Origin of the sequence: Duganella sp. Dugasp56 (assembly GCF_047304105.1) — a bacterium.
Taxonomy (GTDB): domain Bacteria; phylum Pseudomonadota; class Gammaproteobacteria; order Burkholderiales; family Burkholderiaceae_D; genus Rugamonas; species Rugamonas hordei.
Map to the genome: position 1 here is coordinate 171,415 of NZ_JBGLYQ010000003.1, position 55,231 is coordinate 226,645.

Here is a 55,231-nt window from a genome sequence, read left to right on the forward strand (position 1 = left end):
CCCGCTGGTCATCATTACGCTGCTGTTCTTCATGTGGGGCCTGCTAACGTCGCTAAACGACGTGCTGATTCCCCATCTTAAATCGATTTACACCCTTAACTACGTGCAGGCGATGCTGGTGCAGTTCTGCTTCTTCGGCGCCTATTTCATCGTCTCGCTGCCGGCTGGGATGCTGATCAAGCGGATCGGCTACCAGCGCGGCGCGGTCAGCGGCCTGGTACTGGCGGCGGGCGGCTGCGCGCTGTTCTACCCGGCGTCGATGAACGGCTATGCCCTGTTCCTGCTGGCGTTCTTCGTGCTCGCCAGCGGCATCACGATCCTGCAGGTAGCGGCCAATCCCTACGTGACGGTGCTCGGCGCGCCGGCCACCGCGTCCAGCCGGCTGACGCTGACGCAGGCCTTCAACTCGCTGGGCACCACCATCGCGCCGGCGTTGGGCGGCATGCTGATCCTGTCGGAGGGCGCGCCAGCCGTCGCCAACCTGGTCAAGACCAAGGCCGAGGAAGCCGCCGCGGTACAGGGGCCGTATCTGGCGCTGGCCGCCGCGCTGCTGGCGCTGGCGATCCTGTTCGCCCTGGTGCGCTTGCCGAAGATCGTCCACGCGGACGAGGAAGGCGATGTCGCCACGGCCGTCGGCAAGTCCGTCCTGGCGCACCGCCACCTGGTGCTGGGCGCCATCGGCATCTTCGTGTACGTCGGCGGTGAGGTCAGCATCGGCAGCTTCCTGATCAACTTCCTCGGCGACGCCAATGTCGCCAGCCTGCCGGCAAGTACGGCCGCCCACTACGTCAGCTATTACTGGGGCGGCGCCATGATCGGCCGCTTCATCGGCTTCGGCGTGATGCGCTATGTCAGCCCGGGCAAGGCGCTGGCCTTCAATTCGGCCGCTTCCATCGTCCTGATACTGACGGCGATCTTCGGCAGCGGTCCGCTGGCGATGTGGTCCATCATTGCGGTCGGCCTGTTCAATTCCATCATGTTCCCGACCATCTTCAGCATGGCGCTGCACAAGCTGGGCAAACAGACCGGCCAGGGCTCCGGCATCCTGTGCATGGCCATCGTCGGCGGCGCGCTGGTGCCTTTCGCGCAAGGCCTGCTGGCCGATACCATCGGGTTGCAGTGGTCGTTCTTCGTGCCGGCCGCCTGCTACACCTTCATTCTTTACTTCGGCGTGAAGTATGCCGGCATGTATGCAACCGCAGAAAAGGGCTCAGTATGAATACCGGTTTGAAAATGCGCTCGCTGGCGATCGCGCTGGCACTGGCCACGGCATTGCCGTCGCACGCGGCTGAAACCGAGGCCGCGCCCGTGCCGCTTGCGGCCCGCACCTGGATGAATACCTCGCTGAGCGCCGACAAGCGCGCCGAACTGGCGCTGCAAGCGATGACGCAGCAGGAAAAGCTGACCTGGGTGCTGGGGCACTTCGGCACCGACTTCGGCACCAAGACGAAGAAACATCCCGCCGCGCTGCCGTCATCTGCGGGTTACGTTGCCGGCGTGCCGCGTCTCGGCCTGCCTGCCCTGTTCGAGACCGATGCCGGCTTGGGCGTCGCGACGCAGGCCACGAAGACGCCGCGCGAGCGGACATCGCTGCCATCCGGCCTGGCCACCGCCGCCACCTGGAACCGCGACCTGGCCTGGAAGGGCGGCGCCATGATCGGTGCGGAAGCGCGCGCTTCCGGCTTCAACGTGATGCTGGCCGGCGGCGTCAACCTGTTGCGCGAACCGCGCAACGGCCGCAATTTCGAATACGCCGGTGAAGATCCCCTGTTGGCCGGCACCATGGTGGCGCAGCAGGTCAAGGGCATCCAGTCCAATAACGTCATCGCGACGATGAAGCACTTCGCCGTCAACGACCAGGAGACGGGGCGCTTTGTGCTCGACAGCCGTATCGACGACGCCAGCAATCGCATGTCGGATCTGCTGGCCTTCCAGTTCCTGCTGGAGCAGGCCAATCCCGGCTCCGTCATGTGTTCCTACAACCGCCTGAACGGGGTCTACGCCTGCGAGAACGACTACCTGCTCAACCAGGTGCTGAAGAAGGACTGGGGCTTCAAGGGCTTTGTGATGTCCGACTGGGGCGCAACGCACAGCACCGTCGAAGCGGCCAACGGCGGCCTCGATCAGCAATCAGGCTGGGAGTTCGACAAGTCGCAGTACTTCGGCGGCGCGCTGGAGGAGGCTGTCGCCAACGGCCACGTGTCGCAGGCGCGTCTGGACAACATGGCGTTCCGCGTGCTGCGTGCCATGTTCGACAAGGGAGTGGTCGATCATCCGGTGGCCGAAGGCGGCGCCATCGATTTCGTCGCGCATACGCTGGTCAGCCGCGCCGATGCCGAGGAGGGCATCGTGCTGCTGAAGAATGCCGGCAACGTGCTGCCGCTGAAGGCCGGCGCGAAAAAGATCGTCGTTATCGGTGCCCACGCGGACGTCGGCGTGCTGGCCGGCGGCGGCTCGTCGCTGGTGTATCCGATCGGCGGCAACGCGGTGCCGGGCATCGCGCCAACCAGTTGGCCGGGTCCTGTGGTCTACCATCCATCCTCGCCGATGAAGGCGATCCGCGCGCGCGCGCCCGGCGCCACCGTGGTCTACAACGACGGCGCCGATCCGGCTGCCGCGGCGAAGCTCGCCGCCGGTGCCGACGTGGTACTGGTGTTCGCGCAGCAGTGGGTGGGTGAAGCGCTGGATGCGGTGTCCCTGACGCTGCCGGACCAGCAGGACGCGCTGATCGCCGCAGTGGCCAAGGCCAATCCGAAGACGGTGGTGGTGCTGGAAACCGCCGGTCCCGTATTGATGCCGTGGGTGGAGCAGAGCGCCGCCATCCTGCAGGCCTGGTATGCCGGCAGCGGCGGCGGCGAGGCAATCGCCCGCGTGCTGTTTGGCGAAGTCAATCCATCCGGCCACCTGCCAACCACTTTCCCCGTGTCGGAAAGCCAGCTGCCGCGTCCCAAGCTGGATGGCGATCCTAAGAACGAGGCGGTGCGCTTCGACGTCAACTATCACGAAGGTGCGGCCGTCGGTTACAAGTGGTTCGACCTGAAGGGCCTCAAGCCGCTGTTCCCGTTCGGCCACGGCCTGTCGTACACGCAGTTCTCGTATTCCGGACTGGCGGCCGACCAGAAGGATGGCAAGCTGCGCCTGAGCTTCAAGGTCACCAATACGGGCGCCGTCAAAGGCAAGGACGTGCCACAGTTGTACGTTGCGCCGCAAGGCGCAAGGTGGGAGGCGCCCAAGCGCCTGGCCGGCTGGGATAAGGTCGAGCTGGCGCCGGGCGAAAGCAAGGATGTCAGCGTGACCGTCGATCCGCGCCTGCTGGCGATGTTCAACAGCCGCAGCAAGACCTGGCGCATCGCCAAGGGTGGCTACAAGGTGCTGCTGGCGCATGACGCGGCGGATGCCAAGGCGGCCAGCATCACGGTACAGCTGCCGGCGCGCACGCTGGACGTCAACGGAAAATAAATAGAAAAGGAACGAGACAAATGAAGCAACTGTACAAATTCTGCGCCGCCGCCCTGATGATAGGCGCCTGTGGCATCGTCGAGGCGGCGCCTGCCGCCGGCAGCAATTTCGTCACCGTCAAGCATACCCACTTCGCCCGCAAGGGGCAGGCTTATTACATCGCCGGCGCCAACTTCTGGTACGGCGGCTACCTGGGCGCCGCCAGCGGTGTTGGCGAACGCGCCCGCCTGCTGAAGGAACTGGACAATATGCATGCGCTGGGCATCAACAACCTGCGCGTGCTGGCGGTATCGGAAAAGACCGAGATGAAGAGCGCCGTGCGTCCCGCGACCACGGCCGCGCCGGGCCAGTACGATGAGGATCTGCTGGCCGGCCTGGACTTCCTGTTGGCGGAAGTGGCCAAGCGCGACATGACCGTGGTGCTCTACCTGAACAACTTCTGGCAGTGGTCGGGTGGCATGACGCAGTACCTGAACTGGTTTGAAGGAACGCCTGCGCTGGACCCGAACGTCACCGGCGACTACGACACTTATATGCAAAAGACCGCCGGCTTCTACCGCAACGCCGCGGCGCAGACCGAGTACCGCAACGTCATCGCCAAGATCGTCAAGCGCGTGAACACCATCACCGGCAAGCCGTACTTCGAGGACCCCAACATCATGTCGTGGCAACTGGCCAACGAGCCGCGTCCTGGCAACGGCAAGGCTACGCCTGAAGAAAAGGCGGTATACGTCAAGTGGGTGGACGAAGTGGCTGGCTATATCCATAGCCTGGACAAGAACCACCTGGTCAGCAGCGGCAGCGAAGGGCTGGCCGGTTCCGCGCAGGACGCGCAACTGTATCTGGACGCGCACCGCAGCAAGAATATCGACTACCTGACCTATCATCTGTGGCCGAAGAACTGGGGTTGGTTCGACTCCAACAATCCGACCGGCAGTTGGGATGGCGCCGTCGCCAAGAGCCGCGACTATCTGAACTCGCACATCGAGCTGGCCAAGAAACTGGGCAAACCCATCGTGCTGGAGGAGTTCGGCCTTGACCGCGACGGACCTTCCTTCAGTATCAAGGCCACCACCAAGATCCGCGACCGCTTCTATCGCGAAGTGTTCGACATCGTCGTCACCCGCGCCGCCAAGGGTGATCCTGTCGCCGGCTTCAATTTCTGGGCATGGGGTGGCGCCGGTCGCGCCGCCAACGCGGACTACTGGTGGAAACCGGGTAACGACTTCGTCGGCGATCCGCCGCAGGAAGAGCAGGGCCTGTACTCCGTGTTCGACTCCGATGTCAGCTCGCTGCTGCTGATCAAGGAATACGCCGACAAGTTGCACGCCATCAAACGCTAAGGAGCCCGCCGTATGAAACGTTTATGGCTGATTTTATTGGCGGTTGCCGCCTGCGTGAACGCCAATGCGCAGAAGTACGAAGGCCTGGCCGCCACGCCACAGATGGGCTGGAACAGCTGGAACACCTTCGCCTGCGACATCAACGAGCAACTGATCCGCGACACGGCGGACGCGATGGTGAAGCTGGGCCTGAAGGACGCCGGCTACGAATACGTCAACATCGACGACTGCTGGCACGGCAAGCGCGATGGGCAGGGTGTGATCCATCCCGACCCCGTGCGCTTCCCGTCCGGGATGAAGGCGCTGGCCGACTATGTGCACGGCAAGGGCCTCAAGCTGGGTATCTATTCCGACGTCGGCGCGACCACTTGCGGCGGCCATCCGGGCAGCCGTGGCCATGAGTACCAGGACGCCATCACCTATGCGGGATGGGGCATCGACTATGTCAAGTACGACTGGTGCGACAGCAAGGGCCTGAGTGCGGTCGGCGCCTACACCACCATGCGCGATGCCATCCGCAGCGCCGGGCGGCCGATGTTGTTCAGCATGTGCGAGTGGGGCGACAACAAACCTTGGGAATGGGCGGGCGATATCGGCCACTCGTGGCGCACCACGGCCGACATCTATCCGTGCTGGGATTGCGAGCTGAGTCACGATTCGTTTTCGCGTCTTGGCGTGATGCGTATCGTCGACAGGCAGGCCGGCCTGCGCAAGTACGCCGGACCGGGGCACTGGAACGACATGGACATGCTGGAAGTCGGCAATGGCATGACGGAGGACGAGGACCGCGCCCACTTTTCCTTGTGGGCGATGCTGGCGTCGCCGCTCATACTGGGCAATGACCTGCGCAATATGCCGGATGCCACGCGTCGTATTCTGAGCAACAGGGATGTCATCGCCGTCAGCCAGGACAAGCTGGGTATCCCGGCCTGGCGTTTCCTGGCGACGGGGCAGCTGGAGTATTGGGCCCGGCCGATGGCGGACGGCGAGTGGGCGCTGCTGGTGCTGAATCGCGGCGAGCAGGCGGTGACGCTGAACTACGACTGGAAGGCGCACTCCATCAGCGATGACCTGAGCAAGCGGGAGGTGGATTTCAAGAAGGCGGTCTACAACTGGCGCGAGATCTGGGGCGGCAAGTCCGGCGATACCAGTAGAAAGCTCGATGCCAAACTCGCGCCGCATAGCGTACTGTTGTTGCGCCTGAAGGCGCGTGGATGAGTGGGCATATGGCTTGTCGATTGTGGGCTGCGGGCGCTTTGTTCGCCGCCGCATTGCCGGCGGTGGCGGCGCCGATTACGGCGGCCGACGCGCACGTCGCCCGCATGGGGCGTGGTGAGCTTGCCGCCGATGGCAGCGTGCGATTCGGCTATCCGGGCGTGAGCTTCTTCGTGGATTTCGAAGGCTCGCGCCTGAGCGCACAGGCCGACGCAAGCGGCGACAACAGCTACTTCGATGTGATCGTCGATGGCGGCGAGCCGCGCAAGCTGCATCTGGCAAAAGGCCAGCAGACGCTGGTTTTGCTCGAAGCGGGCAAGCCGGGAGGACACCGTGTGGAAATCGTCAACCGTTCCGAGACCTGGCACGGCACCGCCGCGCTGCGCAGCTTCGATACGGATGGCTCCTGGCGGCCAGCACCCATGCTCCCGCAGCGCAAGCTGCTGGTGCTGGGCGACTCCGTCACCTGCGGCGAAGCCATCGACCGCGTTCCGGGCGCGAAGAAGGAACCGTCGTGGTGGAATCCCCGCGCCTCCTACGGCATGTTGATGGCGCGCGAGTTGAAGTCGCAAGTGCAACTGGTCTGCTACGGCGGGCGGGGGCTGGTGCGCACGTGGGAGAACAAGACCGATGATCTCAATCTGATCGACTACTACCAGCTGGCGATCGCGGACAAGCAACATCCGGTGCGATGGGATCAAAAGGACTACCAACCCGACGCGATCGTCAGCGCCATCGGCACCAACGACATGGCGCCCGACGTTCCCGAGCGAGAGCCTTACGTGGCGGCGTACGTCAAGCTGGTGCAAACGCTGTTGAATGATCATCCGCACGCGCAGATCATGCTTACCGAGGGCGGCATCCTGAGCGGTGAGAAGCAGGCCGCGCTCACCGGCTACATCGCCGAGACGGTGCGCCGCGTCGGCGACCCGCGCGTGCACGCCATCGCCTCAACCGGCTATCCGGGCGACGCCACCGACGCGCATCCGACCAGGGAGCAGAACGTCAGGATGGCCAACGACCTGCTGCCGCAGATCCGTGCCATCATGCACTGGTAAGCAGGGTTCCAAGCAGGGGCGCCAGCAGCACCATCAGGATGCCGCTGAATATCATCGTCAGGCTGGCGACCGCGCCTTCCTGCGGGCCGATCAGGCGTGCCTTGCTCAAGCCGAAACCGTGGGCCGCCGCACCGAGCGGCGCGCCCTTGGCGATGCGCATCCTCAGCGGCAGCAGGCCAAGCAGCAGCTGGCCGAGCAGGATGCCGAATATTCCCGTGATGATGACAAACAGGCCGGTCAGCTGCGTCGAGCCGCCCAGGTGCTGCGTCGCCTCCAGCGCGAAGGGCGTGGACACCGAGCGCGCCAGCAGGCTTTGCGCCGTGCTGCCGTGGAGACCCAGCAGCCGGTCCAGCACCAGCGTGCTGGCCAGCGACGCCGCGATACCCGCGCAGCTGCCTATGCCGAGCGCCAGCCAGTGCTTGCGCACCAGTTCCCGGTATTGGTAGATCGGCAGCGCGAAGGCCACCGTCGCCGGGCCCAGTAGCCAGGACAGCCAGCGCGTATCGCCGAAATACTGCGGAAACGGCGTGGAGGACAGCTGCACCACGGCGATCAACAGCGCCGAGGTGGCGATCGCCGGCGTCAGCCAGAAATACGGAAAGCGCTTGTACAAGGCCTGGTTGGCATAGAACAGGCCCAGTGTCAGCAACAGGAAAAGCAGCGGCTTCACAGCGCGGCTCCGCGCAACGCGCGCAGACGGCGCAACCGCAGGCCGCGCTCCAGGCGGCATACCCACTCGACAGTGAATGCCGTCGCCATCAGCACGCAGATGAAGCCCAGCCCTATCGCGGCGCACAGCCGCAGGCCGTCGCTCTTCAACAGGCCGGTGAACTGCACCACCGACACCACCAGCGGCACGAAGAACAGCAGCATGTTCGACAGCAGCCAGTCGGCGCCATGCTCGATGGCGGCCGGACGCAGCACTCCGCCCAGCAGCAAGGCGACCATCACCAGCAGGCCGACCACACCGCCGGAGAAGGGCAGGTGCAGCCAGGCGGCCGCGCGGTCGGCAGCGTACCAGGCTGCGATCAACCCCAGCACCTGCATCAGAGTGTAAAGAATGCGTTTCATTGGACCATTCTAGGCTGCGGTGGATAAAAGATAAAATGAATTAAAATTATGAAAATCATTCGAATTTGGAATAGATCATGGATATCCGCGCCTTGCGTTATTTCGTCGCCGTTGTCGAGCAGCAGAGCTTCAGCCGCGCCGCCGGGAGCCTGCATGTCACGCAGCCCACCGTCAGCAAGATGATCCAGCAGCTGGAACAGTCGCTCGACCTGGTGCTGCTGGACCGCGTCGGCAAGCGCTTCACGCTGACCGACGCCGGCAACGTGGTGCTGCAGCGCGGGCGCGCCTTGCTGGCGATGCACGAGGATATGGGCGTGGAGCTGGCGGATTTGCAGCAGCTGCGGCGCGGCGACTTGCGCATCGGCGTCACCCAGCAGGCGCATGCTCCGCTGGCGCCGCTGCTGGCGGCCTACCACCGCCGCCATCCGCAGATCGAACTCAAACTGTTTGAAGGCGGATCGCAATCGATCGAGACCGACCTGCGCAACGGCACGCTGGAAATGGGCACCATGCTCGATCACCCGGCCAATGCCGGCATCTGGCAGGAATTCGATTCCTTCCCGCTGGTGCGTTCGCCCCTATGCCTGCTGGCGCCCAAGGATTCTGCATGGCGCGGCCGCCGCAGCGTGGCGCTGCGCGAACTGGCGGAGAGCTCCTTCATCTTCTATGGGGAATCGTTCGCGCTGAACGAGATCGTCACCGATGCCTGCCTGCGCGAAGGCTTCACGCCGCGTATCAGCAGCCGCAGCGGCCAATGGGATTTCGTCGCTTCGCTGGTGAGGCTGGGCGTGGGTATCGCACTGCTGCCGAAGATCTTTTGCGACACCCTGCCCAAGGGGCAGTTTTCCGTGGCCACGCTGGAGCAACCGGCATTGGACTGGAACCTGATGCTGGCCTGGCGGCGCGGCGGACATCTTTCCTTCGCCGCACGCGCGTGGCTGGAGCTGGTCCGTACTGTGGTTTAGTAGCGGCACATGCCCTGCATGCTGAGCTTCCGTGTCTGCCAACAACAACGGCCGGACCTTTTTGTTAAGTTTTGTAAGCATTTCTTGCGAAGCGTTGCAGAGTGTCTTCGCCGCGCGCGGCCGCGTGCCCCGGCGCAGCCCGAACGGGGTTAGGAAATGTAACATCTCACGATGGAGGTAAAAACTTATCTAAATAAAATCAATGGCTTGGATGATAGTTTCTATTGGGTAACTTGCTTGTCTGTCACAGAAAACCCGGTGCTAGAATCATTTCATCGTTGTAAATATAGCCATAAGGACTACACATGCAAGTAAGCCGGATTGTTCGCCACGCCCTGTTGATCGCCATGTTTTCCGCCCAAGCTGCGCAGGCCGGTACGCTGGTGATCGAAAGCTGGCGGGTCGACGACAAGACGCTGTGGGAAAAGGTGCTGCTGCCGGCATTCGAGAAAAACCATCCCGGCATCGAGGTCAAGTTCGCACCGACCGCGCCCACCGAATACGACTCGAGCCTGGCCGCGCGGCTGGCCGGCGGCACGGCCGGGGACTTGATCGCCTGCCGCCCATTCGACGTCTCGCTCTCGCTGTACAAGAAAGGCCACCTCGAAAGACTGGACGGCAAGCCGGGCATGCAGAACTTCGCGCCGACGGCCACTGTCGCCTGGCAGACCGACGACGCGAAGGAGACCTTCTGCATGCCGGTCGCCTCCGTGATCCACGGTTTTTTGTACAACAAGAAGATCTTCAAGAAGCTCAATTTGCAGCCGCCGAAAACGGTCGATGAATTCTTCGGCGTGCTCGATGCGCTGAAGCAGGGCGGCATCACGCCTCTGGCGCTGGGCACCGCAGATCAATGGGAATCGAGCCAAATGGTTTATACCAATATTGGCCCGAACTTCTGGCGCGGCGAGGAAGGGCGCAAGGCGCTCATCGCCGGCAAGGCCAAGCTGACCGACGCGCCGTTCGTCGAAGCACTACAGTTCGAGCAGAGGATGGGCACCTATTTGACCAAGGGCGCCAGCGCCCAGACCTACGGCGACAGCCAGAACCAGTTCGCGCTGGGCCGCGCCGCCATCTATCCGACCGGCTCCTGGGACATCTCCTACTTCAGCCAGACGCCGGGCCTGGAACTGGGCGCGTTCCCGCCGCCGGTGCGCAAGGCGGGTGACCCCTGCTTCATCTCCGACCATATGGACATCGGCATCGGCATCAACAAGAAATCGAAGAACAAGGACGACGCCTACAAGTTCCTGGCCTGGGTCGGCTCGCAGGAGTTCGCGGACATTTACACCAACCGTGTGACCGGATTCTTTTCGCTGTCGAATCACTTGATCTCGGTGCGCGATCCGGTGGCCAAGCAGATGGCGGAATGGCGCGGCAGTTGCGCCTCGACGATACGTTTCAACGCACAGGTGCTCAACCGCGGCCGTCCGAGCATGGAGAGCGAACTTTGGAATGTCAATGCCCAGGTATTGAACGGCAAGCTGGCCCCGAAGGATGCGGCGGCCAAGCTGCAGAACGGTTTTGCGAAGTGGTACAAGCCACCGCAAAAGTAGCATCACACTAATCCCTCCCCTTGATTGTGTGATTCTTTTTGGCCGGCGCCGGGCGCGGTGCCGGCCCTTTTTTTAGCCCGAATCTGGAGGCAGTCTTGAAACATGTAGTGAATACGGTGCGGCCCTGGCAGTTGATGCTGTTCCTGGCGCCAGCGGTGCTGGTCTACTCGCTGTTCAGCGCGCTGCCGCTGCTGCAGACGCTGGGGCAGGGATTCTTCAGCGCCGACGACGGCGGCAAGGCCGTCTTTGTCGGCCTGGAGAACTTCCGCACGATATTGCTCGATCCCGACTGGTCGGCCGGCTTCTGGAATGCGATGGCCAACAACGCCAAATTCTTCTGCATCCACATGCTGCTGCAGAACCCCATCGGGCTGCTGCTGGCGACCCTGTTCAGCCTCAAGGGCTTGCGCGGCGCCCGTACCTACCGCACGCTGATCTTCCTGCCGACGCTGCTGTCGGTGGTGATCATCGGCTTTATCTGGCAGTTGATTCTGTCGCCGCTGTGGGGCGTGGGCGAGAAATTGATGGGTTTTGCCGGCCTGGCCGATTTCTTCGCACCCTGGATGGGGCAGGAGGAAACCGCGCTGACCACGCTGTCGATGATCTCCGTGTGGCAGTACATCGGCATGCCGATGATGCTGATCTACGCCGCGCTGCTGGCGGTGCCGGAAGAAATCGTCGAGGCGGCGCACGTGGAGGGCGCCGGCGCGCTGCGCATCTTCTGGCAGATCAAGCTGCCGCTGATCTATCCGACGCTGGGCCTGGTCACCATCCTGACCTTCGTCGCCAACTTCAACGCGTTTGACCTGATTTATTCGATCAAGGGCGCGCTGGCCGGCCCTAACTATTCGACCGACATCCTGGGCACGCTGTTCTACCGCACCTTCTTCGGCTACCAGGCGCAGGTAGGCAACGCGTATCTGGGCTCCGCCGTCGCCACGCTGATGTTCCTGGTGATCCTGGCCGGCGTGGGCGTTTATTTTGTCGGTGTTCAGCGCAGGCTGACCCGCTTCGCACTGTGAGGACCGCGCCATGACCGCTATCGCCCTGTATCCTCCCGCCACGCTGCCGCAGCGCTTCGACTTGGGCCGCCTGATGGTGCACGCCACGCTGATCGCCTATGCGGTGCTGGCCCTGTTCCCGATCGCGCTGATCCTGATTAACTCGGTCAAGAGCCGCGCCGCCATCTTCGACGATCCGCTGGCGCTGCCGACGATGGAATCGCTGACCTTTGTCGGTTTCCAGAAGGTCCTGGCCAGCACCAACTTCCTGCTCTACTTCGGCAACAGCCTGACCGTGACGCTGGTGGCGCTGCTGTGCATCGTGCTGTTCGGCGCGATGGCGGCGTGGGCGCTGTCCGAGTACAGCTTCATGGGCAACCGCGTGCTGACGCTGTTCCTCGCGCTCGGCATCATGATCCCGATCCGCCTCGGCACCGTGTCGATCCTGGAAATGATGGTGCGGCTGGACCTGGTCAACACGCTGTCCGCGCTGATCCTGGTGTACACGGCGCAGGGCCTGCCGCTGGCGGTGATGATCCTGTCCGAATTCATGCGCCAGGTGCCGGCGGAACTGAAGGACGCGGCCCGCTGCGACGGCGTCGGCGAAGTGCGCATCTTCTTCCAGGTGATCCTGCCGCTGATCCGCCCGGCGATTGCGACGGTGGCCGTGTTCACCATGATCCCGGCATGGAACGACCTGTGGTTCCCGCTGATCCTGGCGCCTTCCGAACGCACCAAGACCGTCACGCTGGGTGTGCAGCAGTTCATCGGCCAGTACGTCACCGACTGGAATTCCGTGCTGGCGGCGCTGTCGCTGGCGGTGATACCGATGCTGATCCTGTATGCGGTCTTCTCGCGTCAACTGATTCGTGGTCTGACCGCCGGCGCGGTCAAATAGAGAAAGAGGAAAAGTAATGGCAAGTGTCAGCCTGAAGCAACTGCGCAAGTCCTACGATGGCAAGACCGACGTCCTGGACGGCATCGACCTGGATATCGCGCATGGCGAATTCGTAGTCCTGGTCGGACCGTCCGGCTGCGGCAAGTCCACGCTGCTGCGCATGCTGTGCGGCCTGGAGAGCATCACCGGCGGCACGATGGAAATCGGCGGCGACGTGGTCAACCACCTGCCGCCGGCGGAGCGCGGCATCGCCATGGTGTTCCAGAGCTATGCGCTGTATCCGCACATGACGGTGTACCAGAACATGGCGTTCGGCCTGAAGGTGGCGGGCAAGGACAAGGTGGCGATCAGGGCGCGCATCAACCATGCCGCCGCCACGCTGAAGATCGAACATCTGCTGGAGCGCCTGCCGCGCGAGCTGTCCGGCGGCCAGCGGCAGCGCGTGGCGATCGGCCGCGCCATCGTGCGGGAGCCGCGCCTGTTCCTGTTCGACGAGCCCTTGTCCAACCTGGACGCGGCGCTGCGCGTGCAGACCCGCCTGGAGATCGCCAAGCTGCATCGTCAGCTGGACGCCACCATCGTCTACGTCACGCACGACCAGGTCGAGGCGATGACGCTGGGCGACAAGATCGTCGTCATGCACGAAGGGAAAATCCAGCAGTCCGGAACGCCGCTGGATTTGTATCAACAGCCGCGCAACCTGTTCGTGGCGGGGTTTATCGGCTCGCCAAAAATGAATCTGATGGCAGGCACTGTCGCCGAAGCCCATGCCAACGGCGTGAAGGTGCTGCTGCAGGGCGGCGAGTCCGTGCGCGCGGCGGTGGACGGCAGCGCGCTGCGAGTCGGCAGCAAGGTCACGCTGGGTCTGCGGGCGGAGCACATCAGCGAATCGCGCGATGGTTCGGAAGTTTTTCACGGCGAGGTCAGTGTGGTCGAACACCTGGGCGAAGCCAATTACATCTACGTCAGCCGCAAGGGTGGCGAAGACGTCGTAATACGCGGGGACGGCGAACGTCATGTCGGGATCGGACAGTCCATCGTCTTCTCGGCCGACAGCACGGCTTTCCACGTGTTTGATGAAAAGGGCCAGGCGCTGCGGCGCCTGCGCCCCGGAAATATGGTGTCGGCCGCGCGCGGCATGATGCGCAGCGTTTGACACGAGTTGGACAACACGCGGTTCTTTACTTTTTAAAACAGGGGGAATTGAATGAACAAGCCGGTACTTAAGAAAAAAATACTACCTAACCTGATCGCGCTGGCGCTGGGTGGAGCGATTGCTCCGCACCTGTATGCGGCGGATCCGGCGACGGCCGACGCACAGACCAGCGAAGCTGTACCGGCTGGAGACACCGCAACCGTTGAAGTGCGCGGCATCCGCGAGCGCCTCAAGCGCAACCTGGCGGAGAAGCGCGATGCCGGCAACGTCATCGACACCGTCACCGCCGAGGAAGTCGGCAAGTTCCCGGACAAGAACGTGGCCGATTCGCTGCAGCGCGTGCCGGGCATTTCGGTGGACCGCACCTGGGGCGAGGGCCGCGACATCTTCGTGCGCGGCACCGACAAGAACCTGAACCTGACGCAGCTGAACGGCCAGGCCGTGGCCTCCGGCTACTGGTGGAAGAACGACTCGCAAAGCCGCGGCTTCAACTACGACATCCTGGCTTCGGAACTGGTCGGCAGCATCGACGTCTACAAGAGCCCGTCGGCGGACCTGGACGAGGGCAGCATCGGCGGCCTGGTCAACGTCAAGACCCGCAAGCCGTTCCAACTGAAGCCGCTGGTGATACAGGGATCGGTGGAAGAGACCTACAGCGAACTGCCGAAGAAGACGGACCCGCAGTTCTCCGGCCTGCTGAGCTGGACCAACGACCAGAAAACCTTCGGCGCGCTGCTCGCCGTCAGCAAGCAGAAACGCACGATGCGCCGCGACGGCCTGGAGAACTTCACCGACGCGACCAAGTACAACATCGTCGACCAGAACGGCGCGGTGACGCCGGGTGCCTATGCATCCTGGGGCGGCGGCTCGGCGATCTTCCGCCAGGACCGCGAGCGCACCACCGGCAACCTGACCTTGCAGGCGCGCCCGAACGCCAATACCGACATCTCGCTGAACTACATGAACTCCGATATGAGCATGGACAACAGCAACCAGAACTACCTGTGGGAAGCGGGCGGCCTGGCGGATGCGAAGGGCAATATCCAGGTGACCAATCCGAAGTTCATCACCACCTCGGACGGCACCAAGGCGCTGGTCGGCGGCACCGTGGGCCCGACGGGCGGCGTGTCGTTCGAGCCTATCTTCCGCCAGTCCTACATCAAGTCGGAAGTGCTGGACCTGGAAGGCACCTACGATGCGGACACCTGGAAGTTCCACGGCCAGGCCGGCACCACCAAGGGCTCGGGCGGCAGCGACCATGACCGCAACTTCTGGTTCGTCGGGAACACCCGCACCACTTTCAACATCGCGCCGGACACCTACGAGGTCAAGTACCTGGACATCAATCCGCTCGATCCGAAGGCGCTGACGCTGCAAAGTTCGCGCGACTGGATCCGCCGCATGGAGACCAAGGAGAACTACGCCCAGGGCGACCTGACCATCGACATCAACAACAACTTCTTCAAGGCGGTCAAGGTCGGCGCCAAGGTGCGCGACACCACGGTGCAGAACCGCCGCATCATCGGCACCGACGGCCCGGGCAATCCGGGTTGGCAGTCGTTCTCGCTGGCCGAGCTGTCGACCGGTCCTTCGCCGCTGCTGAGCCAGGAGGCCGCAACGGCGGGCTCGCTGACCCAGTACGCATGGGTGAACGACGGCCTGGCCTACTCGAAGGGCTTCCCGATGTACGACAAGGGCATGGTCTACGCGGAAGCGAAGGGCGAGTACTACAAGATCAAGGAGAAGATCTACGCGACCTATGCCCGCGCGGACTTCGCCACCGGTCCGTGGCGCGGCGACTTCGGTGCCCGCATCGTCAAGACCGACCAGACCTCGGAAGCCTACCAGGACCTGAGCGGCAACGGCAACTACGTGCTGGGCAGCGTTTCGCGCAGCTATACCGACGTGCTGCCCAACCTGAACGCGGTCTACTCCGTCAACAAGGATCTGCTGGTGCGCGGCGCCGTGGCGCGGGTGATGGCCCGCAACACCTACAGCGATTTGAGCGCCAGTACGGAAGTCAGCGGCACCACCAATGCCGCCACGGCGGGCAATCCGCTGCTGAAGCCTTACCACGCCAACCAGGCCGAACTCGGCGCCGAGTGGTACTACGCCGATGCGTCGCTGTTGTCGGCCACCGTGTTTGCGAAGAAGCTCGATACCTTCATCTACACGCAAACGCAGCTGGAGAACGTGGCGGGCGTGATGCGTCCGGTCACCCGTCCGTACAACGCCAACAACGGCGAGACCGTCAACGGCCTGGAACTGCAGTGGCAGCAGGCGTTCAGCAGCGGCTTCGGCGCCATCGTCAACTACACTTACACCGATGCGAAGACCGGCGCCAACGCCAATGGCCAGAAGCTGAACGTGATCGGCAATTCGCGCAACCAGGCCAACCTGACCGGCTTCTTCGAGAAGAACGGCTACAGTGTGCGACTGTCGTACAACTACCGCTCCAAGTCCTACGGTGCGCTGGATGAGGGCGGCCAGGACGTGACCAGCGCCTACGGCCAGTGGGATGCGTCGGCCAGCTGGGACGTGACGCCGAAGGTCAGCGTCTACTTCACCGCCGTGAATATCGGGAATGAAGTCATCCGCACCAATACCACGGATGGCTTGCCGGTCGGCGTGTATGAAAACGGTGCCCGCTACAGTGTTGGGGTGAAAGCCAAGTTCTGATGCGCCACGAGGGGCGGACTTCGTGCGAAGTCTGCCCCTGCGGAGGCGGGGCACGGATCGAGAACCCTTGAGTGTCGCGGTGACGGATGCGGCCTTCTCCGTTATAATCATGTCACTGTTTTCTCCGGGATATTGAGTGATTGCGTCGATAGAAAAAGTAGCCTGGCCGCTGTTGGATTGGTTACCCTTTCGTTCGACAGCCCGCCGCTCGCCAACGGCACGCGCCTGGTCCTTCGGCCTGCTGGCGGCGGCTTGCGCCTTCAATTGCGGCGCATTGTCGGCCACGACCTCGCCCGTGTCCCAGGCGCCATCCCCCCAGCAAGGCGCAGCCGCGCCGCAAGCGCCCCTCACCACGCTGCAGGTACTGCACTGGTGGACCTCCACCAGCGAACGCAAGGCCGCCAACGTGCTGGCGACGCGCATGGCCGACGAGGGCCTCGAATGGAAGGACGCCGCCATACCCGGCGGAGCCGGGCTGGGCGCCGGCAAGGTGCTGAAAAGCCGCGTGCTGGCCGGCGACGCGCCGGAAGTCACGCAGATCATCGGCGTCTCCGTCGCCGAATGGGCCGAACTTGGCCTGCTGCTGGAGATCGACAACGTGGCCAGCGCCGGCAACTGGAGCAGCATCCTGTTCCCGACCATACAAACGCTGATCCAGCACCGCAAGCACACGGTGGCGGCGCCGCTCGGCATCCACCGCGTCAACACGCTGTACTACAACCGCGCGCTGTTCGCTCAGCTCAAATTGACGCCGCCGCAAACCTGGGCGGACTTCCAGAACGTCGCGCTCAAACTCAAGGCGGCCGGCATCCAGCCGCTGGCGCAAAGCAGCGAAGCGTGGCAGGTCGCGGCGCTGTTCGAGAACCTGGTGCTGGCCGAAAGCGGTCCCGAGTTCTACCGCGAGCTGTTTGTGCGCCGCAGTCCCGCCGCCGCCGCCGACCGCCGCACCGCCGAGGCGCTGGAGCGGCTGCGCATCGTCAAGGGATGGATAGGCGGGCAGCTGGACGAGCGTCCGTGGCCGGAAGTGGTGCGCCAGTTCTCGCGCCGCGAAGCCGGCATGATGATCATGGGCGACTGGGCCAAGCCCGAACTGGCGGAGCGCGGCATGTCGCTGGACGACGATTATTCCTGCGGCACGGCGCCCGGCACCGGCAAGTACCACCTCTACAGCGTCGACACGCTGACCATGTTCGCCGGCGACTACCGCCATATGCCCGCGCAGGAGAAGATGGCGCGGCTGCTGGTGTCGCAGCCGGTGCAGGCGGAATTCAACGCGCAGAAGGGCGCGGTGCCGGTGCGGCGCGACGCCGACCCGTCGAAGATGGACAGCTGCGCGCGCGCCTCGTGGACTACCTTCGGGCAGGGCGCGGCGGTGCAGGCGCCCAGCCTGGTGCACCGCATGGCCACCGACGAGGCGAGCCGCGATGCCATCATCGCCGAGATTCACCGTTACTTTCTAGACGACAGGGCCACGCCGGCCGAGGCGCAGCGCCGCCTTGGCGCGTTGTTCCGACTGTTTAACCTCAGAAGCCAAGGAGCACCCGGTGCGCAAGATACTGATCGTAGACGATGACCAAAAGACCCGGGTGCTGCTCAAGACCTACCTGGAGAAAAACCAGTACGAGGTGATCTTGTCGCACAACGGCGAAAGCTTCCTGGCCGAGCTGCACTCGCACGCCGAGCAGCTGTCGCTGGTGATACTCGACGTGATGCTGCCCGATACCGACGGCTTCGCGCTGTGCAAGCAGGTGCGCCAGCGCTCCAACGTGCCGATCATCATGCTGACGGCCAGCTCGGACGAGACCGACCGCATCGTCGGCTTGGAACTGGGCGCCGACGACTACATCGCCAAGCCATACAGCCCGCGCGAACTGCTGGCCCGCATCAAGGCCATCCTGCGCCGCACCGCGCTGGAAACGCCGTCCACGCGCTACTACCGCTTTGTCGGCTTCACGCTGGACCTGATGGAGCGCAAGGTGCTGGACAGCGACGGCAACGTGGTCGCGCTGACCGGCCTGGACTTCCAGCTGCTGAAGTATTTTGTCGAGCATCCGGGCGTGATCCTGGACCGCAGCGTGCTGTGCGAGGAAACGCGCGGCCGCGACGCGGGCCCGCTGGACCGTTCGCTGGACGTGCAGATCAGCCGTCTGCGCGTGCGCCTCAACGACGACGGCAAGCAGCCGGCCCTGATCAAGACGGTGCGCGGCGCGGGATATGTGTTCTCGGCCGACGTCAGTACGTCCCATGCCTAGGCGGCTGCTGGCGCGATTGAGCAGGATCTGGCCGCAGTCGCTGCTGGGGCGTTTGTCGCTGGTGATGGTGGCGGGGCTGCTGGTGACGCAGCTTGCGGCCAGCGCCATCTGGGCCGGCCAGCTGCGCGCCAAGGCGCAGGTGGAGGCGCAGTCGGCGTCGCTGTACGTGGCGCACAGCGCGTCCGGCGCGATCCGCTTCTTCCGCAGCCTGCCGCCGAATTACCGCCTGCTGCTGATCCAGCAGCTGCGCGAAATGGGCGGCACGCGCTTCTTCGTCAACCTGAACCAGGCCTACGTGCCGGTCAAGGAGATCGCCCCGCATCCGCTGGCGCGCAGCGTCATCGCCAGCGTCGGCGCCACGCTGAAAAGCGACCTGCCGCATTCGCCCGCCATCCACCTGGCCTTCGCCTGGCCGGACCAGCTGGTGGTGTCCGAAAACGACATCCACCTGAGCGACCTGCCGGACTCCTGGGTCCAGCACATCCTGCTGCTGCAGCCGGATCCGGCGCCGATACTGGTGATCCAGACCGAGATCGAGCCGGGCAACTGGCTGTACATGGCGGCGCTGATGCCCAATCCTTACTTCTTGAGCAGCAACGATCCGCTGGCGTGGGACCGGCTGGCGCTGCAAGGGCTGTCGCTGGCGGCGGTGCTGCTGCTTTGCCTGCTGGTGGTGCGCTGGATCACGCGCCCGCTGGCCGCCTTGTCCGACGCCGCCGCCGCTTTCGGCCAGGGCCAGGACGACCGCGCGCCGCCGCTGCCGGAGACGGGCAGCCGCGAATTCATCAACACCGCGCGCGCCTTCAGCGCGATGCGTGAACGCATACAGCGCTATATCGAGGACCGCGAGCGGCTGTTCATCTCGATCTCGCACGACCTGCGCACGCCGATCACGCGCCTCAAGCTGCGCTCCGAGCTGCTCGACGACGAGGCGCTGCGCAACGAGTTCGAGGAAGACCTGGACGAGCTGGACATGATGGTCAAGGGCGCGCTGCAATGCGTGAAGGACAGCGACATCCACGAGAACCCGGCCGAGGTCAAGCTCGATGCGCTGCTGGGCCGGCTGGTGCGCAGCGCGCGCCTGGCCGGGCACGAGGTGGGCTACCAGGACAGCGGGGTGACGGTGCGCGCCAAGCCGCTGGCGCTGAAGCGCGCCATCGGCAACCTGCTGGACAACGCGCTGTTCTATGGCGACCGCGCCGAGATCAGCGTCGGCAGCGAGCCTGGCGCCGTCACCATCGCCGTGCGCGACCACGGCCCCGGCGTGCCGGAAGACGCCTTCGCCAGCCTGTTCGACCCCTATGTCCGGCTGGAGCACGGCCGCGAGCAGAACGACGGCGGCATGGGCCTGGGCCTGGGCATCGCCCGCAGCGTGATCGAGGCCCACGGCGGCCAGCTGGTGCTGGAAAACCATCCCGAGGGCGGATTGAACGCCACCATCCGCCTGCCGGCCTGAGCAAGACATCTCGCGCAGCGCCTCCATTCCCGGTTTTTTGTCGCCCAGTCGCCAAATTGTGCAGTTCGTCGCAATCCGCATGATCGTCAGGGAGGTGATCGATATAGTGATCACATACCGAAACGCATTCAAGGAGAGCAAAATGAACATCGCAAAAAACATGGAAGCCATCTTCGTCACCGCCGCCGTCCTGCTGGGCGCTTCCGCCTATGCCGGCGCGGCCGCCCAGGCGACCGTGGCCCTGCAGCCGACCATCCAGGCTGCCGCCGTCCAGGCTCCGATGCAAGTTGTGGTAATCAAGGGCAAGCGCCAGTCTTGATCGACTATTGGTAGCACCGCAAAGATTGCTAGAAAGCTTAGTCCGCTGCTACATTAGGACTGAGAACAACATCAGAGGAACCCAGACAATGAACAAGCTTTTCCAATTTGGCCTGCTGTTTGCCGCTTTCTGTGCGCTGTTTGGCCGCGCCGAGGCTGCCGACGAGGGCAATGAGACACGGGTCATCGCCATCGATGCCCGCGTGGTGCGAGTCAAGCTCGACGGCGTAATCGACCTGAAGCTGCGACAAGGCACGACGCCGTCGCTGACGATCATTGCGGAAAAGCGCTACATGGACAAGGTGACCGCGTCGGCCACCGGCGACACGCTGCACCTGGAGACCGAAGGCCGCGGCATCAAGATCGGCCGCTCCAGCGCCCGCGCCGAGCTGGTGCTGCCGATGTTGCGGGAAGTGGTGTCCGAGGGTGTGGGCACGACCGAGATCAGCGGCTTCAGCGGGGACGAACTGGAATTGACGATGGACGGCGCCGGTACGATGAAGGTGGTCTGTGACTACAAGAGCCTGAAGGCCAACCTGGGCGGGGTCGGCAGCATGCACCTGTGGGTCAGCGAGAACGAGAATGTCGACCTGGACCTGCGCGGCGCCGGCTACATCACCCTCGGCGGGCGCAGCAAGATGCTGCACGCGACGCTGGGAGGCCTGGGCGGGCTCAATGCCCAGCAGTTCCAGGCGGACTCGGTCAACGTCGAGCTGAGCGGGCTGGGCAACGCCACCGTCAACGCCAAGACCAATGCGACATTGAACTTGAGCGGCCTGGGATCGGTCACTGTCTATGGCAAGCCCCTGAACCGCAACGTCAGCGTTGACGGCCTGGGCAAGGTAAGTTGGAAGTAAAACCAATACACACCTATGTATAAATAACGGGATATGAAAAAATTCATACTAGCGATCGCTATCGCACTGGGCCTGCAACAGGCCGCGACAGCCGGATTCGCCGAAGGCGCCACCGCCTACAACAACAAGAACTATGCGGTGGCTTTGAAAGAGATAGCGCCACTTGCCCGAGCCGGCAATGCCGATGCCCAGCATTTGCTGGGCTTGATGTATTACATGGGACGCGGCGTCGCGCAGGACTACAAGCAGGCGCTGGAATGGCACCGCAAGGCCGCGCTGCAGGGCAAGGCCGACGCGCAGTATGTGGTCGGCGCCATGTATTACACCGGCAATGCCGTGATCCAGGATCACAAGCAGGCGGTGACGTGGTTCCGCAAGGCCGCCGAGCAGGGCCATCCGGATGCGCAGCAGGTGCTGGGGCTGATGTACCGCTATCACATGGCGGGCATGCCGCAGGACAACGTGATTGCCTACATGCTGTGGAACCTGGCCGCCGCCAACGGCTCGATGAACGCGGCCGAGCAGCGCTCGGCCGTGGTCAAGAGCATGACGCCGGAGCAGATCGAGGAAGGGCAGGCGCTGTCGGCCGCGTGGAAGCCGAACACGCCGCTGCCGCGCCAGTCGCGCACCGGCGGCGGGTAAGCGGGATTTGTCCGGGGTACAAGGTTGTTACAAATCTACGGAAAGGTTAATTGCTAATTTGTATAGCAAGGTTGATAATGGTCCTTTACTCCTGTGAAGACTCCCATCATGACCTCGCCATCGACCCGCATTCCCCCGTTGAGCCGTTTGTGTGTGTTGCTGGCGCTGGTTTTCGCCGGTCCGGCGCATGGCGGCGCCACACTGTATGCCTTTGGCACCGCCGTCGGCGACGCCTCGCTTGCGAAGGGGGACGACGCTTCGCAATATGTCGATCTGACCAGGGCGGGCGTCGGCGGCGCCAGCGTGCAACTTCCGTTGTTCAGCAAAACCTATGGCGGACTGTATGTCAACACCAACGGCTTGATGTCATTTGGCGATGCTGTGTACGCCTACACGCCGCAGCGTTTCCCGGCAAGCTTCCCCGGGATAGACATAATCGCGCCGTTCTGGGCGGATGCGGATACTCGCGCGAGCGGGAATGTGTGGTATCGCATATCCACCGACGGCGCCTTCCTGAAGTCGCTCTCGCAGGACGTCAAGGCTGGCATTCCCGGTGTCGTCAACTTCACGCCGACCTTTGCCCAGGTTGTGACCTGGGATCAGGTCGGGGCCTATTCCCTTGGCACGGTGAAAAACACCTACCAAATGGTGCTGGTATCGGACGGCACGCAAACTTACACCGTATTTAAATATCCCGATGGCGCGATCAAATGGCTGAGAGGCAGCGCGAACGACTCGCAGAGCATTGCCTCTGCCGGCTACGGGATCGATGGGCACAACTACAATATCTTGCCTGGCGCTTCACAAACCGTCAGCGGCGTCTCGCAGACCCTGACCAGCGGCAGTGGCACCTTCCAGTTCAAGCTCGATTCGAGCACGCCGACCGCGACGGTGCCCGTGTTTACCTGGAACGCCGCCACCGGTAGCGGCACCTGGTCGGCGGCGGCCAACTGGCGTGGCGGCAGCGCGCCTGGCGGCGCCAGCAATCTGGCCGAGGCGGTGTTCGGCGGCAGCGGCGGCACGGTCACGCTGGATGCGCTGCGCAATGTGCGCAAGATGAGCGTCAACAGCAACGGCTACACCTTCACCTCGGCGCTGACCACGGGCGCCAATTCGCTGACCGTCGGCACGCTATCGACCGCTGCGGCCGACACCGCCATCACTTTCGGCGGCACGCTGATCCTGGTGGCGCAGGAAGACGGCAACGGCAATGGCGCGCTGCGCAGCGGCCGGCTGACCTTTACCGACAGCTCCATTCTGGGCGCGCAGTACGCCAATTCGGTGGATGGCGCCAGTATCCTCCTGAAGAAAAACGCCCAGCTGCAAATCTACACGCTCAACGCCACCACCCGCAACAGCATGCTGGTGTTCGACAACACGGCGGGCGCCACCGGCGGCACGCTGGACTTGCGCGGCCTGAGCACGGCGCTGGGCGGCGTCAGCTCGGTCGGCGCCGGCGCCGGCCTGATCAAGAATTCGCTGACGGCGGCCGGCGGCCTGACGCTGGACTTCGACAGCGGCTCGCAAAACTTCAGCGGCGCGATCCAGGGCAACCTGAGCCTGACCAAGGCCGGCAACGGCACGCAGGTTCTTTCCGGCGCCAACACCTATACCGGCGGCACCACGCTGGCCGGCGGCACGCTGGGCCTGGGCAGCGCGGCGGCGCTGGGCAGCAGCGGCACCATCAAGTTCAGCGGCGGCACCTTGCAATACAGCGCCGGCAACGCCACCGATTATTCCAGCCGCTTCAGCACGGCTGCGGGCCAGGCATACAAGCTCGACACCAACGGCCGCGATGTCGCCGTCGGCACGGCGCTGAGCAGCAGCGGCGGTTCGCTGACCAAGTCCGGCGCCGGCACGCTGACGCTCAATGCCGTCAACACCTACAGCGGCGCGACCACCATCAACGGCGGCACGCTGGCGCTGGGCCGCGCCAATGCGCTGTCGTCCAGCACCACGCTGTCGGTGGCCGCGGGCGCCGGCTTTGCCATGAACGGCTTCGCGCAAACGGTGCAGGGCTTGTCGGGCAGTGGCACTGTCGCGCTCGGCGCGGCGCGGCTGACCGTCAATAACAGCGGCGCCAATGCGTATGCGGGCGTGATCTCCGGCAGCGGCGGCCTGACCAAGAACGGCGCCGGCGTACTGACATTGTCCGGCGTGAACAGCTACGGCGGCGCCACCAATGTCAATGCCGGCGAGGTCAGGATCAACGGCAGTGCGGTCGGCAGTGCCTTCAATGTGGCTGCGGGGGCTACGCTGAGCGGCAATGGCGGCATCGGCGCGCTGAACCTGTCCGGCACGCTGGCGCCGGGTAATTCTCCGGGCAAGCTGACGGCCGGCGACACCACCTTTGCGGCCGGCAGCACGTATCTGTGGGAACTTAACAGCGCCACCGGCGCCGCCGGCGTTGCCTACGACACCTTGCAGGTGAATGGCGTGCTTGGCATCGCGGCGGGCGCGTCGCCGGTGACGATCAGCCTGCGTTCGCTGATGGCCGACAACAGTGCCGGCGACGTCTATAACTTCGATGGCAGGCATAGTTACAGCTATACCTTGATCAGCACCACCGGCGGCATCAGTGGTTATGCGAGCGATCGCTTCCTGCTCGACGCCAGCGGATTCAGCAATGCGTTGAACGATGGCGCCTGGTCGCTCTCGCTGGCCGGCAATGACCTGCGGCTGAACTTCACTGCGGCGGCGGTGCCGGAACCGGCCAGCTACGCCATGCTGCTGGGAGGGCTGGCGCTGGCGGGCGGGGCGGCGCGGCGGCGCCGGAACACCCAAGCGTAAGCGCCCCGCAGCGGATCGCCGTGCGGGGTAAAATCGCATTTTCCCTGAAAGGCGAGACCATGCGCGCGATTGAAATCACCCATCCCGGCCCGGCCGATGTTCTGAAACTGTGCGAGCGCCCCATGCCCGTCGTCAAGGCGGGCGAGGTGCTGATCAAGGTGCATGCGGCCGGCGTCAACCGTCCGGACGTGTTCCAGCGCATGGGCAACTATGCGCCGCCGCCGGGCGCCTCCGACCTGCCGGGCCTGGAGGTGGCCGGCGAGATCGTCGACGGCGACCTCGACTACACCACCTTCGATATCGGCGACAAGGTCTGCGCGCTGGTGCAGGGCGGCGGCTATGCCGAATACTGCGTGGCGCCGGTCGAGCAGGTGCTGCCGGTGCCCAAGGGCTGGAGCATGCTCGAGGCGGCCACGATCCCGGAAAACTATTTCACCGTCTGGAGCAATGTGTTCGACCGCGCCCACCTGAGCGCCGGCGAAACGCTGCTGGTGCAGGGCGGCAGCTCGGGCATCGGCGTGACCGCGATACAGCTGGCCACGGCCATGGGCCACCGCGTGTTCGCCACCGCCGGCAGCGACGACAAGGTGGCCGCCTGCATGGCGCTGGGCGCCGAGCGCGGCATCAACTACAAGACCGAGGATTTTGGCCTCATCGTCAAATCGCTGACCAACGACCGGGGCGTCGACGTCATCCTCGACATGGTGGGCGGCGACTATATTCCCCGCGAAATCAGCTGCCTGGCCGACGACGGCCGCATCGCGCTGATCGCCACGCTGGGCGGCGGCAAGGCCACGGTGGACCTGGGCCAGGTGTTGCGCCGCCGGCTGACCATCACCGGTTCCACGCTGCGCCCCCGTTCGGCCGCCTTCAAGGGCGCGGTCGCCAAGAAGCTGCTGGACAAGGTGTGGCCGATGATGGCCGCGCAAAAGCTCAAGCCGGTGATTTACGAGGTGTTTCCCCTGGAGCAGGCCGCCGCCGCGCATGCGCTGATGGAGAGCAGCAACCACGTCGGCAAGATCATGTTGCAGGTGATTTAGGTCAAGATCCGGGCAGAACCGTAGTATTTTTGCCATTTTCAGGGCGGTGCGGCCGTCCGCTGGTTTGACCGGGGTTACAGCCTCGCGTTAAAATAGCGGGTTATTGAATTTTAGGCTACTATGCGTCGCAAACTCGTCATCGGCAATTGGAAAATGAACGGCAACCGCGCCGGCAATACGGCGTTGTTGTCCGGGATCGTCGCCGGATTGAACGACTTCGGAGCCGACTGCGCCGTCTGCGTGCCGGCGCCTTACCTGGCTCAATGCCAGGCCGAGCTGCAAGGCACCCCGGTCGCCTGGGGCGGGCAGGATGTGTCGGCCCACGCCAGCGGCGCCTACACGGGCGAAGTGTCGGCCGGCATGCTGGTCGACTTCGATTCCCGCTACGTGCTGTGCGGCCACTCCGAGCGCCGCGCCTATCACAAGGAAAGCAGCGAACTGGTGGCGCAAAAGACCGTCGCGGCATTGGCCGCCGGCCTGACGCCGGTGGTCTGCTGCGGCGAAACGCTGGCGCAGCGCGAGGCAGGGGAGACCGAAACCATCATCTGCGGCCAGCTGCAGGCGGTGCTGGATGTGATTTCCGCCGACGACGTGGCCAAACTGGTGGTGGCTTACGAACCTGTGTGGGCGATCGGCACCGGCAAGACGGCGACGCCGCAAATTGCCCAGGACGCCCACAGCTTCCTGCGCGCGCGCCTGGCGCAGAAGAATGCGCCGGCCGCTGCCGGTGTGCAGATTTTGTACGGCGGCAGCATGAAGCCGGACAATGCAAGAGAATTGATGGCCCAGCCGGATATCGACGGCGGCTTGATCGGTGGCGCCGCATTAAAGGCGACTGATTTCCTCGGGATTATCCAGGCCGTCTAAGTTTTAGAAACAAAACGATACAAAACTTTTATTTTTGAATGGAATAACATGAACTCCTTGTTCAATCTGGTTATCGTAGTGCAGGTCATTTCCGCAATCGCCATTATCGGCCTGGTATTGCTGCAGCATGGCAAAGGCGCCGACATGGGCGCGGCCTTCGGTTCGGGCGCCTCGGGCAGCCTGTTCGGCGCGACCGGTTCGTCGAACTTCATGTCGAAATCGACCGGCGTTGCCGCCGCGATTTTCTTCAGCGCCACGCTGGCCCTGTCGTACATCTCGACCCAGCACGGCAGCGGCGCCGTCAGCGGCGGCGTGATGGACAAGGCGCTGCCGGCGGCCCCAGCCCCGGCGCCAGCCACCGGCGCGGCAGCGATTCCTACCGCTCCGGCGGCGGCGCCAGCGGCCCCGGCAGCCTCGGCGCCAGCGCCGACTGCGGCAGGCTCTGCAGCTTCGATCCCAAAGTAATATAATAATGAACTAAGTTGTGAAAAGTTGCGAAGTAAAGCAGGTTCATTAGCAATTTTTTAAGTTGTTTGCTCATTGTTTTGGCAGTACATTAGCGCTGCAAGCTAGAAAAACAATTCAGAGTAGAAGGAAGTAAAGATTTATCGTTTTTCTTCTTGTTTTGGCGCAATACGGATTAACAACCGCGTGAAAACGAAGTAGAATAGCGGCCTTACGCCGACGTGGTGAAATTGGTAGACACGCTATCTTGAGGGGGTAGTGGCGCAAGCTGTACGAGTTCGAGTCTCGTCGTCGGCACCAGAAATCAGAGGCCAGCAAGGGAGTACCTACAAAGTACCTGAGCTGGCTTTTTTACGAGGATGTGTCGTTCGATCCTGGTCTAAGTAGTTTTACGATTGGGGCGAACGTTAAGAGCACCGCATAACACCGCAGTGTGTCCTTTTAACCGACCGTTCAATATAAGCTCATCAATCGTGAACCTCGAAAATTATCTCCCCGTCCTGTTGTTCATCCTCGTCGGTCTCGGCGTAGGCATCGCTCCCCAAGTCCTGGGCCACATTCTCGGGCCCAACAAGCCTGACGCAGCAAAACTGTCCCCGTATGAATGCGGCTTCGAAGCGTTCGAAGACGCGCGCATGAAATTCGACGTGCGTTACTACCTCGTCGCAATCCTCTTTATTTTGTTCGATCTGGAAACGGCATTCTTCTTCCCGTGGGGCGTCTCCATGCGCGAACTGGGCTGGAACGGGTTCCTGGTGATGATGAGCTTCATCGCTGAATTCGTCGTCGGTTTTTGGTATATCTGGAAGAAAGGTGCCCTTGATTGGGAATAAGCCATGGCTATTGAAGGCGTATTAAACGAAGGTTTCATCACCACCTCGGCCGACAAGCTGATCAACTGGGCGCGCACGGGTTCGATGTTCCCGATGACGTTCGGTCTGGCCTGCTGCGCGGTCGAAATGATGCACGTGGGCGCAGCCCGTTACGACATGGACCGCTTCGGCGTGGTGTTCCGTCCGTCGCCGCGTCAGTCCGACGTGATGATCGTGGCCGGCACGCTGTGCAACAAGATGGCCCCCGCGCTGCGCAAGGTCTACGACCAGATGCCGGAACCGCGCTGGGTCATCTCGATGGGCTCCTGCGCCAACGGCGGCGGCTACTATCACTACTCCTACTCCGTGGTGCGCGGTTGCGACCGCATCGTACCGGTGGACGTCTATGTGCCGGGCTGCCCGCCGACGGCTGAGGCTCTGCTGTACGGCATCATGCAGCTGCAAAACAAGATCAAGCGCACCAATACGATCGCACGCTAACGGGGCCGCTTCAAGAATATGACTACACATCTGGAACAACTGCAAACCGCCCTCGGCACCGCCCTGGGCGATCGCGTTACTACGACCGTGGCGTTGGGCGAGATCACGCTGGTCGTGAAAGCCGCCGACTACTACGGCGTGATGCAAACGCTGCGCGACGACAAGTCGCTGGGCTTCGATCAGCTGATCGACCTGGCCGGCGTCGACTACCTGAACTACGGTGAAGGCACCTGGGACGGCCTGCGTTTCGCAGTGGTCGTCCATTTGCTGTCCGTGAAGAACAACTGGCGTGTGCGCGTGCGCGCGTTCTGCGCCGACGACGACATGCCGCTGCTGCCGTCGCTGGTGCCGCTGTGGCGCGCCGTCAACTGGTACGAGCGCGAAGCGTTCGACATGTTCGGCATCCTGTTCGAAGGCCACAACGACCTGCGCCGCATCCTGACCGACTACGGTTTCATCGGCCATCCGTTCCGCAAGGACTTCCCGGTATCGGGCTATGTCGAAATGCGCTACGACCCCGAGCAGAAGCGCGTGATCTACCAGCCGGTCACCATCGAGCCGCGTGAAAACGTGCCGCGCGTGATCCGCGAAGAAAACTACGGGAAGTAAACAATGGCTGAAATTAAGAACTACACCCTGAACTTTGGCCCGCAACACCCGGCCGCGCACGGCGTGCTGCGCCTGGTGCTGGAGCTGGACGGCGAAGTGATCCAGCGCGCCGACCCGCACATCGGCCTGCTGCACCGCGGCACCGAGAAGCTGGCCGAGCAGAAGACCTACCTGCAGTCGGTGCCGTATATGGACCGCCTCGACTACGTGTCGATGATGTGCAACGAGCACGCCTACGTGATGGCGATCGAGAAGCTGCTGGGCCTGGAAGTGCCGCTGCGCGCGCAATACATCCGCGTCATGTTCGACGAGATCACCCGCATCCTGAACCACCTGATGTGGCTGGGCGCGCACGCGCTCGACGTCGGCGCCATGGGCCCGTTCCTGTACTGCTTCCGCGACCGCGAAGACCTGTTCGACTGCTACGAGGCGGTGTCGGGCGCGCGCATGCACGCGGCCTACTACCGTCCGGGCGGCGTCTACCGCGACCTGCCGGACGCGATGCCGCAGCACAAGCCGTCGATCATCCGCTCGGCCAAGGCCGTGGCCGGCCTGAACGAACATCGCCAGGGCTCGCTGCTGGACTTCATCGAAGCGTTCACCAACCGTTTCCCGACCTACGTCGACGAATACGAGACGCTGCTGACCGACAACCGTATCTGGAAACAGCGTACCGTCGGCATCGGCGTGGTGGCGCCGGAAGATGCGCTGGCCATGGGCTTCACCGGCGCCATGCTGCGCGGCTCGGGCATCCAGTGGGACCTGCGCAAGCACCAGCCGTACGAAGTGTACGACCTGATGGACTTCGACGTGCCGATCGGCACCAACGGCGACTGCTACGACCGCTACCTGGTGCGCGTGGAAGAGCTGCGCCAGTCGAACAAGATCATCAAGCAGTGCGTCGAATGGCTGCGCAACAATCCGGGTCCGGTCATGACCGACAACCGCAAGGTGGCGCCTCCGGGCCGCGTCGACATGAAGACCAATATGGAATCGCTGATTCACCACTTCAAGCTGTTCACCGAGGGCTTCCACGTGCCGCCGGGCGAAGCGTACAGCGCGGTGGAGCATCCGAAGGGCGAGTTCGGCATCTATCTGATTTCCGATGGCGCCAACAAGCCGTACCGCATGAAGCTGCGCGCTCCCGATTACGCGCACTTGCAATCGCTGGATGAAATGGCGCGCGGCCACATGATTGCCGACGCCGTGACCATCATCGGTACGCAAGATATCGTGTTCGGCAGTATTGACCGCTAAGTCCGAGAGGCAGAAAAGTTATGTTGTTATCAGAGCAGTGCTACAAAAAAATCGACCGCGAGTTGGCCAAGTACCCGGCCGATCAGCGCCAGTCGGCCGTGATGGCCGCGCTGGCCCACGCCCAGGTTGAACTGGGTTGGATCTCGCCGGACGTGATGGCCGAAGTGGCCGACTACATCCGCATGCCGGCCATCGCCGTGCAGGAAGTCGCCACCTTCTACAATATGTACAACCTGAAGCCGGTCGGCAAGCACAAGATTTCCGTGTGCACCAACCTGCCATGCGCCTTGTCGGGCGGCGTGCGCGCGGCCAACCACCTGAAAGAAAAGCTGGGCATCGACTTCCGTGACACCACGGACGACGGCGCTTTCACGCTGGTGGAAGGCGAGTGCATGGGCGCCTGCGGCGACGCGCCGGTGATGCTGGTGAACGACCAGCGCATGTGCAGCTTCATGTCCAACGACAAAATCGATACCCTGGTGGAGGAACTGAAGAAATGACGTCACTCCACAATCGTCACATCGACCCGGTCATTCTGGCCGGCCTCGACGGCAAGAACTGGCACCTGGAAGATTACGTCAAGCGCGGCGGCTACAGCGCCCTGCGCAAGATCCTCGAAGAGAAAATCACCCCGGAACAAATCATCGCCGACCTGAAAGCGTCGTCGCTGCGCGGCCGTGGCGGCGCGGGTTTCCCGACCGGCCTGAAGTGGAGCTTCATGCCACGCCAGTTCCCGGGCCAGAAGTACCTGGTATGCAACTCAGATGAGGGCGAGCCGGGCACTTTCAAGGACCGCGACATCATGCGCTACAACCCGCATGCGCTGATCGAGGGCATGGCCATCGGCGCCTACGCCATGGGCATCACCGTGGGCTACAACTACATCCACGGCGAGATCTTCGAGGTCTACACCCAGTTTGAAGATGCGCTGGAAGAGGCGCGCGCCGCCGGCTTCCTGGGCGACAAGATCATGGGCAGCGAGTTCAGCTTCCAGCTGCACGCGCACCATGGCTATGGCGCCTACATCTGCGGCGAGGAAACCGCGCTGCTGGAATCGCTGGAGGGCAAGAAAGGCCAGCCACGCTTCAAGCCGCCTTTCCCCGCGTCGTTCGGCCTGTACGGCAAGCCGACCACCATCAACAACACCGAGACGTTCGCGGCTGTTCCGTTCATCCTGAACATGGGTCCTGAAAAGTACCTGGGCATGGGACGTCCGAACAACGGCGGCTCGAAGATCTTCTCGATCTCGGGCGACGTTGAACTGCCGGGCAACTACGAGGTGCCACTGGGCACCCCGTTCGCCAAGCTGCTGGAACTGGCAGGCGGCATGCGCGGCGGCAAAAAGATCAAGGCTGTGATCCCTGGCGGCTCGTCCGCTCCGGTGATCCGCGGCGAAGTGATGATGAACACCGACCTGGACTACGACTCGATCGCCAAGGCGGGCTCGATGCTCGGTTCGGGCGCCGTCATCGTCATGGATGAAACGCGTTGCATGGTCAAGGCCATGGAGCGCCTGGCTTACTTCTACTTTGAAGAATCGTGCGGCCAGTGCACCCCATGCCGCGAAGGCACGGGCTGGATGTACCGCATGATCCACCGCATCGAAAACGGCCAGGGACGTCCTTCGGACCTGGACGTGCTGAACTCGATCTGCGACAACATCCAGGGCCGCACCATTTGCGCGCTGGGCGATGCCGCGGCGATGCCGATGCGCGCGTTCATCAAGCAATTCCGCGAAGAATTTGAATATCACGTCGAGCACAAGCATTGCTTAGTGCCCGCTTACATCTAAGCTGCGTCAGGTAACGATCACCATGGTTGAAATCGAAATAGACGGCAAAAAAGTCGAAGTCCCTGCTGGTAGCATGGTGATGGACGCCGCCAACAAATTGGGAACCTACATTCCGCACTTCTGCTATCACAAGAAATTGTCGATCGCCGCGAACTGCCGTATGTGCCTCGTCGAAGTGGAAAAGGCCCCCAAGCCTTTGCCAGCATGCGCAACGCCGGTTTCGGCAGGCATGATTGTGCGCTCCGCTTCGGACAAGGCCGTGCAGGCTCAGAAGTCCGTGATGGAATTCCTGCTGATTAACCACCCGCTGGACTGCCCGATCTGCGATCAGGGCGGCGAGTGCCAGTTGCAGGATCTGGCGGTCGGCTACGGCAAGGGCGAATCGCGCTACGAAGAAGACAAGCGCGTCGTCGTGCCGAAAGATGCCGGCCCGCTGGTCTCCATGCAGGAGATGGCGCGCTGCATCCAGTGCACCCGTTGCGTGCGTTTCGGCCAGGAAGTGGCCGGCGTCATGGAGCTGGGCATGATCGGCCGCGGCGAACACTCGGAAATCACCGCGTTTGTCGGCCAGACCGTCAACTCGGAAATGTCCGGCAACATGATCGACCTGTGCCCGGTCGGCGCGCTGACGTCTAAGCCTTTCCGCTACAGCGCCCGCACCTGGGAACTGTCGCGCCGCAAATCGGTCTCGCCGCACGACGGCCTGGGCGCCAACCTGATCGTTCAGGTCAAGGGCGGCAAGGTCAAGCGCGTGCTGCCGCTGGAAAACGACGCCGTCAACGAGTGCTGGATTTCCGACAAGGACCGCTTCTCGTACGAAGGCCTGGACGCCGCCGACCGCCTGACCCAGCCGATGCTGAAGCAGGGCGGCGAGTGGAAGGAAGTCGACTGGCAAACCGCGCTGGAATACGTGGCGCACGGCCTGAAGAACATCAAGCACGAACACGGCGCCAACGCGCTGGCCGCTGTGGCCACGCCGCATTCGACGCTGGAAGAACTGCACCTGCTGCAAAAGCTGACCCGCGCCATGGGCTCGGACAGCGTGGACACGCGCCTGCGCCACAGCGACTTCTCGCTGAGCGACGTCACCCCTTGGCTGGGCATGTCGATCGCCGAGTTCGGCCAGCTGAACCGCGCCTTCGTCATCGGCTCGTTCCTGCGCAAGGATCATCCGCTGCTGGCCACCCGCCTGCGCACGGCGGTGAAGGGCGGCGCCAAGCTGTCGATCCTGCACGCGACCGACGACGACCTGCTGATGAACGTCGCCAACAAGATGATCGTCGCTCCTTCGGAGTGGCTGTCGGCGCTGTCGCAAGTGGTGGTGGCCGTGGCCAAGGCCAAGGAAGTTTCGGCTCCAGCCGGCTTCGAAGGCGTCACCGCTTCCGACGCAGCCAACGCGATTGCCGCTTCGCTGATCTCCGGCGAAAACAAGGGTGTCTTCCTGGGTAACGCGGCGACGCAGCACCCGCAAGCCGCCGCGCTGCACGCCGCCGCACAATGGATCGCCGAACAGACCGGCGCCAAGCTGGGCTACCTGACCGAAGCCGCCAACACCGTCGGCGCCTACATCGTCAACGCCAACGGCGCCAAGGTGCCTGCGTTCTCCGAGCAGAAGCAAGCCTACGTGCTGCTGAACGCCGAGCCAGAGCTGGATGCACACAACCCGCAAGCCGCCGCCGCCGCGCTGAAGCACGCCGAGATGGTCGTCGTCATGTCGGCCTACAAGCACGGCATGGACTACGCCGACGTGCTGCTGCCGGTTTCGCCGTTCAGCGAAACGTCGGGCACCTTCGTCAACTGCGAAGGCCGCGCGCAAAGCTTCAACGGCACCGTCAAGCCGCTGCTGGAAACCCGCCCTGCGTGGAAAGTGCTGCGCGTGCTGGGCAACATCCTCGGCCTGTCCGGTTTCGACTACGACACTTCCGAAGCGATCCGCGACGAAGTGCTGGGCGCCGGCGTGACCGATTTGTCGGCCAAGCTGAACAACATCACCAGGCAAGCTGTCGTTGCTGCCTCCGCCGCTTCGACCGGTACCGAACGTATCGCCGACGTGCCTATCTACTTCGCCGACGCCGTGGTGCGCCGCGCCGAGTCGCTGCAGAAGATGGCCGATGCGGCTGCGCCGAAAGCGCACCTGTCGTCCGCGCTGGCGCAGCAGCTGGGCGTCGCCGCCGGCGACACCGTCAAGGTAACGCAAGGTTCCGGCAGCGCGATCCTGGTCGCCGCTGTCGACGCCAAACTGCCAGCCAACGCAGTCCGCGTGGCCGCCGCTCACGCGTCGACCGCCGCACTGGGCGGCATGTTCGGTTCCATCACCGTTGAAAAAGCAGGGGAGGGTAAATAATGGCTCTGCCTGAATTCGTCACTACCATTAACGCCATGGGCGCAAACAGCGTGCTGGCTCCGGCCTGGCCGCTGATCTGGGCGCTGATCCGCGTCATCGTCGTGCTGCTGCCGCTGATGGGCCTGGTCGCCTATCTGACGCTGTGGGAACGTAAGTTCATCGGCTGGATCCAGATCCGCGTCGGCCCTAACCGCGTCGGCCCCATGGGCCTGCTGCAGCCGATCGCCGATGCGCTGAAACTGCTGTTCAAGGAAATCATCACCCCGGCCAAGGCCAACCGCGGCCTGTTCGTCATCGGTCCTATCATGACCATCATGCCGGCGCTGGCCGCATGGGCGGTGGTGCCGTTCGGCGCCGAAGCCGTGCTGGCCAACGTCAACGCCGGCCTGCTGCTGCTGATGGCGATCACCTCGATGGAAGTCTACGGCATCATCATCGCCGGCTGGGCCTCGAACTCGAAGTACTCGTTCATGGGCGCGATGCGCGCCTCGGCGCAGATGATCTCCTACGAAATTCCGATGGGCTTCGTGCTGGTGGTCGTGCTGATGGTGTCCGGTTCGCTGAACTTCGGCGACATCGTCGCCGGCCAGCAGAAGGGCATGTTCGTCGAGCACGGCCTGAACTTCCTGTCGTGGAACTGGCTGCCGCTGCTGCCGCTGTTCGTGGTCTACCTGACCTCGGGCCTGGCCGAATGTAACCGTCACCCGTTCGACGTGGTCGAGGGCGAGTCCGAGATCGTCGCCGGCCACATGGTCGAATACTCGGGCATGGCCTACGCCATGTTCATGCTGGCCGAATACGCCAACATGATCCTGATCGCGACCCTGGGTTCGATCATGTTCCTGGGCGGCTGGTCCGCACCGTTTGCCTTCCTCGAATTCTGGGGCGGTTTCGGCGGCTTCTTCTGGTTGTTCGCCAAGGCGTTCTTCCTGGTGTCCGTCTTCATCTGGGTGCGCGGTACTTTCCCACGCTACCGTTACGACCAGATCATGCGTCTGGGCTGGAAAGTGTTTATCCCTCTGACGCTGGTGTACCTGGTGTTCGTGGCCGGCTGGATGCAGACATCCTGGAATATCTGGAAGTAAGGACTGGAAAAAATGGAACGTTTAAAAGACTTCATCGGCAGCTTCATGCTGACCGAATTGATCAAAGGGATGGCGCTGACGGGCAAGTACATGTTCTCGCGCAAAATCACCGTGCAGTACCCGGAAGAGAAGACGCCGATGTCGCCGCGCTTCCGCGGACTGCACGCGCTGCGCCGTTATCCCAACGGCGAAGAGCGCTGCATCGCCTGCAAACTGTGCGAAGCGGTGTGCCCTGCGATGGCGATCACCATCGAATCCGAGCAGCGCGACGACGGCTCGCGCCGCACCACGCGTTACGACATCGATCTGACCAAGTGCATCTTCTGCGGCTTCTGCGAAGAGTCCTGCCCGGTCGACTCGATCGTCGAGACGCACGTGCTGGAATACCACGGCGAGAAACGCGGCGATCTGTACTACACGAAAGAGATGCTGCTGGCCGTAGGCGATCGCTATGAAAACGAGATCGCCGCAGCCCGCGCAGCGGACGCTCCTTACCGCTGATGACATGCGGCTGGTCCTTAACCTCGCCAAGGCGAGGCCAAGGCACGCCGCATATCAATAGCGTGTCGATCAATAATGTACGTCTCTTGGGTTAGTTATGGAATTTAAAACTGCTTTGTTCTACGCCTTCTCAGCCATCATGATATTGGCTGCGACGCGCGTTATCACGGCCCGCAATCCGGTGCACGCCGCGCTGTTCCTGGTGCTGGCATTCTTCTCGGCTGCCGGCATCTGGATGCTGCTCGAGGCCGAGTTCCTGGCCATCGTGCTGGTGCTGGTCTACGTCGGCGCCGTCATGGTGCTGTTCCTGTTCGTGGTCATGATGCTCGACATCGACACGGACAAGATGCGCGAAGGCTTCTGGGGCTACCTGCCGGTCGCTTCCTTCGTCGGCGTGATCATCGTGCTGGAAATGGCCGCCGTGCTGTGGCGCTCCTTCCTGTCGTTCGACCAGCAGGTGCCCAACACCGGCAACATCGGCGGCACCAAGGAACTGGGCATCCTGATCTACACCAAATACATCTACGGCTTTGAAATCGCCGGGGTGATCCTGCTGGTGGCGATCATCGCCGCCGTGGCGCTGACCCTGCGCAAGCGCAAGGACACCAAACATTTCGACCCAGCCGACGCGGTACGCGTCAAGCGCAACGACCGCCTGAAGATCATCAAGATCGATCCGGTGACCACACGCGGCCAGAATGCTGCTGGTTCGGCAGAAGTTAAGGAGGCACCATGACTTTATCGCTCGCTCACTACCTCGTTCTCGGCGCGATATTGTTCGCGATCTCGATCGTCGGTATTTTCCTGAACCGCAAGAACATCATTGTCCTGCTGATGGCCATCGAACTGATGCTGCTGGCGGTGAACATGAACTTCATCGCGTTCTCGCATTACCTGGGCGACGCGGCCGGGCAGATCTTCGTTTTCTTCATCCTGACCGTGGCGGCTGCTGAATCGGCAATCGGCCTCGCGATTCTGGTGGTGATGTTCCGTAACCTGGACACCATCAATGTGGAAGACCTGGATAGCCTCAAGGGCTAAGTTCTCACTCGAATAATAACGATTAAGGTTCATCATGGCGGTTACTCTTAACCCTAATCTCCTGCTAGCCGTACCCTTGGCGCCGCTGGCCGGCGCCGCGATTGCGGGCTTGTTAGGAACTAAATTCTTCGGCAACGTGGTAGGTCGCAAGACCTCGCACACGGCGACCATCCTGGGCGTGCTGGTGGCGTTCATCCTGTCGGCGATGACGCTGAACGATGTCGTCAACGGCGCCAGCTACAACGGCACCGTCTACAACTGGATGACCGTGGCCGGGCTGAAGCTGCAGGTCGGCTTCCAGATCGACGCGCTGTCGGCGATGATGATGTGCGTGGTGACCTTCGTGTCGCTGATGGTGCACATCTACACCATCGGCTACATGGCGGAAGATGAAGGCTACAACCGCTTCTTCGCCTACATCTCGCTGTTCACCTTCTCGATGCTGATGCTGGTCATGGCCAACAACTTCCTGCAGCTGTTCTTCGGCTGGGAAGCGGTGGGCCTGGTGTCGTACCTGCTGATCGGCTTCTGGTACACCCGCCCAACGGCGATCGTGGCCAACATGAAGGCGTTCCTGGTCAACCGCGTCGGCGACTTCGGCTTCATCCTGGGTATCGGCCTGCTGCTGGCCTACGCCGGTTCGATGGACTACCAGGAAGTCTTCGCCAAGAAGGAAGCGCTGGCTGCGCTGCACCTGCCGGGCACCGACTGGGCGCTGCTGACCGTCGCCTGCATCTGCCTGTTCATCGGCGCGATGGGCAAGTCGGCGCAGTTCCCGCTGCACGTCTGGCTGCCCGACTCGATGGAAGGCCCGACCCCGATCTCTGCACTGATCCACGCCGCGACCATGGTTACCGCGGGTATCTTCATGGTGACCCGCATGTCGCCGCTGTTCGAACTGTCGGACACCGCGCTGTCCTTCATCCTGGTCATCGGCTCGATCACCGCGCTGTTCATGGGCTTCCTGGGCATCATCCAGAACGACATCAAGCGCGTGGTCGCTTACTCGACCTTGTCGCAGCTGGGCTACATGACCGTGGCGCTGGGTTCGTCCGCTTACTCGGTGGCCGTGTTCCACCTGATGACCCACGCATTCTTCAAGGCGCTGCTGTTCCTCGGCGCCGGCTCGGTCATCATCGGCATGCACCACGACCAGGACATCCGCAACATGGGCGGCCTGCGCAAGTACATGCCGATCACCTGGATCACTTCCTTGCTGGGTTCCCTGGCGCTGATCGGCACCCCGTTCTTCTCCGGCTTCTACTCGAAGGATTCGATCATCGAAGCCGTCGCCGAGACCCACATCTGGGGCGCTGGCTTCGCCAACTTCGCCGTGCTGGCAGGCGTGTTCGTGACCGCGTTCTACTCGTTCCGCATGTACTTCCTGGTGTTCCATGGCGAAGAGCGTTTCGGCAAGGCCCACGCGCATGACGATCATCATGCTCCGGCTGCCGCCCACGGCGCGCACGACGACCACGCTCACGACTCCGACGCGCATCACGAGGAAGAGGACGACCACGGCCATCACGGCCTGGAGCCTGGCCAGAAGCCGCATGAATCGCCATTCGTGGTCTGGTTCCCGCTGGCGATGCTGGCCATCCCTTCGGTCATCATCGGCTACCTGACCATCGGTCCCATGCTGTTCGGCGACTTCTTCACCGGCGTGATCGCCTTCGGCGAAAACCACAAGGCGATGGAACTGCTGAAAGAGGAATACCACGGCCCGATGGCCATGGCGATGCACTCGCTGACGTCGCTGCCGCTGTGGCTGGCGATCTCCGGCGTCGCCACCGCGTACTACTGCTACATGATCAATCCTCGCGTACCGGCCTGGTTCTACGAGAAGTTCAAGTTCCTGCACACGCTGCTGGACAACAAGTACTACATGGACAAGTTCAACGAGGTGGTGTTCGCCGGCGGCGCACGCCTGCTGGGCAACGGCCTGTGGAACATCGGCGACAAGACCCTGATCGACGGCTTTGTGGTGAACGGCAGCGCCAGGCTGGTGGGCTGGTTCTCGACGCTGACCCGTTTGGCGCAGACTGGTTATATCTACCACTACGCGTTCGTCATGATCCTCGGCATTCTGGGGTTCCTGGTCTACTTCCTGCCGTTTTGGCACGCTTAATTAGCTGATACGCATAGAGATAACGATAACCATGATGCAGTCAATTACAACTTATCCTCCGTTCCTGAGCCTGGCGATCTGGCTCCCGATCATATTCGGTCTGATCGTGCTGGCCCTGGGCCGCGACTCCAATGCGGGCCTGGTCCGCGTTGGATCGCTGATCGCTTCCATCGTCAGCTTCGCCGCCACGCTGCCGCTGATCGTCCACTTCAACAACGCGGCCCACGGCATGCAGTTCGTCGAGAAGTCGCCGTGGATCGAGCGCTTCAACATCTACTACTCGCTGGGCATCGACGGCCTGTCGCTGTGGTTCGTGCCGCTGACGGCGTTCATCACCGTGATCGTCGTGATCTCGGCCTGGCAGGTGATCCAGAAGCGCGTGGCGCAGTACATGGGCGCGTTCCTGATCCTGTCCGGCCTGATGATCGGCGTGTTCTGCGCCATGGACGGCCTGCTGTTCTACTTCTTCTTCGAAGCCACGCTGATCCCGATGTACATCATCATCGGTATCTGGGGCGGCGAGAACCGCGTGTACGCGTCGTTCAAGTTCTTCCTCTACACCTTCTTCGGCTCGCTGCTGACGCTGATCGCCATCATCTACCTGTACAAGGTATCGGGCGGCAGCTTCGACATCCTGATGTGGCACAAGATCGCCCTGACGATGAAAGAGCAGATCTTCATCTTCATCGCCTTCTTCATGGCCTTCGCCGTTAAAGTGCCGATGTTCCCGGTCCACACCTGGCTGCCGGACGTCCACGTCGAAGCGCCTACCGGCGGTTCGGCCGTGCTGGCCGCGATCATGCTGAAGCTGGGCGCCTACGGTTTCCTGCGTTTCTCGCTGCCTATCGTTCCCGATGCGTCGCACTACATGGCGCCGTTCGTCATCACCCTGTCGCTGATCGCCGTGATCTATGTCGGCCTGGTCGCGCTGGTACAGAAGGACATGAAAAAGCTGGTCGCCTACTCGTCGATCGCCCACATGGGCTTCGTCACGCTGGGCTTCTTCATCTTCAATAACATCGGCGTGCAGGGCGCCATCGCACAAATGATCTCGCACGGTTTCATTTCCGGCGCGATGTTCCTGTGCATCGGCGTGCTGTACGACCAGGCGCACTCGCGCCAGATCGCCGACTACGGTGGCGTCGTCAACAAGATGCCGAAGTTTGCCGCGCTGTTCATCTTCTTCTCGATGGCTAACTGCGGCCTGCCTGCGACCTCCGGCTTCGTCGGCGAGTTCATGGTGATCCTGGGCGCCACGCAGTACAACTTCTGGATTGGCCTGCTGGCCGCGACCGCGCTGATCCTGGGCGCAGCCTACTCGCTGTGGATGGCCAAGCGCGTCATCTTCGGCAAGGTCGCCAACCACCATGTGGCTGAACTGGTCGACATCAACGGCCGCGAATTCCTGATGCTGGGCATTCTGGCTGTCGCCGTGCTGTACATGGGCCTGTACCCAGCGCCATTCACCGACACGATGCAAACCTCGGTTGCAGACCTGCTGGCTCACGTTGCACACAGCAAGCTGCCTTACTGAAAACGGAAACACATAAATGACTACTCCACTTCCACAAGCGGTTATCGACATGGTGCCGCTGTACGCAGAAATCGCTCTGCTGATCGGCGCCTGTGCGATCCTGTTGATCGATATGTTCCTGTCGCAGGGTAAGCGCTCGGTGACCTACGTGCTGTCGCTGGTGACGCTGCTGATCTGCGGCGCGCTGAGCTACCACGACTACACCGCCGGCACCACGGTCTACACCTTCAACGGCATGTTCGTCTCCGATCCGATGGCGAACCTGCTCAAGCTGTTCACCTACCTGGCCGTCGGCCTGACGCTGGTGTATTCGCGCCAGTACGCCGAAGACCGCGGCATGTTGAGCGGTAACCTGGGCGGCGAGTTCTACGTGCTGGCGCTGTTCGCCATGCTGGGCCAGATGGTCATGATCTCGGGTTCGAACTTCCTGTCGATCTATCTGGGCGTCGAGCTGATGTCGCTGTCGCTGTACGCGCTGGTGGCGATCCGCCGCGACAACCACAAGGCCACCGAAGCCGCGATGAAGTACTTCATCCTGGGCGCGCTGGCTTCCGGTTTCCTGTTGTACGGTATCTCGATGCTGTACGGCGCGACCGGCACGCTGGACATCGCCAAGGTATCGGCCGCCGTCGCCGCCGGCACCATCAAGCCGACCATCCTGGTGTTCGGCATCGTGTTCCTGGTCGCCGGCCTGGCGTTCAAGCTGGGCGCCGTACCGTTCCACATGTGGGTACCGGACGTCTATCAAGGTTCGCCAACGGCAGTGACGCTGCTGCTGGGCGGCGCGCCGAAGATCGCCACCTTCGCCATCTGCATCCGCCTGCTGGTGGAAGGCCTGCTGCCGCTGGCGGTGGATTGGCAGCAGATGCTGATGGTGCTGGCTGTGATGTCGCTGGTTATCGGCAACGTGACCGCGATCGCGCAGACCAACCTGAAGCGCATGCTGGCCTACTCGACCATCGCGCAAATGGGCTTCGTGCTGCTTGGCCTGCTGGCCGGCGTCGCGGGCACCACCGACCGCACCGGCGCCGCCGCTGCCTACAGCGCCGCGATGTACTACACGCTCACCTACGTGATGACCACGCTGGGCAGCTTCGGCCTGATCATGCTGCTGGCGCGTTCCGGCTTCGAAGCGGAAGAACTGTCCGACTTCAAGGGCCTGAGCAAGCGTAACGGCTGGTTCGCGCTGGTGATGTCGCTGCTGATGTTCTCGCTGGCCGGCGTGCCGCCGATGATGGGCTTTGCCGCCAAGTTCTCGGTGCTGACCGCCGTGCTGGGCACCGGCCAGATCTGGCTGACCGTGGTCGCGGTGATGTTCTCGCTGATCGGCGCGTTCTACTACCTGCGCGTCGTCAAGATGATGTGGTTCGACGAGCCGGCGGATAATTCGCCTATCGTCATGAAGGCCGACATGAGCTTCGCCCTGAGCCTGAACGGCGTCGCCATCGTGCTGCTGGGTCTTCTGCCAGGCCCGCTGCTGGCGGCCTGCCTGAAGGCCATGACGCTGACGCTGAACACCTGATGGATGTTTCCGTCGCAAGCTGGTTGGTGATCGCGGTTGCAATCGCGGCCGCCAACCTGCCTTTTTTCAATGACAAGGTATTCGCGCTGCTGGCCACCAAATGGCCGCGCAAGCCGCTGATCGTGCGACTGCTGGAAATGGCGGTGCTGTACTTTGTCGTTGGCGCCATCGGCTTCGGACTCGAAGGCCAGATCGGCAACCGCTTCCCGCAGACGTGGGAGTTCTACGCAATCTCCGCCTGCCTCTTCATCGTTCTCGGATTCCCGGGATTCATCGTTCGCTACCTGCGCAAGCGCCACGGCTGATACACTATCGTTCTTCAACGACGTGGAGCAGCTATGGACGAACATTTGACAGAAACCCGCATCGACGGCGAATTGGTCTACGACGGCCACTTCCTCAAAGTCCAGCGCGACACGATAGCGCTCCCCGACGGCAAGCGCACCGCACGCGAATACGTGCTGCATCCCGGCGCAGTTGTGATCCTGCCACTGCTCGACGACGGCACCGTGCTGATGGAGCGCCAATACCGCTATCCGCTGCATCAGGTCTTCATCGAATTCCCGGCTGGGAAAATCGATGCCGGCGAGGATCCGCTGCACAGCGCGCAGCGCGAACTGGAAGAGGAAACCGGCTATACCGCCGGCGAATGGCAATTCGTCACCCGTATCCACAACGCCATCGCTTATTCGGACGAGCATCTGGACCTGTACCTGGCGCGCGGCCTCAGAGCCGGCCCGCAAAAGCTGGACGACGGCGAGTTCCTCGAAATTTACACCACCACCATCGACGAACTGCTGCAAGGCGTACGCGAAGGGACGATCACCGACGTCAAGACCGTCATCGGCATCTTCTGGCTCGACAAGCTGCGCTCGGGCGACTGGAAGCTGTAATGATGCCGCGCGCCGCCATCGTCATCTGCACTGGCCTGCTGGCCAGCTGCGGCATGGCATGGGCGGCGGAGCGCACGCCATTCCAGGTCCGTTGCGAGGATACGATCGCGAAGACAGTTTCCGTGCTGTCCTCGAAGCAGAACGGCTACACCATCAACAACCAACTGCCGTACCGCGCGATCACCGCGAAGGCTGGCAACATGGACAACAGGATGGCGACCCTGGGGCTGACGGTGACAAGAGGCCAGTACTCCGCAAGCTTGGGCGGCCCGATATTGCAGGACCCTGCGAGCGGCTACGAGTGCATCGCGCCGCAGGTGGACGTCAAGCTGAATTACTCGCCGGTGCTGATCTATGTCGGTAGCGAGTTCGCGCCGGGCACCTGCTCGTACAAGGCGATCCTGGAGCACGAGCAGCGGCATTTGCAGGCATACATGGAAAACCTGGCGCGGGTCGAAAAGGTGGTACGCGAGGCATTGAACAAACGCTTTGAAGGCAAGCCGCTGTATGCGCCGTCCGGCACCGCGATGTCGGCGCTGGAACACGAGGTCAACGGCACCTGGTTCCCCTTCATCCGCGACGAATTTGAAAAAGGCAAGGCGAAGCAGGATGCGATCGATACGCCGGAAGAATATGCGCGCCTCGGCAAGACCTGCGACGGCGAGATCGCCGACATCCTGCTGAAGCGCCGGAAAAATAACTGAAGACTATGACTGCATCGACCACTACTCTCCGCTACTTTGCATTGCTGCCAGCCGCCGGTGTCGGCGCGCGCATGGCGGCGGACGGGCCCAAACAATACCTGACGGTCGGCGGCAAGCCGATGCTGCGCCACGCGGTCGATGCGTTCCGCGCCAGCGACCTGGTCGCCCACACCTACGTGGTGGTCAGCGCCGCCGACGGCCAGATCGACGCCGTGCTGCCGCCGGACCTGGAAGGCGTGACGGTACTGCGCTGCGGCGGCGCCACCCGCATGGACACGGTGCTGAATGCCTTGCGCGCACTGCATGGCGTGGTGGCCGATCACGACATGATCATGGTGCACGACGCCGCGCGTCCCGGGCTGACGCCGCCGCTGATCGCCAAACTGATACACGGCGTGGGCGACGATGCCGCCGGCGGGTTGCTGGCGCTGCCGGTGGTCGATACCGTGAAGCGCGTTGCCGCGGCTGGCGAGGCACGTTCCGGCGTCACCATCCCGCGCGACGGCATGTGGCTGGCGCAAACGCCGCAGATGTTCAGCTACGAGCTGTTGCTGCGGGCCCTCGGCAGCGCGCCGGACGCCAACGCCATCACCGACGACGCCAGCGCCGTCGAGATGCTCGGCCTGTCGCCGCGCCTGATCGAAGGCCATCCACGAAATTTGAAAGTAACGCTGCCGGCCGACATCCGCATCGCGGAGATGTACCTGGCGGCAGGTGAACAAGGATAAACACTATGACCAAACTTCCATTCCGCATCGGCCAGGGCTACGATTGCCACGCGCTGGTTGAAGGCCGCAAGCTGATCATCGGCGGCGTCGACATCCCGCACCATGTCGGCCTGCTGGGGCACTCGGACGCCGACGTGCTGCTGCACGCGATCACCGATGCCATCCTGGGCGCCGCCGCGCTGGGCGACATCGGCAAGCACTTTCCGGACACCGATCCGCAATTCAAGGGTGCCGACTCGCGCACGCTGCTGAAGGAAGCGGCGCGCCGCGTGGTCGCCACCGGCTACAGCATCGGCAACATCGACGCCACGATCATCGCGCAGCGGCCGAAGATGGCGCCGCACATCGCCGCCATGTGCGCCAACATCGCCGAAGATCTGGGCGTAGCCGTCGGCCAGGTCAACATCAAGGCCAAGACCAACGAGAAGTTGGGCTATTTGGGCAGGGAAGAGGGCATCGCCGCCGAATCCATCGCCTTGCTGATTTCTTCGTAAGACAAGGATGCTTTCTGCACGCCGACTACGACTGCTTGCGCTGGCCGCCACGCTGGCGCTGCCGCTCTGCGCCAACGCCAAGCCGCCCTGCGGCGCGCCGGTGGATGCCGGAGCCAATCAGAAAACCCGGACCATCTACGCCTACCTGTGCGGCATCTGGGGCAAGAGCGTCATTGCGGGACAACAGGACCTGACCTGGAAGGACTCGGTCGACATGGCTGAACGAGTTCACGCCGACACCGGAAAATATCCAGCACTGATGGGCTACGATTTCATGAACTATGGGATGACCGCCAGCGGAACCAGCGGGCAGCACCAGACCGAGGAGGCGATCGCCTTTGCCAACCGGGGCGGCCTGGTGGCATTCGCCTGGCACTGGCGCGATCCCGCCCTGCTGAAGACGGCCCAGGTGAACCAGGCCCAGTTCTATGCCCATGACAGCGATGCCTCCAGATCCACCGCTTTCACGATCCCGATGGCCAACGGTGCGCTGGACCGCAACAGCCCGGCCTACCGTCAGATCGATGACGGCATCGATCTGGTCGCGGCCGAGCTGAAGAAACTGTCCGATGCGGGCGTCACTGTGCTATGGCGTCCGCTGCACGAGGCCTCGGGTAACAACGGCGATGGCTGGTTCTGGTGGGGCCGCGCGCGCAGCGACGGCGCGTCGCAGGCCCAGGCCTACATCCAGTTGTGGCGCCACATGTACGACCGGCTGGTGAACCTGCACGGCCTCCATAACCTGATCTGGGTCTGGAACGGCCAGAACCAGGCGTGGTATCCGGGCGACGACGTGGTGGACATCACCGGCTATGACATCTACGACGACACCGACAAGCAGAATTACCGCTCGCAAATCGCCACCTACCGGCAGGCGCAGCGCATCACGGCGGACCGCAAGCCGATCGCGCTGAGCGAAAACAGCTACATCCCCGATCCGGACCGGATCGCTGAGGATGGCGCCTGGTGGCTGTGGTTCATGGTCTGGAACGATGGCGACAGCGCGCCCGGTGTCACCGGTCCGAACAACTTCTGGACCGGCGAGTACTACAACACCAAGGCGCACAAGAACAAGGTCTACCACCATCCGAACGTGATCACCCTGGAGCGGCTGCCGAAATTCTGACGCCGGCTTGTTCCCCCAGCCCGGCGGTTGCCGTCTCTCGACTAGATCAACAGTGCGCCGCCGTCGACGATGTGGGTCTGGCCGGTGGCGAAGCCGCTGGTCATCAGGAACAGGTAGGCGGCGGCGACGTCTTCGGCCGAGCCTACGCGGCCCACCAGCAGTTCGTCGCTGGCGTCGTCGAACATCTGCCCGCGCTGCGCCTGCGTCATGCCCTGCCACAGGTTCGTCGCGATCAATCCCGGCGACACGGCGTTGACCCGCAGCGGCGCCAGCTCCACCGCCAGTGCGCGGGTCAGCGCCTCGACCGCGCCGCACACGCTCGCCACCAGCGTCCATCCGGTTTGCGGACGCGCCGCCGCGACGCCAGTCGTGAAGGTGATCGAGCCGCCCGGCCGGATATGCCGCGCCCCATGCTTCGCCGCCGACAGCGCACCCCAGTAGCGCACGTCGAACGCCGACCGCGACGAGCCCAGGTTGGCCTCGGACAGCGCGCCGATCTTCAGCGTATCGCCCGCCGTATAAACCAGGTGATCGAATTCACCGGCGGTGCCGAAGAAGCGCTCGACCGCCCGTTCATCCAGCAGATCAAGCGCGCAGCCTTGCGCCTTGCTGCCCAGGTAGTCCAGCGCCTTCTCCACCCGCGACATCTGGCTGGAGACGACCAGCACCTCGGCATCCTCGCGCAAGGCCTCGCGCGCCACCGCCAACCCGATGCCGGACGAAGCGCCGAGCACGATCACGCGCTGGCCGAGAAGGCGGCCGCTCATGCCGGCACCCGCTCGAGCAATGCGGCGATGGCCTGGTCCAGCGTCACCGATCCTTTGCGCGAACCTTCGCGGCCGCCTTCAAACTCGATCCAGCCTTCGTTGAAGCCGTTCAGCATCTGGATGCGTGGCGTTGGATTCTTCATGCCGTGCGACGCGAACAGGTCGGCCCACGTATCGCGCGGCACCGCGGCCGCGCTCACGTCCTTGCCCAGCAGGCGGCTGAACGAGGCGGCGATATCGTTCGGGCTGACGCGCGCTGCAGCTTCCAGTTCCACCACGCGCACGCCGCTCCAGGTCTGCTGCAGCAGCTCAGCCGCCACGGTGGAAATGTCCCGGCAGGCGATCATCGGCACCGCGCGGTCCAGCGGCTGCAGGAAGCTCGGGATGGTGCCGCTCGCGCGCGCCGCCGCCACGTCCCACACGCTGTTCTCCATGAACCACGCAGCGCGCAGGAAGGTAACAGGCATGTCCAGCGTGCGCAGCTGACGCTCCATCTGGCCAAGTTGATTCAGCAGGTTGGGCTGCGTCGCCTGGGCTCCGACGGTCGACAGCGCCACCACGCGCGACGGTTTCGCCACCGACAGTGCCTTGTGCAGCGCATTGATCTGCGCAAGGGCTTCGGGGAAGCCGTCGGTCGGGTCGAAGGTCGGCGGCAGCAGTACGAACACGGCTTCGGCGCCGGCGAAGGCCTTGGCCAGCGCATCCGCATCGCTCATCTCGGCCAGCGCCACCTGCGCGCCGCGTGCCGACCATGCGGCGCCCTTGGCTGCGTCGCGCACCACCGCGCGAACCGGCAGGCCGGCCTCCAGCAGCAGCTTGCCCAGTTCCGAACCTACCTGACCAGTGATACCGGTAATTGCATACATGATGATCTCCTTGAATGAAGGCGGAAAGTCCGCATGCAAGAATTTTGATGCAAAACGACTGATACTCCGATAGCATGGAACTCATATCATTAATGACTAATTGGCATACATCATGGCATTCGACGAACGGGTGGTGAACGGCATGCGCGTGCTGGCGGCGATCGTGGACACCGGCAGCTTCGTGCGTGCCGGCGAAGTGCTGGACATGTCGCAGTCGGGCGTCAGCCGCGCCATCGCCAAGCTGGAGGCGCGACTCAATATCCGGCTGTTCGACCGCACCACGCGCAAGGTGTCGCTGACGGACGAAGGCCGCCGCTTCTACGCGCAGATCGGGCCGTTGCTGGCGGGGCTGGAGGAGGCCGTGGCCTCGGCGGGCGAGGGCGCCGTCACGGTGCGTGGACGATTGCGCGTCAATATCGAGCCGTTGCTGGGACGCTTGCTGGTGGGCCCCAAGCTGGGCGGCTTCCTGAAGCGGCACCCGGAGCTGGATCTCGACCTGGTATCGCGCGACCATCTGGGCGACATGGTCGGCGACGGCTTCGACCTGGCGATACGCTTCGGCCATCCGCAGTCATCATCGCTGATCGCCCGCAAGCTGATGGACACGCGCGTGCTGACGGTCGCCACGCCGGCGTACTTGCGCCGCCACGGCGTGCCGAAGAAGCCCTCCGACCTGGAGGGCGAAGAGCATGTGTGCATCCATTTCCGCGATCCGGCGACCGGCGGGCCGTACGAGTGGGAGTTTCATCGCGGCGGCAAGACCACGATCGTCACGCCGCGCGGCCAGTTGACGCTGAACGACGCCGCCACCATGGAAAGCGTGCTGCTGGCCGGTTACGGCCTGGCGCAGGTGATCGATCTCGCGGTAGAGCCGCTGCTGCGTTCCGGCGCATTGACGCCGGTGTTGAGCGCATGGTCGGACGAACGCTTTCCGATGTACGCCTATTATCCGTCGCGCCACCATCCGCCGGCGAAGACGCAGGCCTTCCTGGAGTTCGTTGCGGGAGTGATAAACCAGCCATAAGCGATCTGCTAACATGGCGCTTTTGACGGCAAGGGATGAGCGATGGCGCGTGATATCTACGCATACCGGCAGGTGGCGGTGCATTCGGTGCAGCGTGGGAGCGGAGTGGAAATCCATCCGGTGCCGGGGCAGGCGTTTTCGCCGGAGCTGGCGGTGCAGTGTTCGCGCAAGATGAGCGATACGTCCTTGTACCCGCTGGGCACCTGCTTCCTGCTGGACGCCAAGCTGACCGACCGCCTGGGCGGCACACCGTATCTCTACGCCTGGCACGGCGACGACATCAAGGTGCTGTCAGCCAGGGAGACCAAGGCCTTCCTGGCTGAGTTCAAACGCGGACGAATTTGATGGGCACGTATCCGGTCAATGAACGGCGTGCAGCTTGCCCTGCGCCTTGTCGTCTTCCTTGGCCCGCAGCGCGATGACCGCCGCCATCGCCAAAGCGAACAGGCCGCCGACCACCATCGCGCTCGATACGCCCAGATAGTCCACCGACACGCCGCCCACCAGCGCGCCGCTGGCCAGCGAGATCTGCGCGGTGGCGACGAACACCGCGCCGCCGCTTTCCATCGCATCCGGCGCGGCCTTGAACATCCAGGTCTGCACCGAGATCGGCATCAGGCCGAAGGCCAGGCCCCAAATGATGATCAGCACCGTGGCGCCCGCCGCGGTGGCGCCGAACAGCGGCATCGCGGCGGCCGACAGGCCCATGATGACGCCGGTGGCGATCAGCGACTTCCTCACGCTCCTGGCGACGGCCCAGCCGCCGACCAGGTTGCCGACAAAACCGGCCGCGCCATAGATCAGCAACAGCGCGCTGATGGTCTTGGCACCCAGGCCGGCGACCTGGCTCAGGAACGGTGTCACGTAGGTGTAGGCGGCGAACTGGCCGATGAAGATCAGCAGCGTGACCAGCATGCCCAGGCGCGCTTTCTTCACGCGCAGCAGCGCAGGCAGCTGGCCGAAGGTCAGCGACGTCGCCGTCGGCAGGCGTGGCAGCAGCCACATCTGCGCCAGCAGCACCAGCGTGGCGACGGCGCTGGCGGCGAAGAAGGCCATGCGCCAGCCGACCAGTTCACCGATCATGGCGCCGGCCGGCACCCCGGCCACGGTGCCCAGCGAAATGCCGGCAAAGATGATCGAGGTGGCCCGCGCCGCATGCCCTTCCGGCACCAGCCGGTTGCCCAGCGCGCCGCCGATGGCCCAGAAGCCGCCGACGCCTATGCCCAGCAGGGCGCGGCCGGCCAGCACCAGCGGGAACGAGTGCGACAGCGCGACGATCAGGTTGGAGGCGATCAGCGTCGCGGTCAGGCCCCAGATGACGTAGCGGCGGTCGGTCTTGCCGACGCCGATGGTCACCAGGATGGCGGCGAAGGCGGCCACCAGGCCGGGGATGGTCACCATCATGCCGGCGATGCCTTCGGTGACGCCCAATTCGGCCGCGATGGACGGCAGCAGACCGACCGGCAGGAATTCCGTCGTCACCAGCGCGAACGAGCCGACGGCGACCGACAGCACGGCCAGCCAGGCGGCCCGGGTGGGCGCGCGATCGGGGATGGGAAGTTCGTCCCGCAGGACGGTTTGAATGTTGTTGGTTTGCATGAGTAGTCCTTGGAGGCGGTAAAAACACTTGAGTTTTTTACTGATCGGTTCATAATGACCGCATGAACGAACTATGTCAACGAATTTTTAACCGATCGGTATGAAAGAATCCGCACGCAAGACCGGCCGTCCACGTACATTCGACGCCGACACGGCGCTGGACAAGGCCATGAAGGTGTTCTGGGAGAAGGGTTACGAGGGTTCCTCGCTGCCGGAACTGACCGAGGCGATGGGCATGAACCGGCCCAGCCTGTACGCCGTCTTCGGCAACAAGGAAAACCTGTTCCGCATGGCGCTGGAGCGCTACAGCGCCACCCACGATCCGCTGTTCAACGCGGCGCTGGAGCGGCCGACGGCGCGCGCGGTGGTCGAGCATTTCCTGCGCGGCAATGCCGACGCGCAGACCGAGTCCGAAAATCCGCATGGCTGCCTGGTGATCAACGGCGCGTTAGCCTGCAGCGACGACGCGCTGCCGATCCGCAATTCGCTGATCGAACGCCGCGCCGTCAATGAGGCGCGTCTGCGCGACCGCTTCGAACGCGCCAAGGCCGAGGGCGACCTGCCCACCGACAGTTGCTCCGGCCAGATGGCGCGCTATGTGATGACGGTATCCAACGGCATGGCGGTGCAGGCGGCGGCGGGTGCCAGCCGCAAGCAATTGCAGGAAGTGGTGGACCAGGTGTTGCGCGGCTGGCCTATGTAGGGTTGTTGTCACTCCGACACAATACATGTCCATAGTGAAATTTATGTTGTGTTTTAGGAATTGATAGGTAGAATGGCGTTATTGAGGCGCCGTTGTCTCCTTTTTTCCGAAAGCACACCCATGAAAATGACCAAACTGATCCAGGCAGCAACCATTGCAGCAATGTTCGCGTCTGGCGCCGCTTCGGCTTCCGGAAACATCATCCTCAACGGCGACTTTGAAACCGTCAGCAACGTCCACGCCAACGACTACCTGGTGGTCGGCGCTGGCCAGGGCACGATCGCCGACTGGACCGTCGGCGGCAATTCGGTCGACATCATCAACAACAGCTACAACTCGATCAGCGGCAACAGCATCGACATGCTGGGCACTCCGGGTCCAGGTTCGCTGTCGCAATCGTTCAGCTTTGCCGCGAACACCACCTACACGCTGTCGTTCGACCTGAACCGCAATCCAAACTCGCATGGCGCGGGCCTGGACGTGTTTGTGAACGGCGGCCATCACAGCTACGAAGGCACCAGCCTCACCACCAACTACAGCTTCAACTTCACCACCGGCAGCGTAGCCGGCTCGCAATTGCTGACCTTCAGCAGCGTTGGCGGCGACAACTATTCCGGCGCAGTGCTGGACAACGTCTCGCTGACCGCGGCGGTACCTGAGCCTGAAACCTACGCCATGCTGCTGGCCGGCCTGGGCATGGTCGGCTTCATGACCCGCCGCAAGGCCAAGAAAGCTGCGTAAGCAGTCTTCCCGCATATAAAAAACCCCCATCAGCCGGAGCGCGATCTTGAGCGCGTTCTGGCTGATGGGGGTTTTTTAACGCCTGCCGATTCAGTCGGAACCGTCGTCGTCGTCGTCAATCTCCGGCGTGCCGTCCTTGACCGCGCGGGCGCGGGCGGCGTCGGCGCCGGACTTCAGCTTGGCGGCGTCGGCCATGAACTGGTCGATGCTGCGGTCTTCGCTGCGCCGCACTTCCGGCGGCAGCAGCACCGACATGTACAGTTCGTCCGAAGCGCGGCCCGTGCCTTGCAGGTTGGCCATCAGCATCAGGCCTGCGCCGGCCAGCAGCATCACCAGGCCGGTCACGGCGAAGCGGCGCGGATGGTGCGGCTTGATGGTGATCAGGTGGAAGAACAGCATGCCGCAGACGATGGCCAGCGTGGCCAGGTTGCCGTAGCGCGTCAGCACTTCGGCCGACCAGGCGTAGGCCATGATGATGCTGCCGGCGCGCCAGATGCCCACCACCGCCAGGCCGCAGCCGAGGATGAACAAATGCCGTCCCATGCGTGCGTGGCTGCCGAACAGCCGGTTGGCCAGCGCCCACACGCCGCTCCACAGCAAGCCGGCCGCGAGGCTGGAGGCCAGCACCAGCAGGTAGCGGATCAGCGCGAACGGCTCGACGTCGGACAGCCATGTTTCCATGCAGGAGAACACGGCGATCAGCACCAGGCCGATGGTGGCCGGCACCGCGCCTTCCCAGCCGTGCATGGTGGTGTCCGCCACTTCGGCGGGAACGGGAAAGTCGGCCGCGCGCACCCGCAGGCGCGTGTGGCCGAGGCGCACCACGCTGTCGCCGCCCAGCACCACGCTGGTCTGGCGCTTGCCCTTGAGGTAGGTGCCGTTCTTGCTGCCGAGGTCGCGCAGCACCAGCTGGCCTTGCTCGTCGGCGTCGACGATGGCGTGGCTGGCGGCGCTGTGGTGGTCGTCAAGGATGACGTCGTTGTCGTAGCTGCGGCCCAGGCGGATCGGCAGCCCGGCTATCTTGTGACGGTGCAGCACGTCGCCGTTGCGGGCCAGGATCTCGATGAAGTAGGGGGCCTTCATTGCGCGCCTCCCTTGGCCGGTTTGGCCACTGCCGCGGTTTTCTTCGGCGCCAGCGACAGCGAATCGAGGAACACCCGCGACAGCCGCAGGCCGTTTTCATACGACACGCCGCGCGCGTCGAGCCGGCTTTGCAGGCTCATCAAGCCCTGGTCGGTGGTGGCGGTCAGCAGCGCGAAATCGTACAGGCCGGCGAACTTGCGGTAGGCGCGCACGCACAGCACGGCGCGCAGCGGCAGGTTCTTGCTCTTGACGAAGTCCTCGGTGCACTGCGGGCCGGTCAGGCGGGTGTCCTTGTTGTTGCCGAAATGTTCGTTCTTGAACGACGAGCTGGCCAGTTGCGCGAAGCGCGCCTTGTCCAGGCTGGTGCTGCGCAGGTACTGGTGGCGGATGCTGAGCTGCCCGGTCTGCAGCGAGCCGCTGACGAAGATCGCCGATTCCATCGCGCAGCTGGCGTCGTCCACCGTGAACGGCTTGTCGGCCTTGACCGTGGAACGGCCCCAGCAGCGCATCTGCTCGGACTCGCGCACCGGCACCTGGTACGGCCCCATGGGCTTCAGGGTCAGCGGGCTGGCCAGCAGCTGATCGACCATCGCGCGCTGGTGCGTCAGCAGCTGCGCGGCCACCACGCCGGTGAAATCGGTCGGCGGTTTTTTCTGGTCCTCGACGCGCTTGAGCAGTGCCTGCGCATACCGCGCCGGCACCAGGAAGCTGACCAGCTCGCCGTCGAGGCGCTTGGAGACATTGACACCGGCCACCGCGCCGTCGACCGTCACGCTGGGGCCGCCGCTCATGCCGGAGTTGATCGGGCCGGTGAACATCAGCTGGTCGTAGAAGCTGCGCGCGATCACGCCGTTGTAGGCGCCTTCGGAAATGGCGAAGCCCAGGTCCAGCGGATTGCCCAGCGAGTACAGGTACTGCCCCTGCGTCAGCTTGGCCAGCTGCTCGGGAATCTTGAAGAAGCCGGTGCCGTTGCGGCTGACCCGCAGCACCGCCAGGTCATGCAGCACGTCCACCGCCAGCAGCTCCACATTGCCGCGCTGGCCGCCGGTGTCCACCCATTCGCCGACGTAGGTGTCGGGATCGAGCGCGAACTGCGACACCACGTGGTAGTTGGTCACCACCAGGTTGCTGGTGCCGATCAGGAAGCCGGAGCCGACCGACGACTGCGTGCGGCCGCTTTTCAGCAGCGAGCGCACTTGCAGGATGTCGTTCTTGGCGGAGCCGTACAGGTGTTGCGCCGCGCTCGATGGCGGCGGCAGCGGGGCGGTGTCGGCATTGGCGTCGGCGCTGCCGGCGCTGGCGGAGGCTGCGGGCCGGGCGGCAACCGGGGCGGCCGCTGCGGGTGGCGCGGGGGGAGTATTGGCGGTCGAGGCTGCCAAGGCGCCGGCGCAGGCCCCGCTCAGGACAATTGAAGTAGCAACTGAAGTCGCAAACGCGGTGAATTTCATGCAGTCCTTGTGTTTAACACTTACAGCGCGCCGTCCTCCACTGGAGCCGGCGTCAGCGGCGTCATCATGTGGCCCAGCTTGGCGGCCTTGGTGTTCAGGTAATGCTGGTTGAAGGCATTGCGGTTGACCAGCAGCGGCACCCGCTCGGCCACCTCGATGCCCAGTTTGGTCATGGCATCGATCTTACGCGGATTATTGGTCATCAGGCGCAGGCTTTTTACGCCGAACTGGGCCAGCATCGGCTGGACCAGGCCGTAGGTGCGCTGGTCCGGCTTGAAGCCCAGCTGTTCATTGGCCTGCACCGTGTCGGCGCCGGCTTCCTGCAGGCGGTAGGCGCGGATCTTGTTGATCAGGCCGATGCCGCGGCCTTCCTGGCGCAGGTACAGCAGCACGCCGCGGCCTTCGGCGGCGATCTTCTTCAGCGCGCCTTCGAGCTGGGCGCCGCAGTCGCAGCGCTGCGAGAACAGCACGTCGCCGGTCAGGCACTCCGAATGGACGCGCGCCAGCACCGGCTCGCCGTCGCCGATATTGCCCAGCACCATGGCCAGATGTTCCTTGCCGGTTGCCTTTTCGACAAAAGCGTGCAACTGGAACTGCGCCCAAGGGGTCGGCAGGGCGCAGGAAGTCATGTAATCCAGTTCGTCTTTTGCCGGGGTTTCTGCGCTCTGCGACATAGCTATGCTCTTCAGTGTATTGAAATTCAAGGTAAAAAAGGGGGGGGGGGGGGGGGGGGGGGCGCCCCCCCCCCCCCCGGGGGGGGAAAAAAAAAGGGGGATATTTTTTTTTTTGGGTGGGGGGTGTGGGGGGGGGGGGGGGGGGGGGGGGGGGAAAACACCACAAA

The 55,231-nt window shown here is 63.4% G+C and carries 53 protein-coding genes and 1 tRNA gene (1 of these 54 cut by a window edge); 46 read left to right on the forward strand and 8 right to left on the reverse strand.

Features of this window, described 5'->3' with window-relative positions; translation table 11 throughout:
• The 5 genes in view from ACCD07_RS02885 to axe2C are tightly spaced (at most 20 nt apart) and all read left to right on the forward strand, a layout consistent with a single transcriptional unit that may run on beyond the window.
• A protein-coding gene (locus ACCD07_RS02885; protein ID WP_413446452.1) for a sugar MFS transporter crosses the window boundary here: on the forward strand, nucleotides 1–1,219 show its 3' portion. 65 nt of this gene lie to the left of the window's left edge; 1,219 of the gene's 1,284 nt are visible here — the last part of the coding sequence; its start codon lies off the left edge, out of view; its stop codon occupies nucleotides 1,217–1,219.
• Nucleotides 1,216–3,459, forward strand: coding sequence for a glycoside hydrolase family 3 C-terminal domain-containing protein (locus ACCD07_RS02890; protein WP_413446453.1), 2,244 nt, complete (start codon nucleotides 1,216–1,218; stop codon nucleotides 3,457–3,459). Before ACCD07_RS02885 ends, ACCD07_RS02890 begins: the two co-directional genes overlap by 4 nt.
• A gap of 20 nt (nucleotides 3,460–3,479) precedes the next feature.
• The gene (locus tag ACCD07_RS02895) at nucleotides 3,480–4,802 is read left to right on the forward strand and encodes a glycoside hydrolase 5 family protein (RefSeq protein WP_413446454.1); all 1,323 of its coding nucleotides are present in this window, start codon (nucleotides 3,480–3,482) and stop codon (nucleotides 4,800–4,802) included.
• 12 nt (nucleotides 4,803–4,814) lie between these two features.
• The gene (locus tag ACCD07_RS02900; protein WP_413446455.1) at nucleotides 4,815–6,020 is read left to right on the forward strand and encodes a glycoside hydrolase family 27 protein; all 1,206 of its coding nucleotides are present in this window, start codon (nucleotides 4,815–4,817) and stop codon (nucleotides 6,018–6,020) included.
• An 8-nt stretch (nucleotides 6,021–6,028) separates the two neighbouring features.
• A complete protein-coding gene (axe2C, locus tag ACCD07_RS02905) occupies nucleotides 6,029–7,075 on the forward strand; it encodes a bifunctional acetylxylan esterase/glucomannan deacetylase AxeC2 (RefSeq protein ID WP_413446456.1) in 1,047 nt (348 codons plus the stop codon).
• On the opposite strand, the gene ACCD07_RS02910 is transcribed toward axe2C, so the two are convergent.
• Both ACCD07_RS02910 and ACCD07_RS02915 read right to left on the reverse strand, forming a co-directional pair.
• Entirely contained in the window at nucleotides 7,062–7,745 is a 684-nt protein-coding gene (locus ACCD07_RS02910) for an LrgB family protein (protein WP_353402906.1), read from the reverse strand. The genes axe2C and ACCD07_RS02910 overlap by 14 nt on opposite strands.
• Nucleotides 7,742–8,146, reverse strand: coding sequence for a CidA/LrgA family protein (locus ACCD07_RS02915; RefSeq protein ID WP_176651828.1), 405 nt, complete (start codon nucleotides 8,144–8,146; stop codon nucleotides 7,742–7,744). Before ACCD07_RS02915 ends, ACCD07_RS02910 begins: the two co-directional genes overlap by 4 nt.
• Before the next feature lie 77 nt (nucleotides 8,147–8,223).
• Here ACCD07_RS02915 and ACCD07_RS02920 point away from each other — a divergent pair, with 77 nt between their 5' ends.
• The 37 genes from ACCD07_RS02920 to ACCD07_RS03100 all read left to right on the forward strand — a co-directional run bounded on the left by ACCD07_RS02920 (nucleotide 8,224) and on the right by ACCD07_RS03100 (nucleotide 46,159).
• On the forward strand, nucleotides 8,224–9,111 hold the full coding sequence (locus tag ACCD07_RS02920) for a LysR substrate-binding domain-containing protein (protein WP_413446457.1): 888 nt from the start codon (nucleotides 8,224–8,226) through the stop codon (nucleotides 9,109–9,111).
• A 305-nt stretch (nucleotides 9,112–9,416) separates the two neighbouring features.
• The gene (locus ACCD07_RS02925) at nucleotides 9,417–10,667 is read left to right on the forward strand and encodes an ABC transporter substrate-binding protein (protein WP_413446458.1); all 1,251 of its coding nucleotides are present in this window, start codon (nucleotides 9,417–9,419) and stop codon (nucleotides 10,665–10,667) included.
• A gap of 107 nt (nucleotides 10,668–10,774) precedes the next feature.
• A complete protein-coding gene (locus ACCD07_RS02930; protein WP_353402976.1) occupies nucleotides 10,775–11,689 on the forward strand; it encodes a carbohydrate ABC transporter permease in 915 nt (304 codons plus the stop codon).
• 10 nt (nucleotides 11,690–11,699) lie between these two features.
• Nucleotides 11,700–12,566, forward strand: coding sequence for a carbohydrate ABC transporter permease (locus ACCD07_RS02935; protein WP_353402910.1), 867 nt, complete (start codon nucleotides 11,700–11,702; stop codon nucleotides 12,564–12,566).
• Nucleotides 12,567–12,582: 16 nt separating this feature from the next.
• On the forward strand, nucleotides 12,583–13,722 hold the full coding sequence (locus ACCD07_RS02940) for an ABC transporter ATP-binding protein (protein ID WP_413446459.1): 1,140 nt from the start codon (nucleotides 12,583–12,585) through the stop codon (nucleotides 13,720–13,722).
• Between the two features lie 51 nt (nucleotides 13,723–13,773).
• The gene (locus ACCD07_RS02945) at nucleotides 13,774–16,401 is read left to right on the forward strand and encodes a TonB-dependent receptor (protein ID WP_353402912.1); all 2,628 of its coding nucleotides are present in this window, start codon (nucleotides 13,774–13,776) and stop codon (nucleotides 16,399–16,401) included.
• Nucleotides 16,402–16,573: 172 nt separating this feature from the next.
• The gene (locus ACCD07_RS02950; protein ID WP_413446460.1) at nucleotides 16,574–17,974 is read left to right on the forward strand and encodes an ABC transporter substrate-binding protein; all 1,401 of its coding nucleotides are present in this window, start codon (nucleotides 16,574–16,576) and stop codon (nucleotides 17,972–17,974) included.
• Nucleotides 17,946–18,653 (forward strand): response regulator, encoded by a 708-nt coding sequence (locus ACCD07_RS02955; RefSeq protein ID WP_176651821.1) that lies wholly within the window; start codon nucleotides 17,946–17,948, stop codon nucleotides 18,651–18,653. The genes ACCD07_RS02950 and ACCD07_RS02955 overlap by 29 nt, the downstream gene beginning before the upstream one ends.
• Nucleotides 18,646–20,109, forward strand: coding sequence for an ATP-binding protein (locus ACCD07_RS02960; RefSeq protein ID WP_176651820.1), 1,464 nt, complete (start codon nucleotides 18,646–18,648; stop codon nucleotides 20,107–20,109). The genes ACCD07_RS02955 and ACCD07_RS02960 overlap by 8 nt, the downstream gene beginning before the upstream one ends.
• A 142-nt stretch (nucleotides 20,110–20,251) precedes the next feature.
• Complete coding sequence (locus ACCD07_RS02965) at nucleotides 20,252–20,428, forward strand: hypothetical protein (protein ID WP_176651819.1); 177 nt, start codon at nucleotides 20,252–20,254, stop codon at nucleotides 20,426–20,428.
• Between the two features lie 88 nt (nucleotides 20,429–20,516).
• Nucleotides 20,517–21,284 (forward strand): GIN domain-containing protein, encoded by a 768-nt coding sequence (locus tag ACCD07_RS02970; RefSeq protein ID WP_176651818.1) that lies wholly within the window; start codon nucleotides 20,517–20,519, stop codon nucleotides 21,282–21,284.
• A gap of 33 nt (nucleotides 21,285–21,317) precedes the next feature.
• Nucleotides 21,318–21,926: a tetratricopeptide repeat protein gene (locus ACCD07_RS02975; protein WP_176651817.1), complete on the forward strand. Its 609-nt coding sequence runs from the start codon at nucleotides 21,318–21,320 to the stop codon at nucleotides 21,924–21,926.
• Nucleotides 21,927–22,034: 108 nt separating this feature from the next.
• Nucleotides 22,035–24,716 (forward strand): nidogen-like domain-containing protein, encoded by a 2,682-nt coding sequence (locus ACCD07_RS02980; protein WP_413446461.1) that lies wholly within the window; start codon nucleotides 22,035–22,037, stop codon nucleotides 24,714–24,716.
• 59 nt (nucleotides 24,717–24,775) lie between these two features.
• Nucleotides 24,776–25,756: an NAD(P)H-quinone oxidoreductase gene (locus tag ACCD07_RS02985; RefSeq protein WP_176651815.1), complete on the forward strand. Its 981-nt coding sequence runs from the start codon at nucleotides 24,776–24,778 to the stop codon at nucleotides 25,754–25,756.
• 120 nt (nucleotides 25,757–25,876) lie between these two features.
• Nucleotides 25,877–26,623, forward strand: a complete 747-nt coding sequence (gene tpiA / locus ACCD07_RS02990; protein ID WP_413446462.1) for a triose-phosphate isomerase — start codon at nucleotides 25,877–25,879, stop codon at nucleotides 26,621–26,623.
• Nucleotides 26,624–26,671: 48 nt separating this feature from the next.
• Nucleotides 26,672–27,088, forward strand: coding sequence for a preprotein translocase subunit SecG (gene secG, locus ACCD07_RS02995; protein ID WP_176651813.1), 417 nt, complete (start codon nucleotides 26,672–26,674; stop codon nucleotides 27,086–27,088).
• Between the two features lie 215 nt (nucleotides 27,089–27,303).
• Nucleotides 27,304–27,388: transfer RNA gene (locus ACCD07_RS03000), tRNA-Leu, on the forward strand.
• A gap of 173 nt (nucleotides 27,389–27,561) precedes the next feature.
• Nucleotides 27,562–27,921 carry an NADH-quinone oxidoreductase subunit A gene (locus ACCD07_RS03005; protein WP_116988038.1) on the forward strand — a complete coding sequence of 120 codons (360 nt, stop codon included), beginning with the start codon at nucleotides 27,562–27,564 and terminating at the stop codon, nucleotides 27,919–27,921.
• Between the two features lie 3 nt (nucleotides 27,922–27,924).
• A complete protein-coding gene (locus ACCD07_RS03010) occupies nucleotides 27,925–28,401 on the forward strand; it encodes a NuoB/complex I 20 kDa subunit family protein (RefSeq protein WP_008450353.1) in 477 nt (158 codons plus the stop codon).
• An 18-nt stretch (nucleotides 28,402–28,419) separates the two neighbouring features.
• Nucleotides 28,420–29,010 carry an NADH-quinone oxidoreductase subunit C gene (locus tag ACCD07_RS03015; protein WP_176651812.1) on the forward strand — a complete coding sequence of 197 codons (591 nt, stop codon included), beginning with the start codon at nucleotides 28,420–28,422 and terminating at the stop codon, nucleotides 29,008–29,010.
• Nucleotides 29,011–29,013: 3 nt separating this feature from the next.
• A complete protein-coding gene (locus tag ACCD07_RS03020) occupies nucleotides 29,014–30,267 on the forward strand; it encodes an NADH-quinone oxidoreductase subunit D (RefSeq protein WP_176651811.1) in 1,254 nt (417 codons plus the stop codon).
• 20 nt (nucleotides 30,268–30,287) lie between these two features.
• On the forward strand, nucleotides 30,288–30,767 hold the full coding sequence (gene nuoE, locus ACCD07_RS03025; protein WP_413446463.1) for an NADH-quinone oxidoreductase subunit NuoE: 480 nt from the start codon (nucleotides 30,288–30,290) through the stop codon (nucleotides 30,765–30,767).
• Nucleotides 30,764–32,059: an NADH-quinone oxidoreductase subunit NuoF gene (gene nuoF, locus ACCD07_RS03030; RefSeq protein ID WP_176651809.1), complete on the forward strand. Its 1,296-nt coding sequence runs from the start codon at nucleotides 30,764–30,766 to the stop codon at nucleotides 32,057–32,059. The genes nuoE and nuoF overlap by 4 nt, the downstream gene beginning before the upstream one ends.
• Before the next feature lie 22 nt (nucleotides 32,060–32,081).
• Complete coding sequence (gene nuoG, locus ACCD07_RS03035; protein ID WP_413446464.1) at nucleotides 32,082–34,403, forward strand: NADH-quinone oxidoreductase subunit NuoG; 2,322 nt, start codon at nucleotides 32,082–32,084, stop codon at nucleotides 34,401–34,403.
• Entirely contained in the window at nucleotides 34,403–35,488 is a 1,086-nt protein-coding gene (nuoH, locus tag ACCD07_RS03040) for an NADH-quinone oxidoreductase subunit NuoH (RefSeq protein ID WP_176651807.1), read from the forward strand. Before nuoG ends, nuoH begins: the two co-directional genes overlap by 1 nt.
• A 12-nt stretch (nucleotides 35,489–35,500) precedes the next feature.
• Complete coding sequence (gene nuoI / locus ACCD07_RS03045) at nucleotides 35,501–35,989, forward strand: NADH-quinone oxidoreductase subunit NuoI (RefSeq protein WP_020702142.1); 489 nt, start codon at nucleotides 35,501–35,503, stop codon at nucleotides 35,987–35,989.
• A gap of 97 nt (nucleotides 35,990–36,086) precedes the next feature.
• Nucleotides 36,087–36,725: an NADH-quinone oxidoreductase subunit J gene (locus tag ACCD07_RS03050; RefSeq protein ID WP_176651806.1), complete on the forward strand. Its 639-nt coding sequence runs from the start codon at nucleotides 36,087–36,089 to the stop codon at nucleotides 36,723–36,725.
• A complete protein-coding gene (gene nuoK / locus ACCD07_RS03055; protein WP_008450334.1) occupies nucleotides 36,722–37,030 on the forward strand; it encodes an NADH-quinone oxidoreductase subunit NuoK in 309 nt (102 codons plus the stop codon). The genes ACCD07_RS03050 and nuoK overlap by 4 nt, the downstream gene beginning before the upstream one ends.
• A gap of 34 nt (nucleotides 37,031–37,064) precedes the next feature.
• Nucleotides 37,065–39,158, forward strand: coding sequence for an NADH-quinone oxidoreductase subunit L (gene nuoL, locus ACCD07_RS03060; protein WP_176651805.1), 2,094 nt, complete (start codon nucleotides 37,065–37,067; stop codon nucleotides 39,156–39,158).
• A 31-nt stretch (nucleotides 39,159–39,189) separates the two neighbouring features.
• Entirely contained in the window at nucleotides 39,190–40,692 is a 1,503-nt protein-coding gene (locus ACCD07_RS03065; protein WP_353402917.1) for an NADH-quinone oxidoreductase subunit M, read from the forward strand.
• A 16-nt stretch (nucleotides 40,693–40,708) separates the two neighbouring features.
• Nucleotides 40,709–42,214 carry an NADH-quinone oxidoreductase subunit NuoN gene (gene nuoN / locus ACCD07_RS03070; protein WP_176651803.1) on the forward strand — a complete coding sequence of 502 codons (1,506 nt, stop codon included), beginning with the start codon at nucleotides 40,709–40,711 and terminating at the stop codon, nucleotides 42,212–42,214.
• Nucleotides 42,214–42,519 carry a DUF2818 family protein gene (locus ACCD07_RS03075; protein WP_176651802.1) on the forward strand — a complete coding sequence of 102 codons (306 nt, stop codon included), beginning with the start codon at nucleotides 42,214–42,216 and terminating at the stop codon, nucleotides 42,517–42,519. Before nuoN ends, ACCD07_RS03075 begins: the two co-directional genes overlap by 1 nt.
• Nucleotides 42,520–42,552: 33 nt before the next feature.
• Nucleotides 42,553–43,107, forward strand: a complete 555-nt coding sequence (locus ACCD07_RS03080; RefSeq protein ID WP_353402918.1) for an NUDIX hydrolase — start codon at nucleotides 42,553–42,555, stop codon at nucleotides 43,105–43,107.
• Nucleotides 43,107–43,811: a hypothetical protein gene (locus ACCD07_RS03085; RefSeq protein WP_413446465.1), complete on the forward strand. Its 705-nt coding sequence runs from the start codon at nucleotides 43,107–43,109 to the stop codon at nucleotides 43,809–43,811. The genes ACCD07_RS03080 and ACCD07_RS03085 overlap by 1 nt, the downstream gene beginning before the upstream one ends.
• A gap of 5 nt (nucleotides 43,812–43,816) precedes the next feature.
• Nucleotides 43,817–44,539, forward strand: a complete 723-nt coding sequence (ispD, locus tag ACCD07_RS03090; RefSeq protein WP_413446466.1) for a 2-C-methyl-D-erythritol 4-phosphate cytidylyltransferase — start codon at nucleotides 43,817–43,819, stop codon at nucleotides 44,537–44,539.
• 5 nt (nucleotides 44,540–44,544) lie between these two features.
• Nucleotides 44,545–45,033: a 2-C-methyl-D-erythritol 2,4-cyclodiphosphate synthase gene (ispF, locus tag ACCD07_RS03095; RefSeq protein ID WP_176651799.1), complete on the forward strand. Its 489-nt coding sequence runs from the start codon at nucleotides 44,545–44,547 to the stop codon at nucleotides 45,031–45,033.
• 7 nt (nucleotides 45,034–45,040) lie between these two features.
• On the forward strand, nucleotides 45,041–46,159 hold the full coding sequence (locus ACCD07_RS03100; protein WP_413446467.1) for a glycosyl hydrolase: 1,119 nt from the start codon (nucleotides 45,041–45,043) through the stop codon (nucleotides 46,157–46,159).
• Nucleotides 46,160–46,200: 41 nt separating this feature from the next.
• On the opposite strand, the gene ACCD07_RS03105 is transcribed toward ACCD07_RS03100, so the two are convergent.
• Both ACCD07_RS03105 and ACCD07_RS03110 read right to left on the reverse strand, forming a co-directional pair.
• Nucleotides 46,201–46,926, reverse strand: coding sequence for an SDR family oxidoreductase (locus tag ACCD07_RS03105; protein ID WP_413446468.1), 726 nt, complete (start codon nucleotides 46,924–46,926; stop codon nucleotides 46,201–46,203).
• Nucleotides 46,923–47,792: an NmrA family NAD(P)-binding protein gene (locus ACCD07_RS03110; RefSeq protein WP_413446469.1), complete on the reverse strand. Its 870-nt coding sequence runs from the start codon at nucleotides 47,790–47,792 to the stop codon at nucleotides 46,923–46,925. Before ACCD07_RS03110 ends, ACCD07_RS03105 begins: the two co-directional genes overlap by 4 nt.
• Before the next feature lie 112 nt (nucleotides 47,793–47,904).
• On the opposite strand from ACCD07_RS03110, the gene ACCD07_RS03115 reads away from it, so the two are divergent.
• Both ACCD07_RS03115 and ACCD07_RS03120 read left to right on the forward strand, forming a co-directional pair.
• Complete coding sequence (locus tag ACCD07_RS03115; RefSeq protein WP_413446470.1) at nucleotides 47,905–48,816, forward strand: LysR family transcriptional regulator; 912 nt, start codon at nucleotides 47,905–47,907, stop codon at nucleotides 48,814–48,816.
• A gap of 42 nt (nucleotides 48,817–48,858) precedes the next feature.
• Entirely contained in the window at nucleotides 48,859–49,161 is a 303-nt protein-coding gene (locus ACCD07_RS03120) for a hypothetical protein (protein ID WP_176651794.1), read from the forward strand.
• 15 nt (nucleotides 49,162–49,176) lie between these two features.
• Here ACCD07_RS03120 and ACCD07_RS03125 read toward each other — a convergent pair whose 3' ends face one another.
• Nucleotides 49,177–50,415: an MFS transporter gene (locus tag ACCD07_RS03125; protein WP_413446471.1), complete on the reverse strand. Its 1,239-nt coding sequence runs from the start codon at nucleotides 50,413–50,415 to the stop codon at nucleotides 49,177–49,179.
• Between the two features lie 100 nt (nucleotides 50,416–50,515).
• Here ACCD07_RS03125 and ACCD07_RS03130 point away from each other — a divergent pair, with 100 nt between their 5' ends.
• Nucleotides 50,516–51,118: a TetR/AcrR family transcriptional regulator gene (locus ACCD07_RS03130; protein WP_413446472.1), complete on the forward strand. Its 603-nt coding sequence runs from the start codon at nucleotides 50,516–50,518 to the stop codon at nucleotides 51,116–51,118.
• A gap of 120 nt (nucleotides 51,119–51,238) precedes the next feature.
• The gene (locus ACCD07_RS03135) at nucleotides 51,239–51,859 is read left to right on the forward strand and encodes an FxDxF family PEP-CTERM protein (RefSeq protein ID WP_413446473.1); all 621 of its coding nucleotides are present in this window, start codon (nucleotides 51,239–51,241) and stop codon (nucleotides 51,857–51,859) included.
• A gap of 90 nt (nucleotides 51,860–51,949) precedes the next feature.
• Here the strand turns inward: ACCD07_RS03135 and ACCD07_RS03140 are convergent, their stop codons facing one another.
• The 3 genes from ACCD07_RS03140 to ribA are packed head-to-tail and all read right to left on the reverse strand — an operon-like array spanning nucleotide 51,950 to nucleotide 55,064.
• Nucleotides 51,950–52,942 carry an FHA domain-containing protein gene (locus ACCD07_RS03140; protein ID WP_176651790.1) on the reverse strand — a complete coding sequence of 331 codons (993 nt, stop codon included), beginning with the start codon at nucleotides 52,940–52,942 and terminating at the stop codon, nucleotides 51,950–51,952.
• On the reverse strand, nucleotides 52,939–54,390 hold the full coding sequence (locus tag ACCD07_RS03145; RefSeq protein WP_413446474.1) for a S1 family peptidase: 1,452 nt from the start codon (nucleotides 54,388–54,390) through the stop codon (nucleotides 52,939–52,941). The genes ACCD07_RS03140 and ACCD07_RS03145 overlap by 4 nt, the downstream gene beginning before the upstream one ends.
• A 20-nt stretch (nucleotides 54,391–54,410) precedes the next feature.
• On the reverse strand, nucleotides 54,411–55,064 hold the full coding sequence (gene ribA, locus ACCD07_RS03150; RefSeq protein WP_176651788.1) for a GTP cyclohydrolase II: 654 nt from the start codon (nucleotides 55,062–55,064) through the stop codon (nucleotides 54,411–54,413).
• Nucleotides 55,065–55,231 lie beyond the last annotated feature (167 nt).

Coding starts and splice junctions, on each gene's coding strand:
- ACCD07_RS02960 (WP_176651820.1), top strand. CDS start 18,646: ATGCCTAGGCGGCTGCTGGCGCGATTGAGCAGGATCTGGCCGCAGTCG.
- ACCD07_RS03020 (WP_176651811.1), top strand. CDS start 29,014: ATGGCTGAAATTAAGAACTACACCCTGAACTTTGGCCCGCAACACCCG.
- tpiA (WP_413446462.1), top strand. CDS start 25,877: ATGCGTCGCAAACTCGTCATCGGCAATTGGAAAATGAACGGCAACCGC.
- ACCD07_RS03085 (WP_413446465.1), top strand. CDS start 43,107: ATGATGCCGCGCGCCGCCATCGTCATCTGCACTGGCCTGCTGGCCAGC.
- ACCD07_RS03075 (WP_176651802.1), top strand. CDS start 42,214: ATGGATGTTTCCGTCGCAAGCTGGTTGGTGATCGCGGTTGCAATCGCG.
- nuoI (WP_020702142.1), top strand. CDS start 35,501: ATGGAACGTTTAAAAGACTTCATCGGCAGCTTCATGCTGACCGAATTG.
- nuoF (WP_176651809.1), top strand. CDS start 30,764: ATGACGTCACTCCACAATCGTCACATCGACCCGGTCATTCTGGCCGGC.
- ACCD07_RS03050 (WP_176651806.1), top strand. CDS start 36,087: ATGGAATTTAAAACTGCTTTGTTCTACGCCTTCTCAGCCATCATGATA.
- ispD (WP_413446466.1), top strand. CDS start 43,817: ATGACTGCATCGACCACTACTCTCCGCTACTTTGCATTGCTGCCAGCC.
- ACCD07_RS02890 (WP_413446453.1), top strand. CDS start 1,216: ATGAATACCGGTTTGAAAATGCGCTCGCTGGCGATCGCGCTGGCACTG.
- nuoL (WP_176651805.1), top strand. CDS start 37,065: ATGGCGGTTACTCTTAACCCTAATCTCCTGCTAGCCGTACCCTTGGCG.
- secG (WP_176651813.1), top strand. CDS start 26,672: ATGAACTCCTTGTTCAATCTGGTTATCGTAGTGCAGGTCATTTCCGCA.
- ACCD07_RS02945 (WP_353402912.1), top strand. CDS start 13,774: ATGAACAAGCCGGTACTTAAGAAAAAAATACTACCTAACCTGATCGCG.
- ribA (WP_176651788.1), bottom strand. CDS start 55,064: ATGTCGCAGAGCGCAGAAACCCCGGCAAAAGACGAACTGGATTACATG.
- ACCD07_RS02920 (WP_413446457.1), top strand. CDS start 8,224: ATGGATATCCGCGCCTTGCGTTATTTCGTCGCCGTTGTCGAGCAGCAG.
- axe2C (WP_413446456.1), top strand. CDS start 6,029: ATGGCTTGTCGATTGTGGGCTGCGGGCGCTTTGTTCGCCGCCGCATTG.
- ACCD07_RS02975 (WP_176651817.1), top strand. CDS start 21,318: ATGAAAAAATTCATACTAGCGATCGCTATCGCACTGGGCCTGCAACAG.
- ACCD07_RS02895 (WP_413446454.1), top strand. CDS start 3,480: ATGAAGCAACTGTACAAATTCTGCGCCGCCGCCCTGATGATAGGCGCC.
- ACCD07_RS02940 (WP_413446459.1), top strand. CDS start 12,583: ATGGCAAGTGTCAGCCTGAAGCAACTGCGCAAGTCCTACGATGGCAAG.
- nuoH (WP_176651807.1), top strand. CDS start 34,403: ATGGCTCTGCCTGAATTCGTCACTACCATTAACGCCATGGGCGCAAAC.
- ispF (WP_176651799.1), top strand. CDS start 44,545: ATGACCAAACTTCCATTCCGCATCGGCCAGGGCTACGATTGCCACGCG.
- ACCD07_RS03130 (WP_413446472.1), top strand. CDS start 50,516: ATGAAAGAATCCGCACGCAAGACCGGCCGTCCACGTACATTCGACGCC.
- ACCD07_RS02935 (WP_353402910.1), top strand. CDS start 11,700: ATGACCGCTATCGCCCTGTATCCTCCCGCCACGCTGCCGCAGCGCTTC.
- ACCD07_RS02985 (WP_176651815.1), top strand. CDS start 24,776: ATGCGCGCGATTGAAATCACCCATCCCGGCCCGGCCGATGTTCTGAAA.
- nuoN (WP_176651803.1), top strand. CDS start 40,709: ATGACTACTCCACTTCCACAAGCGGTTATCGACATGGTGCCGCTGTAC.
- ACCD07_RS03120 (WP_176651794.1), top strand. CDS start 48,859: ATGGCGCGTGATATCTACGCATACCGGCAGGTGGCGGTGCATTCGGTG.
- nuoE (WP_413446463.1), top strand. CDS start 30,288: ATGTTGTTATCAGAGCAGTGCTACAAAAAAATCGACCGCGAGTTGGCC.
- ACCD07_RS03065 (WP_353402917.1), top strand. CDS start 39,190: ATGATGCAGTCAATTACAACTTATCCTCCGTTCCTGAGCCTGGCGATC.
- ACCD07_RS03080 (WP_353402918.1), top strand. CDS start 42,553: ATGGACGAACATTTGACAGAAACCCGCATCGACGGCGAATTGGTCTAC.
- ACCD07_RS03140 (WP_176651790.1), bottom strand. CDS start 52,942: ATGAAGGCCCCCTACTTCATCGAGATCCTGGCCCGCAACGGCGACGTG.
- ACCD07_RS03100 (WP_413446467.1), top strand. CDS start 45,041: ATGCTTTCTGCACGCCGACTACGACTGCTTGCGCTGGCCGCCACGCTG.
- ACCD07_RS03010 (WP_008450353.1), top strand. CDS start 27,925: ATGGCTATTGAAGGCGTATTAAACGAAGGTTTCATCACCACCTCGGCC.
- ACCD07_RS02970 (WP_176651818.1), top strand. CDS start 20,517: ATGAACAAGCTTTTCCAATTTGGCCTGCTGTTTGCCGCTTTCTGTGCG.
- nuoG (WP_413446464.1), top strand. CDS start 32,082: ATGGTTGAAATCGAAATAGACGGCAAAAAAGTCGAAGTCCCTGCTGGT.
- ACCD07_RS02965 (WP_176651819.1), top strand. CDS start 20,252: ATGAACATCGCAAAAAACATGGAAGCCATCTTCGTCACCGCCGCCGTC.
- ACCD07_RS03125 (WP_413446471.1), bottom strand. CDS start 50,415: ATGCAAACCAACAACATTCAAACCGTCCTGCGGGACGAACTTCCCATC.
- ACCD07_RS02900 (WP_413446455.1), top strand. CDS start 4,815: ATGAAACGTTTATGGCTGATTTTATTGGCGGTTGCCGCCTGCGTGAAC.
- ACCD07_RS02925 (WP_413446458.1), top strand. CDS start 9,417: ATGCAAGTAAGCCGGATTGTTCGCCACGCCCTGTTGATCGCCATGTTT.
- ACCD07_RS03110 (WP_413446469.1), bottom strand. CDS start 47,792: ATGTATGCAATTACCGGTATCACTGGTCAGGTAGGTTCGGAACTGGGC.
- ACCD07_RS02915 (WP_176651828.1), bottom strand. CDS start 8,146: ATGAAACGCATTCTTTACACTCTGATGCAGGTGCTGGGGTTGATCGCA.
- nuoK (WP_008450334.1), top strand. CDS start 36,722: ATGACTTTATCGCTCGCTCACTACCTCGTTCTCGGCGCGATATTGTTC.
- ACCD07_RS03135 (WP_413446473.1), top strand. CDS start 51,239: ATGAAAATGACCAAACTGATCCAGGCAGCAACCATTGCAGCAATGTTC.
- ACCD07_RS03105 (WP_413446468.1), bottom strand. CDS start 46,926: ATGAGCGGCCGCCTTCTCGGCCAGCGCGTGATCGTGCTCGGCGCTTCG.
- ACCD07_RS03015 (WP_176651812.1), top strand. CDS start 28,420: ATGACTACACATCTGGAACAACTGCAAACCGCCCTCGGCACCGCCCTG.
- ACCD07_RS02980 (WP_413446461.1), top strand. CDS start 22,035: ATGACCTCGCCATCGACCCGCATTCCCCCGTTGAGCCGTTTGTGTGTG.
- ACCD07_RS03115 (WP_413446470.1), top strand. CDS start 47,905: ATGGCATTCGACGAACGGGTGGTGAACGGCATGCGCGTGCTGGCGGCG.
- ACCD07_RS03145 (WP_413446474.1), bottom strand. CDS start 54,390: ATGAAATTCACCGCGTTTGCGACTTCAGTTGCTACTTCAATTGTCCTG.